The sequence below is a fragment of the Amycolatopsis sp. NPDC045836 genome (assembly GCF_056431745.1).
Genome location: NZ_JBWKKF010000007.1, coordinates 279066 through 334838, shown reverse-complemented (window position 1 = coordinate 334838; position 55773 = coordinate 279066). Strand labels below are relative to the sequence as shown.

General features: G+C 72.6%; 56 protein-coding genes (2 of these 56 running past the window's edge). 24 read left to right on the top strand and 32 right to left on the bottom strand.

The genetic code is table 11. The features are described 5' to 3' along the window. Together AC07EG_RS15940 and AC07EG_RS15935 are read right to left on the bottom strand one after the other, a co-directional pair. Positions 1-637: the 5' portion of a thiolase family protein gene (locus AC07EG_RS15940; RefSeq protein WP_478253931.1), read on the bottom strand. It extends 554 nt beyond the left edge of the window; 637 of the gene's 1191 nt are visible here — the first part of the coding sequence; its start codon is at positions 635-637; its stop codon lies off the left edge, out of view. A 145-nt stretch (positions 638-782) separates the two neighbouring features. Beyond that, positions 783-3035: a glycosyl hydrolase family 18 protein gene (locus AC07EG_RS15935; RefSeq protein ID WP_478253832.1), complete on the bottom strand. Its 2253-nt coding sequence runs from the start codon at positions 3033-3035 to the stop codon at positions 783-785. A gap of 134 nt (positions 3036-3169) precedes the next feature. On the opposite strand from AC07EG_RS15935, the gene AC07EG_RS15930 reads away from it, so the two are divergent. After that, positions 3170-3850 (top strand): TetR/AcrR family transcriptional regulator, encoded by a 681-nt coding sequence (locus tag AC07EG_RS15930; RefSeq protein WP_478253831.1) that lies wholly within the window; start codon positions 3170-3172, stop codon positions 3848-3850. Positions 3851-4022: 172 nt separating this feature from the next. On the opposite strand, the gene AC07EG_RS15925 is transcribed toward AC07EG_RS15930, so the two are convergent. Further along, positions 4023-5276 (bottom strand): HRDC domain-containing protein, encoded by a 1254-nt coding sequence (locus tag AC07EG_RS15925; RefSeq protein WP_478253830.1) that lies wholly within the window; start codon positions 5274-5276, stop codon positions 4023-4025. 62 nt (positions 5277-5338) lie between these two features. Continuing rightward, positions 5339-6055 (bottom strand): response regulator, encoded by a 717-nt coding sequence (locus tag AC07EG_RS15920; RefSeq protein WP_040406084.1) that lies wholly within the window; start codon positions 6053-6055, stop codon positions 5339-5341. A 626-nt stretch (positions 6056-6681) separates the two neighbouring features. Here AC07EG_RS15920 and AC07EG_RS15915 point away from each other — a divergent pair. The 5 genes from AC07EG_RS15915 to AC07EG_RS15895 are packed head-to-tail and all read left to right on the top strand — an operon-like array spanning position 6682 to position 10735. Next, on the top strand, positions 6682-7290 hold the full coding sequence (locus AC07EG_RS15915) for a DUF4178 domain-containing protein (RefSeq protein ID WP_478253829.1): 609 nt from the start codon (positions 6682-6684) through the stop codon (positions 7288-7290). A gap of 27 nt (positions 7291-7317) precedes the next feature. After that, the gene (locus tag AC07EG_RS15910) at positions 7318-7746 is read left to right on the top strand and encodes a DUF4247 domain-containing protein (RefSeq protein WP_478253828.1); all 429 of its coding nucleotides are present in this window, start codon (positions 7318-7320) and stop codon (positions 7744-7746) included. Further along, on the top strand, positions 7743-8702 hold the full coding sequence (locus tag AC07EG_RS15905; protein ID WP_478253827.1) for a hypothetical protein: 960 nt from the start codon (positions 7743-7745) through the stop codon (positions 8700-8702). Before AC07EG_RS15910 ends, AC07EG_RS15905 begins: the two co-directional genes overlap by 4 nt. Positions 8703-8747: 45 nt before the next feature. After that, positions 8748-9170, top strand: a complete 423-nt coding sequence (locus AC07EG_RS15900; protein ID WP_478253826.1) for a DUF350 domain-containing protein — start codon at positions 8748-8750, stop codon at positions 9168-9170. Beyond that, on the top strand, positions 9167-10735 hold the full coding sequence (locus tag AC07EG_RS15895; protein ID WP_478253825.1) for a polyamine aminopropyltransferase: 1569 nt from the start codon (positions 9167-9169) through the stop codon (positions 10733-10735). The genes AC07EG_RS15900 and AC07EG_RS15895 overlap by 4 nt, the downstream gene beginning before the upstream one ends. 2 nt (positions 10736-10737) lie before the next feature. Here AC07EG_RS15895 and AC07EG_RS15890 read toward each other — a convergent pair whose 3' ends face one another. Next, positions 10738-11304 (bottom strand): DUF3000 domain-containing protein, encoded by a 567-nt coding sequence (locus AC07EG_RS15890; protein WP_478253824.1) that lies wholly within the window; start codon positions 11302-11304, stop codon positions 10738-10740. 99 nt (positions 11305-11403) lie between these two features. Between AC07EG_RS15890 and hemE the strand changes: the two genes are divergently transcribed. From hemE to AC07EG_RS15865, 5 genes are all read left to right on the top strand, one after another. Beyond that, positions 11404-12483 carry a uroporphyrinogen decarboxylase gene (gene hemE / locus AC07EG_RS15885; protein WP_478253823.1) on the top strand — a complete coding sequence of 360 codons (1080 nt, stop codon included), beginning with the start codon at positions 11404-11406 and terminating at the stop codon, positions 12481-12483. Continuing rightward, positions 12480-13883, top strand: a complete 1404-nt coding sequence (hemG, locus tag AC07EG_RS15880; RefSeq protein WP_478253822.1) for a protoporphyrinogen oxidase — start codon at positions 12480-12482, stop codon at positions 13881-13883. Before hemE ends, hemG begins: the two co-directional genes overlap by 4 nt. Then, positions 13871-14563, top strand: coding sequence for a hydrogen peroxide-dependent heme synthase (gene hemQ / locus AC07EG_RS15875; RefSeq protein ID WP_478253821.1), 693 nt, complete (start codon positions 13871-13873; stop codon positions 14561-14563). The genes hemG and hemQ overlap by 13 nt, the downstream gene beginning before the upstream one ends. Before the next feature lie 61 nt (positions 14564-14624). Then, positions 14625-15002, top strand: coding sequence for a hypothetical protein (locus AC07EG_RS15870; RefSeq protein ID WP_478253820.1), 378 nt, complete (start codon positions 14625-14627; stop codon positions 15000-15002). A 9-nt stretch (positions 15003-15011) separates the two neighbouring features. Beyond that, complete coding sequence (locus tag AC07EG_RS15865) at positions 15012-16343, top strand: CoA transferase (RefSeq protein WP_478253930.1); 1332 nt, start codon at positions 15012-15014, stop codon at positions 16341-16343. Here AC07EG_RS15865 and AC07EG_RS15860 read toward each other — a convergent pair. The 8 genes from AC07EG_RS15860 to AC07EG_RS15825 all read right to left on the bottom strand — a co-directional run bounded on the left by AC07EG_RS15860 (position 16314) and on the right by AC07EG_RS15825 (position 22434). Further along, positions 16314-16661: an SCO6045 C-terminal-like domain-containing protein gene (locus AC07EG_RS15860; RefSeq protein WP_478253819.1), complete on the bottom strand. Its 348-nt coding sequence runs from the start codon at positions 16659-16661 to the stop codon at positions 16314-16316. The genes AC07EG_RS15865 and AC07EG_RS15860 overlap by 30 nt on opposite strands. After that, positions 16658-17458, bottom strand: coding sequence for an MbnB/TglH/ChrH family RiPP precursor modification enzyme (locus AC07EG_RS15855; RefSeq protein ID WP_478253929.1), 801 nt, complete (start codon positions 17456-17458; stop codon positions 16658-16660). Before AC07EG_RS15855 ends, AC07EG_RS15860 begins: the two co-directional genes overlap by 4 nt. 1 nt (position 17459) lies before the next feature. Continuing rightward, positions 17460-18356: a TIGR04222 domain-containing membrane protein gene (locus AC07EG_RS15850; protein WP_478253818.1), complete on the bottom strand. Its 897-nt coding sequence runs from the start codon at positions 18354-18356 to the stop codon at positions 17460-17462. Between the two features lie 76 nt (positions 18357-18432). Further along, positions 18433-19338, bottom strand: a complete 906-nt coding sequence (locus AC07EG_RS15845; protein WP_478253817.1) for a TIGR04222 domain-containing membrane protein — start codon at positions 19336-19338, stop codon at positions 18433-18435. A 1-nt stretch (position 19339) separates the two neighbouring features. Continuing rightward, positions 19340-20224 carry a TIGR04222 domain-containing membrane protein gene (locus tag AC07EG_RS15840; RefSeq protein WP_478253816.1) on the bottom strand — a complete coding sequence of 295 codons (885 nt, stop codon included), beginning with the start codon at positions 20222-20224 and terminating at the stop codon, positions 19340-19342. A gap of 71 nt (positions 20225-20295) precedes the next feature. Beyond that, positions 20296-20718 carry a peptide-methionine (R)-S-oxide reductase MsrB gene (msrB, locus tag AC07EG_RS15835; RefSeq protein ID WP_478253815.1) on the bottom strand — a complete coding sequence of 141 codons (423 nt, stop codon included), beginning with the start codon at positions 20716-20718 and terminating at the stop codon, positions 20296-20298. A 19-nt stretch (positions 20719-20737) separates the two neighbouring features. Then, positions 20738-21055, bottom strand: coding sequence for a hypothetical protein (locus AC07EG_RS15830; protein ID WP_478253814.1), 318 nt, complete (start codon positions 21053-21055; stop codon positions 20738-20740). Positions 21056-21072: 17 nt separating this feature from the next. Beyond that, a complete protein-coding gene (locus tag AC07EG_RS15825) occupies positions 21073-22434 on the bottom strand; it encodes a type I glutamate--ammonia ligase (RefSeq protein ID WP_478253813.1) in 1362 nt (453 codons plus the stop codon). A 93-nt stretch (positions 22435-22527) separates the two neighbouring features. Here AC07EG_RS15825 and AC07EG_RS15820 point away from each other — a divergent pair, with 93 nt between their 5' ends. Continuing rightward, the gene (locus AC07EG_RS15820; RefSeq protein ID WP_478253812.1) at positions 22528-23631 is read left to right on the top strand and encodes an amidohydrolase family protein; all 1104 of its coding nucleotides are present in this window, start codon (positions 22528-22530) and stop codon (positions 23629-23631) included. Positions 23632-23635: 4 nt separating this feature from the next. Here AC07EG_RS15820 and AC07EG_RS15815 read toward each other — a convergent pair whose 3' ends face one another. After that, positions 23636-25291 (bottom strand): serine/threonine-protein kinase, encoded by a 1656-nt coding sequence (locus tag AC07EG_RS15815; protein WP_478253928.1) that lies wholly within the window; start codon positions 25289-25291, stop codon positions 23636-23638. Between the two features lie 117 nt (positions 25292-25408). Continuing rightward, positions 25409-26071 (bottom strand): TVP38/TMEM64 family protein, encoded by a 663-nt coding sequence (locus AC07EG_RS15810; protein WP_478253811.1) that lies wholly within the window; start codon positions 26069-26071, stop codon positions 25409-25411. Positions 26072-26126: 55 nt separating this feature from the next. Between AC07EG_RS15810 and AC07EG_RS15805 the strand changes: the two genes are divergently transcribed. Genes AC07EG_RS15805 through AC07EG_RS15795 form a run of 3 tightly spaced genes read left to right on the top strand, consistent with a single transcriptional unit; the run spans position 26127 to position 28503 of the window. Continuing rightward, on the top strand, positions 26127-26684 hold the full coding sequence (locus AC07EG_RS15805) for a GNAT family N-acetyltransferase (RefSeq protein ID WP_478253810.1): 558 nt from the start codon (positions 26127-26129) through the stop codon (positions 26682-26684). A 5-nt stretch (positions 26685-26689) separates the two neighbouring features. Continuing rightward, complete coding sequence (gene ligD / locus AC07EG_RS15800; RefSeq protein WP_478253809.1) at positions 26690-27712, top strand: non-homologous end-joining DNA ligase; 1023 nt, start codon at positions 26690-26692, stop codon at positions 27710-27712. Continuing rightward, a complete protein-coding gene (locus tag AC07EG_RS15795; protein WP_478253808.1) occupies positions 27709-28503 on the top strand; it encodes an endonuclease/exonuclease/phosphatase family protein in 795 nt (264 codons plus the stop codon). The genes ligD and AC07EG_RS15795 overlap by 4 nt, the downstream gene beginning before the upstream one ends. Before the next feature lie 348 nt (positions 28504-28851). Here AC07EG_RS15795 and AC07EG_RS15790 read toward each other — a convergent pair whose 3' ends face one another. Together AC07EG_RS15790 and AC07EG_RS15785 are read right to left on the bottom strand one after the other, a co-directional pair. Continuing rightward, positions 28852-30390: an alpha/beta hydrolase gene (locus tag AC07EG_RS15790; RefSeq protein ID WP_478253807.1), complete on the bottom strand. Its 1539-nt coding sequence runs from the start codon at positions 30388-30390 to the stop codon at positions 28852-28854. 71 nt (positions 30391-30461) lie between these two features. Further along, positions 30462-31526: an ATP-dependent DNA ligase gene (locus AC07EG_RS15785; protein WP_478253806.1), complete on the bottom strand. Its 1065-nt coding sequence runs from the start codon at positions 31524-31526 to the stop codon at positions 30462-30464. 106 nt (positions 31527-31632) lie between these two features. Here AC07EG_RS15785 and AC07EG_RS15780 point away from each other — a divergent pair, with 106 nt between their 5' ends. From AC07EG_RS15780 to AC07EG_RS15770, 3 genes are all read left to right on the top strand, one after another. Beyond that, positions 31633-32289: a response regulator gene (locus AC07EG_RS15780; RefSeq protein ID WP_478253805.1), complete on the top strand. Its 657-nt coding sequence runs from the start codon at positions 31633-31635 to the stop codon at positions 32287-32289. A 305-nt stretch (positions 32290-32594) separates the two neighbouring features. Continuing rightward, a complete protein-coding gene (locus AC07EG_RS15775) occupies positions 32595-33545 on the top strand; it encodes a transcriptional regulator (RefSeq protein ID WP_478253804.1) in 951 nt (316 codons plus the stop codon). After that, on the top strand, positions 33542-37942 hold the full coding sequence (locus AC07EG_RS15770; RefSeq protein WP_478253803.1) for a HAMP domain-containing protein: 4401 nt from the start codon (positions 33542-33544) through the stop codon (positions 37940-37942). Before AC07EG_RS15775 ends, AC07EG_RS15770 begins: the two co-directional genes overlap by 4 nt. Before the next feature lie 558 nt (positions 37943-38500). Here AC07EG_RS15770 and amaP read toward each other — a convergent pair. From amaP to AC07EG_RS15725, 9 genes are all read right to left on the bottom strand, one after another. Next, on the bottom strand, positions 38501-39097 hold the full coding sequence (amaP, locus tag AC07EG_RS15765; protein ID WP_478253802.1) for an alkaline shock response membrane anchor protein AmaP: 597 nt from the start codon (positions 39095-39097) through the stop codon (positions 38501-38503). Beyond that, positions 39094-39630 (bottom strand): DUF6286 domain-containing protein, encoded by a 537-nt coding sequence (locus AC07EG_RS15760; protein ID WP_478253801.1) that lies wholly within the window; start codon positions 39628-39630, stop codon positions 39094-39096. Before AC07EG_RS15760 ends, amaP begins: the two co-directional genes overlap by 4 nt. Before the next feature lie 13 nt (positions 39631-39643). After that, the gene (locus AC07EG_RS15755) at positions 39644-40024 is read right to left on the bottom strand and encodes an Asp23/Gls24 family envelope stress response protein (protein ID WP_478253800.1); all 381 of its coding nucleotides are present in this window, start codon (positions 40022-40024) and stop codon (positions 39644-39646) included. After that, positions 40021-40197, bottom strand: a complete 177-nt coding sequence (locus tag AC07EG_RS15750; protein WP_209665782.1) for a hypothetical protein — start codon at positions 40195-40197, stop codon at positions 40021-40023. Before AC07EG_RS15750 ends, AC07EG_RS15755 begins: the two co-directional genes overlap by 4 nt. Beyond that, a complete protein-coding gene (locus AC07EG_RS15745) occupies positions 40194-40508 on the bottom strand; it encodes a hypothetical protein (protein WP_478253799.1) in 315 nt (104 codons plus the stop codon). The genes AC07EG_RS15750 and AC07EG_RS15745 overlap by 4 nt, the downstream gene beginning before the upstream one ends. Continuing rightward, the gene (locus AC07EG_RS15740) at positions 40508-40978 is read right to left on the bottom strand and encodes an Asp23/Gls24 family envelope stress response protein (protein WP_478253798.1); all 471 of its coding nucleotides are present in this window, start codon (positions 40976-40978) and stop codon (positions 40508-40510) included. Before AC07EG_RS15740 ends, AC07EG_RS15745 begins: the two co-directional genes overlap by 1 nt. A 93-nt stretch (positions 40979-41071) precedes the next feature. After that, entirely contained in the window at positions 41072-41506 is a 435-nt protein-coding gene (locus AC07EG_RS15735) for a hypothetical protein (RefSeq protein ID WP_478253797.1), read from the bottom strand. Continuing rightward, positions 41503-42066, bottom strand: coding sequence for an RNA polymerase sigma factor (locus AC07EG_RS15730; protein WP_478253927.1), 564 nt, complete (start codon positions 42064-42066; stop codon positions 41503-41505). The genes AC07EG_RS15735 and AC07EG_RS15730 overlap by 4 nt, the downstream gene beginning before the upstream one ends. After that, the gene (locus AC07EG_RS15725; protein WP_478253796.1) at positions 42063-42821 is read right to left on the bottom strand and encodes a pyrimidine reductase family protein; all 759 of its coding nucleotides are present in this window, start codon (positions 42819-42821) and stop codon (positions 42063-42065) included. The genes AC07EG_RS15730 and AC07EG_RS15725 overlap by 4 nt, the downstream gene beginning before the upstream one ends. Positions 42822-42846: 25 nt before the next feature. Between AC07EG_RS15725 and zapE the strand changes: the two genes are divergently transcribed. Then, positions 42847-43884, top strand: coding sequence for a cell division protein ZapE (zapE, locus tag AC07EG_RS15720; protein WP_478253795.1), 1038 nt, complete (start codon positions 42847-42849; stop codon positions 43882-43884). On the opposite strand, the gene AC07EG_RS15715 is transcribed toward zapE, so the two are convergent. Then, entirely contained in the window at positions 43778-44518 is a 741-nt protein-coding gene (locus AC07EG_RS15715) for a phosphatase PAP2 family protein (RefSeq protein WP_478253794.1), read from the bottom strand. The two genes, zapE and AC07EG_RS15715, sit on opposite strands and share 107 nt — an antisense overlap. Positions 44519-44524: 6 nt before the next feature. Here AC07EG_RS15715 and AC07EG_RS15710 point away from each other — a divergent pair, with 6 nt between their 5' ends. Beyond that, positions 44525-46147: an ABC-F family ATP-binding cassette domain-containing protein gene (locus tag AC07EG_RS15710; RefSeq protein WP_478253793.1), complete on the top strand. Its 1623-nt coding sequence runs from the start codon at positions 44525-44527 to the stop codon at positions 46145-46147. Between the two features lie 163 nt (positions 46148-46310). Here the strand turns inward: AC07EG_RS15710 and AC07EG_RS15705 are convergent, their stop codons facing one another. The 3 genes from AC07EG_RS15705 to rocD are packed head-to-tail and all read right to left on the bottom strand — an operon-like array spanning position 46311 to position 49710. Continuing rightward, the gene (locus AC07EG_RS15705; RefSeq protein WP_478253792.1) at positions 46311-47048 is read right to left on the bottom strand and encodes a GntR family transcriptional regulator; all 738 of its coding nucleotides are present in this window, start codon (positions 47046-47048) and stop codon (positions 46311-46313) included. A 50-nt stretch (positions 47049-47098) separates the two neighbouring features. Then, entirely contained in the window at positions 47099-48463 is a 1365-nt protein-coding gene (locus AC07EG_RS15700; RefSeq protein WP_478253791.1) for a DUF2252 domain-containing protein, read from the bottom strand. A gap of 38 nt (positions 48464-48501) precedes the next feature. Next, the gene (gene rocD / locus AC07EG_RS15695; RefSeq protein ID WP_478253790.1) at positions 48502-49710 is read right to left on the bottom strand and encodes an ornithine--oxo-acid transaminase; all 1209 of its coding nucleotides are present in this window, start codon (positions 49708-49710) and stop codon (positions 48502-48504) included. A 148-nt stretch (positions 49711-49858) separates the two neighbouring features. On the opposite strand from rocD, the gene AC07EG_RS15690 reads away from it, so the two are divergent. From AC07EG_RS15690 to AC07EG_RS15680, 3 genes are read left to right on the top strand one after another with little or no spacing between them, the layout of a single operon-like run. Beyond that, positions 49859-50689, top strand: coding sequence for a PPK2 family polyphosphate kinase (locus tag AC07EG_RS15690; protein ID WP_478253789.1), 831 nt, complete (start codon positions 49859-49861; stop codon positions 50687-50689). A 33-nt stretch (positions 50690-50722) separates the two neighbouring features. Continuing rightward, a complete protein-coding gene (locus AC07EG_RS15685) occupies positions 50723-52819 on the top strand; it encodes a S9 family peptidase (RefSeq protein WP_478253788.1) in 2097 nt (698 codons plus the stop codon). After that, complete coding sequence (locus AC07EG_RS15680; protein ID WP_478253787.1) at positions 52816-53766, top strand: LLM class F420-dependent oxidoreductase; 951 nt, start codon at positions 52816-52818, stop codon at positions 53764-53766. Before AC07EG_RS15685 ends, AC07EG_RS15680 begins: the two co-directional genes overlap by 4 nt. Here the strand turns inward: AC07EG_RS15680 and AC07EG_RS15675 are convergent. After that, a complete protein-coding gene (locus tag AC07EG_RS15675; RefSeq protein ID WP_478253786.1) occupies positions 53763-54101 on the bottom strand; it encodes a fluoride efflux transporter FluC in 339 nt (112 codons plus the stop codon). The genes AC07EG_RS15680 and AC07EG_RS15675 overlap by 4 nt on opposite strands. Further along, positions 54098-54478, bottom strand: a complete 381-nt coding sequence (locus AC07EG_RS15670; protein WP_478253785.1) for a fluoride efflux transporter FluC — start codon at positions 54476-54478, stop codon at positions 54098-54100. Before AC07EG_RS15670 ends, AC07EG_RS15675 begins: the two co-directional genes overlap by 4 nt. Positions 54479-54625: 147 nt before the next feature. Here AC07EG_RS15670 and AC07EG_RS15665 point away from each other — a divergent pair, with 147 nt between their 5' ends. Continuing rightward, positions 54626-55773: the 5' portion of a pyridoxal phosphate-dependent decarboxylase family protein gene (locus AC07EG_RS15665; RefSeq protein ID WP_478253784.1), read on the top strand. The gene runs 301 nt beyond the window's last position; 1148 of the gene's 1449 nt are visible here — the first part of the coding sequence; the start codon lies at positions 54626-54628; its stop codon lies beyond the right edge, outside the window.

Below are 55773 nucleotides of genomic sequence, written 5' to 3'. Positions count from 1 at the left end.
GCTCGTCCTCGGTGGCCAGGCCCCAGCCCAGCTCGGTGTGGCGAGTGGCGACCGGGACCAGTTCGGGGCCGATCTTGCCCGCCTTCACCGCGTCGGCGTAGCGCTCCTGGCTGCGCGCGGCGTAGGCGTCGGCGCGCTGCTTGGTGATCGCGGGGTAGCGGTCGTGCACGTTCTCCGCGGTCTGGCCCATCACCAGCGCGGTCGGGTCGACCAGCTTGTCGGCGATGATGCGCGGGTTCGGGTCCACGCCCTCGCCCATCGGGTGGCGGCCCATGTGCTCGACCCCGCCGGCGATGGCGATGTCGTAGGCGCCGAAGCCGATGCCGCTGGCGGTGGTGGTGACCGCGGTCATCGCCCCGGCGCACATGCGGTCGATGGCGAAACCGGGCACCGACTTCGGCAGCCCGGCCAGCAGGGCCGCGGTGCGGCCGATGGTCAGCCCCTGGTCACCGGTCTGCGTGGTGGCCGCGATGGCGACCTCGTCCACGCGCTCGGGCGGCAGTTCCGGGTGGCGCCGCAGCAGTTCCCGGATGACCTTGACCACCAGGTCGTCGGCGCGGGTACCCGCGTAGATGCCCTTGTCGCCTGCCTTGCCGAACGGTGTGCGCACCCCCTCGACGAATGCCACGTTGCGCACTGCTCGTGCTGACACGGGTGCTCCTCAACTCGATCGGGTAAGTGGTTACCCGCGACCATAGCGCTGGTTACCCGTCGGTAACCAGCGCTGTGGTCCAGTCGAGTGGCGGACACCACGTGCCGGCGGTCCGGTCAGTGCGCCCGGCTCACCTGAGCCCGTTGTCGGTGGCCGTCATCAGCACGCCGGTGTCCCCGGACATCTCCCAGATCATCGCGCCGAGCAGGCCCTTGCTCTTGATCCACGCGGTTTTCTTCCCGATCGCCCACGCGTCGTCGAAGGTCCACCACTGGCCGCCGTTGCCGGTGAAGCAGGAGGTCGCCACCGCGGCTTCGTCGTGGTGCACCGTGCAGTTCGGCACGCTGGCGATCAGGTTCGAGTAACCGCGCGTCCCGGCTTCCTCGGCGAACTGCCCCGGCGCCGCGCCGCCGGCCGCCTGCCACTCACCGGCCTTGCCGCCGTCGGTCACGCCCTGCCAGCCGCGGCCGTAGAAGGCCAGGCCGACGGTCAGCTTGCGCGGGTTGACCCCGGCGTCGAGGTAGGGCTTGATCGCGTTCTCCACGCTGAAGTGGAAGTTGTACGGGTCGTCCGGGTCGGTGTAGAGGTTGCCCTGGTGCCCGGTCCGGTTCGGCTCCCACGAGTTGTCGCTGCCGGCGCCGTGGAAGTCGTAGCCCTGCACGTTGAAGATGTCCAGCGACTTCGCCACCGGGCCCAGTTCCCAGCCGGCGTCGATCTTCGCCGGGTCGGCCGGGGTGAACGCGGTCAGCTGGTAGCGCTTGCCCTGCTGCGCGCCGAGTTCGTCGAGCTGCTTGCGGAACTCGTCGATCAGCAGGGTGTTGTTGACCTTGTCGGCCGGGCTGACGTGGTTGCCGGGGTGCCCCTCCGCGCCCGGCCACTCCCAGTCGAGGTCGATGCCGTCGAAGATGCCCGCCGCCGTGCCGGGGCCGCCGGCGCCGTTGTACACCGGCAGGTTGCCCTTGAGGTAGATGTCCAGGCAGGAGCTGACGAACTTCTTGCGGGAGGCGTCGGTGGCGGCCACGTCGGAGAAGTACTTCGAGTAGGTCCAGCCGCCCAGCGAGATGAGCACCTTCAGGTGCGGGTGCTTCGCCTTGAGCTTCTTGAGCTGGTTGTAGTTGCCGCGCAGCTTCTCCCAGCCGGTGTCGGCCACGCCGTCGACCGACTGCGCTGAAGACATCGGGCGGCCGTAGTCGGCTTCGGCGTCACCGGCGCCGTCACCCTGGTTCGGGTCCTGCGGGTTCGGCGTGGTGCCCTTCGTGACGCCCTGCAGGCAGGTCAGGTTCACCGGGTCGATGTTGCCGAAGGCGTAGTTGAGGTGGGTCAGCTTCGCCGCGGCGCCGTTGGTGTCGAGGTTGCGCACGAAGAACTGGCGGCCGTAGATGCCCCACTGCACGAAGTAGCCGATCTTCGCGTAACCGCCGACGATGTCGCCGGTCTTCGCGGTGACCGCGTTGCTCGGTGCCGAGGTGTTGTCGTAGCCGTCGCGGGCGCGGACCGTGAAACTGTACGAAGTGGACGGTGAGAGCCCGGCGATCTTCGCGCTGGTGGTGGTCACCGTGGTGGCGAGGGTGCCGCCGCGGTAGACGTCGTAGGCGGCGACGCCGGTGTTGTCGGTGCTCGCGGTCCAGGCCAGCGACACGCTGGCGGCGTCGGAGCCGGTCGCGTGCAGGTTGCCCGGCGTGGTCGGGGCCTGGGTGTCGTCGGCGGGGTTGTTGGTGCGCACGGCCAGTGGTGCGGAGGCGGGGGAGGCCAGCCCGGCGGTGTCCTTGGCGACCACGGTGAACGAGTACTCGGTGTTCGGGGTCAGGCTGGTGATCGTCGCCGTGGTGCCGGTGACCGCGGCGGCCTTCGCGGTGCCGTTGAACACGTCGTAACCGGCGACCGGGAGCGACCCGGGTGCCGAGGCCGACCAGCTGAGCGTCACCGTTTTGGTGGTCTTCACCGTGGCCTGGAGGTTCCCCGGTGCCGACGGTGGCGTGTCGGGTGAACCGTCGCAGTTGGCGCCGGCGATCCGGCACGCGGTCGGGTTGGCCGCCGTGCTGAGCCGGAAGGCCGGGTTGTACGGGTAGGTCGACTTCCCCGGTTGCAGGGTGCTGATGTAGTGCGCCGGGGTCAGCGTGACCTCGGTGCCGTTCTGGGTGACCGTGGCGTGCTCACCGCTGCTCGCGGTGACGCCGGCGGGCAGCCGGAAGCTGATCGTCCAGCCGGAGACCGCGGCCGAGCCGGTGTTGGTCACCTGGTACTGGCCGGTGGTGCCGGTGAGGGTGAACGCCGCGGTGAGCGGGCCCGCGGCCGCCGCGGGTCTGCCGAGCGCCGCCGAGACGCTGATGGCGAGCAGGAAGGACAGGACTGCGCTGAGCAACCGGCGTGGGGTGTGCCGCATGGGCTGATCCTTTGCGCGAGGACGGGAGGGTGGTCCAGACCATTTCACGCTAGCGGGCAGCCGGTGATAGGTATAGACCATTGTTCAACTGGGTCGATCCAGCCCACCCGGCTCGCACCTGGCACCATTCCAGGGTGCGGAATTCGGGCGGGGTGGGCAGGCCGCGGGCCACCGGTGCGGCGGCGAGCAGGCACGAAGCCCGCGAGGCCGTGCTCGACGCGGCGGCCGAGCTGTTCACCACCACCGGCTACACCGCCACCACCACCCGCGCGATCGCGGAACTGGCCGGGCTCCGGCAGGCGTCGATCTACTACCACTTCCCGGCCAAGGAGGACCTGCTCGCCGCCCTGCTCGCGGAGACGGTCGACCCGTCGGTGGCGGTGGCCAGGGAACTGCTGGGCGAACTGGCACCGGCCGAGATCCGGCTGTGGGCGCTGAGCTACTCCGACCTCCGCCTGCTGGGCGCGGCCAGGCACAACCTGGGCGTGCTGTGCCTGCTGCCCGAGGTCAAGGCGCTGAACCTGGCCGAGTTCCGGGCCGCGCGGGCCGAGCTGAAGGACTGCTACCGGGCCCTGATCGCCGAAGCCGGTGCGGCGCCCTCCGCGCTGGACATCTGCACCAGCCTGGCGTTCGGCCTGGTGGAGAGCATCGCCACGGCCCGCCGGGACAACCCGGACCTGGATGTGGAAGCCCACGCGCGCCACGGCGCCGATGCGGTGCTGCGGTTGGCCGGGCTGCCCGCCGCGAGTGGTTCGGTTCGCGCGGCGGGGCTGGAGTTGCTGCGGGCGGTCGCCTTGGCGTGTTCGCGGGTGTAGGTGCTGGTTTCGCGGGCGCGGCTGGCCGGAACGCCCGCGCGAGTGGCTGGTCCGGCGGGTGATCGCCTGGAAGTGCTCCCAGTGCCGCCCACGCGCGCAGCACCTCGGCCTCGTCGCGCTGCTCCGGCGGGCGTCAGTAGGTGCGGGTGATCGCCTTGCGGTGCCCTCGGGTTTAAGTGTTGTTTTCCGGGTGGGCGAGCAGTGCTTTGGCCAGTGCGGGTGTGGTCAGTTCGATCTGCCACGGGCGGGCGCCGCCCGCGTGCAGCACCTCGGCGACCCCGGCCTCGTCGCGCTGCTCCGGCGGGCGCCAGCAGGTGCGGCGGACCAGCTCGGGCAGCAGCAGGTTCTCCACCGGGAGCCGGTGGTGCTCGGCCAGTGCGGTCAGCGCGGTCCTGGCCGCCGACAGCCGCGCGGCGGCGTCCGGGTCCTTGTCGGCCCAGCGGTTCGGCGGGGGCGGGCCGTCGGTCGGCTGCGCGGGCAGCGGCAGCTCCGACTTGGGCAGCGACCGCGCGACCTGCAGCGGGCGCAGCCAGGTCGAGGCGTACTTGCGCTGGACCCGGCCGCTGAACACCGGCAGCGCCTGCAGTTCGGCGGTGGACTTCGGGTCGGCGAGCACGGCGCTGACGATCGCGCTGTCCGGCAGCACCCGGCTCGGTGCGCGGTCGCGCTTGCGTGCCATCTCGTCGCGGATCTGCCAGAACTCCCGCACCGCGGCCAGCCCGCGCGGGGAACGGATCTTGTGGATGCCGGAGACCCGGCGCCACGGCTCGGCCCTCGGCGGGGGCGGCGGAGCGGTGCGGACCGCTTCGAACTCCTGCCGGGCCCACTCCAGCTTGCCCTGGGCCTCCAGTTCGGCTTCGAGCTTCTCGCGCAGCGGGATGAGCAGCTCCACGTCCAGCGCGGCGTAGTTCAGCCAGTCCACCGGCAGCGGGCGCCGTGACCAGTCGGCCGCGCTGTGGCCCTTCTCCAGCCGGTACCCGAGCAGCAGTTCGACCAGCGTGCCGAGCGCGACTCGCTCGTACCCGGCCAGCCGCCCGGCCAGCTCGGTGTCGAACAACGCCGTCGGCCGCAGGTCCAGTTCGGCGAGGCACGGAAGGTCCTGGGATGCCGCGTGCAGCACCCATTCGGCGCCGTTGAGCACGTCGGCGAGCGGCCCCAGCTGCCCGCTGAGCGGGATGGGGTCGACGAGGAAGGAGCCCACGCCCTCCCGGCGCAGCTGCACCAGGTAGGCCTTGGGCCAGTAGCGGTAACCGGAGGCCCGCTCGGTGTCCACCGCGATGGCGCCCGCGCCATCGGCGAGCCGGGCGCAGGCGTGCGCCAGCGCCTCCGGGTCGGCGATGACCCCGGGGGTACCTTCGGCCGGTTCCGTCAGCGGAATCGGCGCCGGCGAATCGGGCGTCGCGCCGTCCTGATCAGCGGTATCCACTCCACGACCCTACGGTAAGGGCCGACCGCGCCTGGTCGGCCCTTACCGCGGCAGAGCCCTGACTAGCGGATGACGCCCGCGCGCATGGCCAGTGCGACCATCTGCGCCCGGTCACCGGTGCCGAGCTTGCGGCCGATCCGCGACAGGTGGGATTTCACCGTCAGCGCGGAGAGGCTCAGCTCCTCACCGATTTCCTTGTTGGACTGGCCGTCGGCCACGAGCTGCAGCACCTCCACCTCGCGAGCGGACAGCTCGCGCGGGGTGTTGTCGGTGCCCGCGACCCTCGTGCCGGTGGCCAGGACCGGAGCGACGCTCGGATCGGCGTAGACGCCGCCCTCGAGCACCCTGCGCACGCCGTCGGTGACGACCACCGGCGACGCGGACTTGAGCAGGTATGCCTGGGCGCCCGCCTGGAACGCCGAACGAACCGCGTACGGGTCGTCCGAGGACGCGAGCACGACCACACGAGGCCAGCCGTGGCTACGGAGTTCCGTAACCAGCTCGATGCCGCTGCCATCGGGCAGGCCGAGATCGAGGATGGCCAGGTCGCACGGCCCGGTGGCCGTCGCCCTCGCCCTCGCCTCGGCCACCGTGGCGGCCTCGTGAACCGTGCCCGCACCCATCTGTGCGAGTCTTGCTGCGATTGCCTCCCTCAACAACGGGTGGTCATCGACCACCAGTACGGAAAAAAGTTCTTCCCGCGGGTGCGGAACCATGCTCGCCGGCAATGCACCGGCTGGCGTGGAACGGACGGCCTGAGATAAGCCGACGGCAGCCACGTCACTACCTCCCTGGAGTCGGTCGTGCCCCCCGACCGGCACCGGGACTTTCGGCCAATCAGCCGCGCCAGCCTTAGACCGAAAGTGGTGTCGTCGAAGGCGCTCTAGCCGCCCGAGAGGGTCAGTGGGGGGATCGAACGGGTACGGATCTGGATCGAGTCGTTACTCCGTGACGTTGCGGTCACACGATCGGGGTAGTAATGCGTGACTGGCTAACAGATCCCCGGAGACCGGCGATGAACAGAGGTTGCTGCCACCCGGATGGGCGTGCATTCGCTACGTGCATCCGCAGGGGAACACTCTCGCGGGTACTCCGCGGCCGTCGCTAGGGCCGGTCGGGGGAGGCGGGCGGCCGGGTGCCGGGGCGGACCACCAGCCTGAGTTGTCCGCCGGGCAACCGGATGATCAGGCGTGAAACAGGCAAACCGGACTTATCGCGTTCCGGCTCCGTGACGGACTGCGGGTTTCCGGCCGGCGGGGGCCGGGCCTTCCCCCATCCGCTGAAGCCCGGTCCCGGCAAACCGCCCACCTCGGCCCAGGCGGGTCGTTAGAGTGTGGCCGTCCGCCCGGCGGACACCGCGAGCGACCCGATTCCGGTCGCCCGGCGTTATGGGGGTTTCACTCGAATGGTTGATATTGGTGTGCTGGTGCTGCTCGCTCTGGTGCTGGTGGCACTGGTGGTGATCGGTGTGCTGCTGTCCCGCCGCGGCCGGGTGAAATCCCCGGAACCGGTGCCGGGCGCCGATCCGTTCGGCTCCGCCGACGTGGACGCGGTGCGCGGCGACCCCCGCACCCTCGGTCCCGGCGCGATCGCCGAGATCCGCGGCCAATCCCACGCCGTGCGCGGCACGCTGCGGCTGACCGAGGACGGCTGGTCCTGGACCGAGCACCTGCTGGAGGACCCCGGCGGCCGGCGGTACTGGCTGTCCGTGGAGGAGGACCCGGACCTGGAGCTGGTGCTGTTCACCGCGTTGACCGACGTGGTGGTGGAGCCGGGCCCCGAGATCGCGCTGGACGGCCGGACCTACCACCACAAGGATTCGGGCACGGCGAGCTTCACCGCCGAGGGCACCACCGGTCTCGACGCCGAGGGCACCGTGCACTACCAGGACTACGCCGCGGGTGACGACGCGCGGCTCTCGCTGGAGTCCTACGGCGACGGCGGCAAGTGGGAGGTCAGCCGCGGCGAGGTGCTGTCGCGGTACGAGGTGCGGATCTACCCGCCGGGGCACTGACCGGGCGGGACTGGGGAAGAGGACGACGTGAAACACCTGCTGTGGTTCGTGCTGGGCGGGATACTGGCGGTGATCGCGCTGATCATCGCGGTGAACCTGCTGTTCTTCGGCGGGACGAGCGTGGCGAGCTTCGTGGACAACGAGTTCGACCGCGACACCTCGCAGGACTTCGACTCCGGGGTGCTCTCCTACACCTCGGCCAAGAAGCCGAGCGCGGTGTCCACCCTGATCGTCACCGACTGGCAGCCGCTGGCGCAGTCGGCCGACAACTCGGGCATCTACCTGCGGTACTCCTCGGACGCGGTGGTGATCACCCCGCGCGGCACCGGCTCGACCATCCAGGTGATGGACGCCGAGCGGGCCCACCGCCGCTACGGGCACACCAGCGGGTCGTGGGGCTGGACCTCCACCCACGGCGGTGACTTCCGCGGGCGCGGGCCGGGGGCGGGCAAATGAGCGAGGAGCAGCAGGCCAGGGGCTGCGCCTGGATCTTCTGCGGACTGCTGGTGGCGGGCGTGGTGTGGGCCGTGATCAGCGGGTCCAGCGGCACCTCGCCACCGGGACCGGGGGAGTTCCACAACGCGGACACCACCGCGTTCTCGAGCGACACCAGGTACGACGGCGGCGCGGTTCCCGGTTTCACCCCGGACGCGGCGCAGGAGCTGAGCGCCGGTCTCGCCGAGCTGGAGAAGGTGTACGGCGTCTGCTTCGGGTGGCGCCTGGAGGACGGCTCGACGAAGAACGTGCAGGTGGGCTCCAGCCGTGGGCCGGGCACGGTGGCGAGCAACTGCTCGCGGTGGCTGGAGACGCGGGTGTCGGTCGGGTACACCAGGGAGAGCAGCGAATTCGCGGACGGGGTTTCCGTGCGGGTCGAAGGCTCGCCGGAGTTCGGCAGCGCGAAACTGCCGCGGGAAGCGGACTTCGCCCGGCTCGGCGTGCACGGCCCGGCGCTGGTCGAGGACCCGGTCGCCGGCACCGGGCACGCCGCGCTCGGCCTGCCGCTGCTGATGATCGAAGCGGGCGCCATGCAGGCCGTGCCGACCCCGCCGCCCGCCGACCGCCCGGTGCCGCCGCTGGGCCGGGCCGGCAGTTCGGACTTCCCGGTGAGCACCACGCTGACCCTGTCCGGGCTGGGGGCCGGGGTGGTCCTGTGCGTGGGGCTGGGCTTCTGGATGCGGGCGCGGGCACGGCAGAAGGAGGCGGCTTCGCCGGGGCAGGCGACCGGGGAACCGCCTTCTTCGCCGAGTGCTGCCGGGCCTTCCCCGTCGGGGCCACCGCCTTCCGGGCAACCGCCGCGGGGACCGGCTGGGCCTCATCCGGGGCAGCCCGGGGCGCCGCACCAGCAGCCGCGGCCTGGACACCAGCAGCCGCCACCGCCGGGGCGGCAACAGCCGCCGTGGCCGGGGCAGTAGCTGCTGGGCGCTGGGAAAGACCAACTGAACCACTGAAAGGCGACCATGTCCGAACTCGTTTCCGGCCTGCTGGCCACGCTGGCCTACGGCGCGGTCGGCACCATCCTGATGGCGCTCGGCTTCGTGCTGGTCGATCTCGCCACGCCGGGCAAGCTCCGCGAGCTGATCTGGGTGCAGGGCAACCGCAACGCGTCGGTGCTGCTGGCCTCCGGGCTGCTCGGCGTCGGCGTCATCGTCACCACGGCGATCATCACCAGCGACAGCGACCTGGTCACCGGCCTGCTCTCCACCGTGGTCTTCGGCCTGGCCGGGCTCGCGTTGATGGCCGTCGCGTTCGTGCTGCTCGACCTGGCCACGCCCGGCAAGCTCGGTGAGCTCCTGGCCCGGCCCGAACCGCACCCGGCGGTGTGGGTCTCGGCCGCGGTGCACGTCGCGGTCAGCGCGATCATCGCCGCCGCCATCACGTGACGAGCACCGAGACCGGCACCGAGGCGCCCCGCACGCGGCTGGCCAGGGCCGCGGTCCTGCTCGCCGTGTTCGTCTGCGCGGCCTGCGGGCTGGTCTACGAACTGGCGCTGGTCGCGCTCGGCAGCTACCTGATCGGCGACACCGTCGGCCAGGCGTCGATCGTGCTGTCGGTGATGGTGTTCGCGATGGGCGTCGGCGCGCTGGCGGCCAAACCGCTCCAGCGCCGCGCCGAGGCCGCGTTCGCCGGCATCGAGATCGCGCTCGCCCTGCTCGGCGGGCTCAGCGTGCTCCTGCTCTACGCCGCCTACGCCTGGCTCAGCCTGTACGTGCCCGCGCTGGTGGTGATCGCGCTGCTGCTCGGCGTGCTGGTCGGCGCCGAGATCCCGTTGCTGATGGTGCTGCTGCAGCGCATCCGGCGGCAGGACGCGGGCAGCGCGGTGGCCGACCTGTTCGCCGCGGACTACGTCGGCGCGCTGCTCGGCGGCCTGGCCTTCCCGTTCGTGCTGCTGCCGGTGTTCGGCCAGATCCGCGGGGCGCTGCTGGTCGGCGCGCTGAACGCGATCGCCGGGCTCGGGCTGGTGCTCACCGTGTTCCGCAGGCGGCTGCGGCGGCGCACCCGGGCGGGGCTCTCGGCCGCGGCGGTCGTGGTCACCGCGGTGCTCGCCGCCACCTTCGCCTTCGCCGGGCAGTTCGAACTGTCCGCGCGGCAGGCCCTCTACGCCGACCCCGTGGTGCACGCCGAGCGCACGCCGTACCAGGAAATCGTGCTCACCGAATCGATCGGCCTCAGCGGCCCCGCCGACGTCCGCTTCTACCTCAACGGCGACCTGCAGTTCAGTTCGATCGACGAACACCGCTACCACGAGGCGCTGGTGCACCCGGTGCTCGCGGGCGCGCGCGAGCACGTGCTGGTCCTCGGCGGCGGCGACGGCCTCGGCCTGCGGGAGGTCCTGCGTTATCCGGACGTGCGGCAGGTGACGCTGGTCGAACTCGACCCCGGCGTGGTGCGGCTGGCCCGCACCCAGCCCGACCTGCGGGCGATGAACCAGGGCGCGTTCGACGACCCGCGCGCCCGGGTGGTCGACGCCGACGCGTTCACCTGGTTGCGGGACAACGCCGTCCGCTACGACGCGATCATCGTCGACATGCCCGACCCGGACTCGACGGCGACCGCGAAGCTGTACTCGGTGGAGTTCTACGCCCTGGTCCGGCGGGCACTGGCCGACGGCGGACGCCTGGTCGTGCAGGCCGGTTCGCCGTACTTCGCCCCGCGGTCCTACTGGTGCGTCGAGTCGTCCCTGCGCGAAGCCGGGTTGCGGACGGTGCCGTACCACGCCTCGGTGCCGAGCTTCGGCGACTGGGGTTTCCACCTGGCTGCCGCCGAAGGCGAACCCGAGCTACGGCTTTCCCCGGCCACTCCGGCCCTGCGCTCGCTGGACACCGAGTCACTGCGGGCGGCGGCGGTCTTCCCGGTGGACCGGCGGCGCATTCCGAACGTGCCTTCGTCGTCGTTGATGCAGCCGAGGGTCCTCGAATACGCCAAGGACGAATGGCGCAACTACTAGAACTACTGGGATCCGGTCCGCTGCTCGAACAGGGACACGCCCACCGGCGGCAGGCCGACCACGCTGGCCATCAGCTGGACGAAGCCCTCGCCGTGCGGCCGCAGCGCCGCGTCGACCGGGGTCCACGACGCCCGCAGCTCCAGGTCGTCGGTGCGGGACGGACCGGCGATGTCGCCGAAGCGCGCCGATGAGGTCTCGGTGACCGTGCCACCCAATGAGGTGTATTCGGCGCCGGTGTGCTCCAGCGCGTCGGTCAGCCACGACCAGCCGACCGCGGGCAGGAACGGGTCGGTGGCCAGTTCGCGGTCGAGTTCGGCGCGGACGTAGACGACCAGGCGCAGCACCCCGTTCCAGCCCTCCTGACCGTCGGGGTCGTGCAGCAGCACCAGCCTGCCCGAAGCCAGCACGTCGGCCGGGCCGGTGACCTCGCAGCTCAGCGCGTACGCCCACGGGGCGAGCCGCTGCGGGGCCCGCATCGGCGCCAGGACCACCTCCGGACGGGAGCGCGCGGAGGCCAATGCCGCGACCGCTTCGCGGAAGAGGTCGGGCGCATGCGTCATCGCGGTCACGCCCTGGACTGTAAGCCGGAAAGTGCCCGCTGAGCTGGCGGACGCGCCGTCAGCCGCCTGGAAATCGGCCCTGACCTCGCGCGTGGCACGATGTATCCGATGTCTTCTCCTAGCTCGGCGCCCGCGAGCGCCACCACGCGCCGCGCGCTGCCCGGCGCCCCGTTCCTGCTGGCCGCGCGGGGCGAACGCCCCGATCGCCTGCCGGTCTGGTTCATGCGGCAGGCCGGGCGTTCCCTGCCTGAATACCGCGAGCTGCGCGCGGGCACCGCGATGCTCGACGCCTGCTTCGACCCCGAGATGCTCGCGGAGATCACCCTGCAGCCGGTGCGACGGCACGGGGTGGACGCGGCGATCCTGTTCAGCGACATCGTGGTGCCGCTCAAGGCGGCCGGGGTGGACATCGACATCGTCGCGGGCACCGGCCCGGTGGTCGCCTCCCCGGTGCGGGACGCCGCCGCGGTGGCCGCGCTGCCCGAATTGGACGCCGAGCAGGTCGTGCCGGTCGCCGAAGGCGTGCGGCTGCTGGTCGAGCGGCTCGGTGACACGCCGCTGATCGGATTCGCCGGCGCGCCGTTCACGCTCGCCTCCTACCTGATCGAGGGCGGCCCGAGCCGCAACCACGAGCGCACCAAGGCGCTGATGCACTCCGAGCCGGAGCTGTGGCACGCGCTGGCGGGCAAGCTCGCCGACATCGCGCTCGGCTTCCTGCGCGTGCAGATCGCCGCCGGCGTCGACGCGATCCAGCTGTTCGACTCCTGGGCGGGTGCGCTCTCGCCGCGTGACTACCGCGAGTTCGTGCTGCCGCATTCGGCGAAGGTGTTCGCCGGGGTGGCCGACGCCGGTGTGCCGCGGATCCACTTCGGCGTCGGCACCGGTGAACTGCTCTCCGACCTGCGTGACGCCGGGCCCGACGTGGTCGGCGTCGACTGGCGGGTGCCGCTCGACGAGGCCGTGCGCCGGCTGACCGCCACCCGGCCGGGGTCGGCGCCGGTGGTGCAGGGCAACCTGGACCCGGCGCTGCTGTTCGGCTCGTGGCCGGTGCTCGAGGCCGAGGTGCGCCGGATCGCCGAAGAGGGCCGCGCGGCCGCCGGGCACATCTTCAACCTGGGCCACGGGGTGCTGCCCGACACCGATCCCGAGGTGATCACCCGGGTCGTCGAACTCGTGCACTCGCTTTGAGCACCCGGATCGCGGTGGTCGGCGGCGGTGTCTCCGGCCTGGCCGCGGCCCACCGGCTGCGGTGCCTGCTCGGCCCGGCGGCCGAGCTGACCGTGTTCGAGTCGGCCGGGGCGATCGGCGGCAAGCTGCGCACCGGCAGCCTGGCGGGACGGCCGTTCGACCTGGGTGCCGAAGCCTTCCTGGCCCGGCGCCCGGAGGCGCTCGGCCTGGCGCGTGAACTGGGTTTGGACGTGGTGCACCCGACCGGTGCGCGGGCGACCGTGCGTGCGGACGGGCAGGCGCGGCAGTTGCCGCCCGGCACGGTGATGGGCGTGCCGGCCAGTGCGGAAGCGGTGTCCGGGGTGCTCTCGGCCGAGGGGCTCGCCGCGGTGGCCGCGGAGCCGTCGCTGCCCCCGGTCGAGTTGCCGCCGGAAGACGTGCCGCTCGGCGGGCTGCTGCGGGCGCGGTTCGGGGACGAACTGGTGGACCGCCTGGTCGACCCGCTGCTCGGCGGGGTCTACGCCGGGGGAGCGGACGGCCTCGGCCTGCGCGCGACGATGCCCGGACTGGCCGGTGCGCTCGACCGCGGGGCCGCGTCGCTGACCGAAGCGGCGGCATCGCTGGTGCCCGCGGCACCCAGCGGCGCTCCGGTGTTCGGCACGCTCCCCGGTGGGCTCGGCGCGCTGGCCGACCGGCTGGCGGTCGCGTCCGGTGCCGAGGTGCGCACCGGGACCACGGTCCGCGAGTTGCGGCGGTCGGCCGGCGGCTGGCGCCTGGTGGTCGGCGCGGTGCCCGAGGAGTCCACCGTGGATTTCGACGCGGTGCTGCTGGCGGTGCCCGCCCCGGCTGCCCGGCGGTTGCTGGACGGGGTGGTTCCGGCGGCGTCGGCGGCGTTCGCGCGGGTGGAACTGGCGTCGATGGCGGTGATCGGGCTGGCCCTGCCGCCCGGTACCGAGCTGCCCGACGCCTCCGGTGTGCTGGTCGGCGCGTCGGAGCGGCGGGCCGACGGCAGGCCGTTCGCGGTCAAGGCGTTCACCTTCTCGGCGCGGAAGTGGGCGCACCACACCGGTGGCCCGGTGCTGCTGCGGGGCTCGGTCGGCCGCTTCGGTGAGCCGGGGGCGCTGCACCGCGATGACGACGAACTCGTGCGGCTGGTGCTCGACGACCTCGCCGAACTGACCGGGGTGCGGGCCGAGCCGGTGGACTCCGTGGTCACCCGCTGGGGTGGCGGGCTGCCGCAGTACGGCGCCGGGCACGCCGGACTGGTCGGGGCGGTCGAACGGGCCGTGGCCGGGGTGCCCGGCCTGGAAGTGGCGGGCGCCACGCTGCACGGAGTCGGCGTTCCCGCCTGCGTCGCCACCGCGGACGCCGCCGCCACCAGGCTCGCGGAGTTTGCGAAGATGGACGCATGGCGCGGCTGAACTACCACGAGCTGAACGACACCATTCGCTACACCGCCTGGTCGGTGTTCCGGGCCGAACCGGGCCGGCTGCCCGAGGACCGCGGCGCCGCCGCGCGCGAGACCACCGAGTTCCTCGACGGCCTGGAAAGCAAGGGCGTGGTGGTGCGCGGCGTGTACGACGTCGCCGGCCTGCGTGCCGACGCCGACTTCATGATCTGGTGGCACGCCGAGGAGATCGAGCAGGTCCAGGCCGCGTACACCGGGTTCCGGCGGACCCCGCTCGGCCGCGCTTCGGTGCCGGTGTGGAGCCAGGTCGCGCTGCACCGGCCCGCGGAGTTCAACCGCAGCCACATCCCGGCGTTCCTGGCGGGGGAGGACCCGCGGAAGTACGTCTGCGTCTACCCGTTCGTGCGGTCGTACGAGTGGTACCTGCTGCCGGACGAGGACCGCCGCAAGATGCTCGCCGACCACGGGAAGGAAGCGCGGGACTACCCGGACGTGCGCGCGAACACCGTCGCCTCCTTCGCCCTGGGTGACTACGAGTGGATCCTGGCCTTCGAAGCGGACGAGCTGCACCGGATCGTGGACCTGATGCGCCACCTGCGCGGCACGGAAGCGCGGCTGCACGTGCGGGAGGAGATCCCCTTCTACACCGGGACGCGGGTGCCACCGGCGGAGTTGGTGCTGAACCTGCCGTAGGACAGAGGTGGCATATGCCACTTCGCGGTGGCTCGGTAAGCTGCTCCGTATGATGCCTGAAATGGAACGCAGACAGCGGCAGCTCCGGCACGACGTGGATGACGTCTACGATCTATTGACCGAGACCGGTCAGCGGGTGAAACGACTCGAAGGCAGGGTAGACCTGCTCGACAGCAAGGTGGACCTGCTCGACGGCAAAGTGGACCTACTCGACGGCAAGGTAGACCTACTCGACGGCAAGGTAGGTCTGCTCGACGGCAGGCTCACCGATCTCGATGGCCAAGTCGCGGAGATGCGCCGGACGCTGGCTTCACAGAGTCGGACTCTGTCCGAGCATTCGACCAAGCTGGACGAGCACTCCACCAAGCTGGACGAGCACTCCACCAAGTTGGACGCGATCCTCGAGCTGTTGCGTGGTCAGCGGCCCGACACCAACTGAGGGACTGTGATCGAGGAAGAGATTGCCGCGTTGTGGCGGCGGGTGACCGGGGAGCAGTTGCCGTCGCCGGTGGGGGTCAGCGGTGCGGAGTCCGTGCTGCCCGGTCCCTACCGGGTGGCGGCGGCCGCGGCGGCGAGCATCGGCGTGACCACGGTGGCGGCGGCCGAACTGCTTCGCCTCAGGGGGATCACACCGGAGCCGGTGGCCGTGGAGCTGCGGCACGCGGCGGCGGCCTTCCGCAGTGAGCGCCACCTGCGGGTCGACGGCCGGGAACCGGGGGCGCTCGAGGCCCCGTTGACCGGTGACTACCTCGCCGCCGACGGGTGGGTCCGGCTCCACTGCAACCACCCGCGCCACGTCGCCGCCGTCTGCTGGGGGCTCGGCACCGCCGCCACCCCCGCGGCCGTCACCGAGGCCGTCGCCAAGCGGCGGGCCCGTGAGGTGCAGGAAGCGGTGACCGCCGCCGGTGGGGCGGCCGCGTTGCTGCGCACCCGCCAGGACTGGCTCGACCACCCCCAGGGCGCCGCCGTCGCCGGGCAGCCGCTGGTCGAGCTGCGGCAGACCGGCGACGCACCACCGAAGCGCCTGTTCGACTCGGACCGGCCGCTCGGCGGGGTGCGGGTGCTCGAACTGACCCACGTGATCGCCGGGCCGGTGGCCGGGCGGGTGCTCGCCGCGCACGGGGCCGACGTGCTGCACCTCGGTGCCGCCCACCTGCCGCGCCTCGAACCGCTGTGGCTGGACACCGGGCTCGGCAAGCGCACCGCGTTCACCGACCTCACCCAGGACGCCGGGCGCGCCCGCCTGCGCAAGCTGCTGGCCAGGGCGGACGTGTTCGTCCAGTCGTTCCGGCCGGGTGCGCTGGCCCGCTGGGGCTTCTCCCCGGAGGAACTGGCCGACGAGTTCCCCGGCCTGATCGTGCTCGACCTGTCCGCCTACGGCCCGCACGGCCCGTGGCGCCACCGCCGCGGGTTCGACAGCCTGGTGCAGGTGGCCTCCGGCATCGCCGCGCACGCCGGGCTGGACCAGCCCCGCCCGCTGCCCGCGCAGGCGCTCGACCACGCCACCGGCTGGCTGGCCGCGGCCACCGTGATGACCGCCCTGCGGCGTGCGGTGCGCGACGGCGGTGGCTGGCGCGGTCAGGTGGCGCTCGCCCACACCGCGGAATGGCTGGACTCCCTGGGCCGCCGCGAGCCCACCGGAACCGGTTACGCGGTCGACGACCTGCTGGCGAAGCTGCCCAGCCCGTACGGCGAACTCACCTTCGTGCCGGTGCCCGGTGCGGATCCGCGGTGGACGGAAGGCACCCGGCTACCGGGCACGGACCGCCCGTCCTGGTAACCGCTGCCACCACCGCGGCTGCTTCAGCTCACCCCTGGCGGTGAGCCAGTGCGCGAAGTCCTCCGCGTCCTGCCGCATCCGCACGCCCTCCTCGCGGGGGTGCGTGGCCGCGTACTCGTCGAACAGCGGTGCGTACCGCTCGCCCAGTTCCTGCGGCAGTTCGGGCCGCAGGTAGGCGATCACCCGGCGGCGTTTCGCCCGCAGCGCCCGCACTTCGACCTCGACCCGGCCCTGGTCGAACCCCGCCGGCGGGGGGCCGCCGGCGAGCAGCGCCCGCAGCAGTTCCGCCTGCCGGGCGGCCAGTTCCGCCCGGCTCACGCCTCGACCACCGCGCGGATCGCCGCCAGTTCGGCGGCCAGTTCGGCGTCGGTGGGGTAGGCGTCGTCCCGTTCCAGCAGCACCCCCGGCGGGTCCACCCTGGACCGCAGTTCACCGAGCAGGTCGAGCACCTGCGGTGGCACCGCGTGCGCGTGCGTGTCGTGGTAGACGCCGTGGTGCTCCTCGCCGCCCGCGACGTGCAGGTAGGCCAGCCGGTCCAGCGGGATCTCGTCCAGGAAGGACACCGGATCGCTGCCGAGGTTCCGCGCGTTCGCGTACAGGTTGGCCACGTCCACGATGAGCAGGCAGCCGGTGCGCTCGGTCAGCTCGGTGAGGAACCGCGCCTCGCTCAGCTCCGGGTCCGGCCACTCCAGCAACGCGGCGATGTTCTCCAGCGCGAACGGCACACCGAGGATCGACTGCGCCAGTTTCACGTTGTCCACCAGCACGTCCAGCGCCTCGCGGGTGCGCGGCAGCGGGATCAGGTGCCCGGCGTCCAGCCCGCCCGCGCGGACGAAGCACACGTGGTCGCTGGCGACCGGCGCGCCGAGCGCCGCGGTCAGCTCGGCCAGGTGCTCGACCCGTGTGGTGTCCAGTTCCTCGGCACCGCCGAGGGAGAGCGACACCGCGTGCGGCAGCACCGGCAGGCCGCGGTCGCGCAGGGCGGTCAGCGCCGGTGGCAGCGCGGCGGGCTGGAGGTTCTCCGCGACCACCTCCACCCAGTCGACCCCGGGCAGGCGCGGTACGGACAGGTCCAGTTCGGGCCGCCAGCCGATGCCGACGCCGAGCCGGGGCAGTTCAGCCACCACAACCCCCGCAGCCACCGCAGCCGCCACCACCACCGCAGGAGGAACCACCGGCGCTGTCACCACCGGACGCGCCGGGACTCGGTGCCGCCAGCGCCGACCGCATCTGCTCGTCCGGGTACATCGCCAGGCCGCCGAGCGCGACCGCGCCCGCGGCCCCCGCCAGCACCGGCGCCCCCGCCGACCAGCGCGGCGGGGCACCACCGGACCGGCCGGTCGGCTGCTGGGCCTGCCAGTTCCTGGCGCTGGCCAGCTGCACCGAACCCTGGGCGGTCGGCCGGGCGGGAGGCCCCGCCTTGGCGAGCGCGCCCGCGGTGAAGGTCGCCACCGCGGCCACCACCACCAGTGCGATCAGCACGCCGATCGGGCGGTCCAGCATGATCCCGTTGACCAGCCGCACCACGCCGAGCACCAGCACGGCCAGGTAGAGCAGGTGCACCACGCGGCGCAGCACCGCGGAGCCCGTCCTGGACCGGACCAGGCCGGCCTGCACCAGGTGCCGTTCCATGCCGCGGAGCACCTCCGCGGTCCGCATTTCCTTGCGCAGGTCCGGCATCCGGACGCCGCCCCGGCGCACGACCACGCCGTGCACCGCCCGTTCCACCGGATCGGCGGGTTCGGCACCGGCGCCGTGCACCCGGCCGCTGCTGTCGGCGCGCAGCGTGCCGCGTTCGAGCAGCGAGGCCACGGCCGTTTCGGTCACGCGGTCGGCGCCGCCCGCCAGGTACGCCACTTCGTAGACGTTGCCCGGCGTGTACGCCGTGGCCGGACGCGCACCGGCGGCGCCGAGCGCGATCCGGCCCACCAGCGCGACCACCAGCGGCGCAGCCAGCGAACACAGGTACAGCCCGATGAACACCGGGCCCGACATGCCCCACGGTTCCACCACCAGTCGGCCCTCCAATCCGCGACTGCCCGGAGACTAAGCCACCGCACCCTGGTGCAGGGCCGTAATTCCACCGGCTTCAGCTGCCGCCCCCGCCGCCCCCGCAACCCCCACCGCACCCGGAACCGCAGCCGCCGCCGTCCCCGGCCCCGCTGTCCCCGTGGCCCAGCCCGGCGAGCAGCGTTCCGGCGATCACGCCCGCGCTGCTGGTGCCGGCGTGACGGCGGCGCGTGCGGTTGAACCTGAGTTCCAGCGCGGGTGCGACCTCGGCATCGGGGTAGGCGGACAGGCCGCCGTTCAGCGCGACCTCGCGGGTGGCGCCGGTCAGCGTCTGCCGCGACGCGCGCAGCACCTGCTTGCCCAGTTCGGTCTTGCGCAGCCGGGGCCGCCGCCGCGCGGGAGCCAGTGCGGCGGCGGTGGCGCCGGCGGCGACGAAGATCAGGAAGCTGAGGAAGCCGATCGGCGTGCTCGTGGTGACCACGGCGAACCACCGCACCAGCCCGAACAGGGTGACCAGCCCGTAGAGCACGGTCACGCCCAGCCAGATCACGTGCGTGGGCAGCTCCGGTTCGATCAACCGGCGCAGTTCCAGCTCACGGCGGATCTCGGTCAGTTCCGGCGACTTGAGCGCGGCCACCGCCGCTTCGTTCGCGGTGGTGCCGAGGTACCCGGTCTCGAAGATGACCCGTTCCAGGTCGTCCTCCGGTTCACCGCCGATCGAGGACAGGCGCCCGCTGCTCTCCGCCCGCAGCTCCCCGCGGTCGACCAGGGCGGCGATGGCCGTCTCGACCGCGCGCAGCGGCCCGCGCGCCAGGTACGCCACGTGGTAGTCGCTGGGCAACGGCGAATCGTCCGGCGCCGAGCGGTACCGCCGCAGCTGCCGGAACCCCAGCGTCACCAACCCGCCCAGCAGCCCCGGCAGGACCAGCAGCACCAGGTACAGCACCAGGAAACCGGACCCGGACAGGCCCCAGGTCTCGTCCACCTCAGCTCCCTCCGCCCCCACCGCAACCGCCGCCCCCGCAGCCGCTGCTCCCACCGCAGCCGCTGCCGGACGAGAGCGAGCAGCCGCTGCCCACCGACGAACAACCACCCACCACCGCGCCACCGGCGTGGCCCCGGCGCGAACTCCGCCGCGGCCGGGGCGGCGGGAACAAGCCGGACAGCAGTGCCGTGCGCACGTCGTCCTCCGGATAACCCCGCAGCCCGTGCTGGGCCACCGATCCGGTCGTTCCGGGGAACGCCGCCGCGGCACGCGCCGCCACGCCCCGCGCCGTGGCCACGTCCTCGCGGGCGACCGCGAACAGCGAAGCGGCGATGACCCCGGACACGGCCAGCAACAGCAGCGGGAACAGGTAGCCGTCCGCCGCCCCCGCGGTGAAGCGGGCCAGGCCGAGCACCAGTGCGGCCGAAAACAGCCCGAGCGCGGTGAAACACCAGGCACGCCGCTGCTTCTCGTCGACCACCAGGCCCCTGACGACCAGGTCGTGCCGGAGGGCGTGCATCGTGCCGGTGGTGCGCACGCTGTCCACCAGCGCCCCCGCCGAGCGCCCGGCCACGCCGGTGGCTCCCGCGATCAGGTGCCGCTCCAGCTCGTTCTCACCGGCTCCACCGGTGTGGTGCAGGGTGCCCGAGGAGTCGACCCGCAGCAGCCCGCGGTCCAGCAGGCCGGCCAGCGCCACCTCGGTGGCACGGCGGGCGCCGCCGCGCAGGAAACCGGCCTGGCAGACGTCCAGCGGACCGGGTGCCGCCCCCCGGCCGGCCGAGCGAGCCCGGAGCTGTCCCGCCATCAGCACCACCGAGGGCACGGCCAGGCACCCGGCGTAGACGCCGAGAAAAGCGGGGCCGGACAGGCCCCACGGGTCAGCCATCGCACCCCTTCCCCACCCGAAGCGTGAACACCACGGTATCGAGCGGGTGAGGGGCTTGTCCCCGGAACGGGTTACGGCCTGGGCACCAGTTTCAGCGAGATCGAGTTGATGCAGTACCGCTGGTCGGTCGGCGTGTCGTAGCCCTCGCCCTCGAACACGTGCCCGAGGTGGCTGTGGCAGGAACCGCACAGCACCTCGATGCGGACCATGCCCATGGTGCGGTCCTCGCGCAGCAGCACCGCGTCGGAGTCGGCGGGGTCGTAGAACGACGGCCAGCCGCAGTGGCTCTCGAACTTGGTGTCGCTGCGGAACAGCTCGGCGCCGCAGGCACGGCACTCGTAGACGCCGGTGGTCTTGGTGTCGGTGTACTCGCCGGTGAACGGGCGTTCGGTGCCAGCCTCGCGGAGCACCGCGTACTCCTCGGGATCGAGCTGCTCCCGCCACTCCTGCTCGGACTTCACCACGCGGGGGGTGGCACCGACGACGGGTTTCATACCTTTCACGCCGTCCACGTTACTCGGCGAGCCAGGCCAGCGTCCGCAGCACGATGTCCCAGGAGGCGACGATCACGCCGATCAGGATCAGGCAGACCACGGCGACCGCGGTCCACCAGCGCAAACCGCCGGCGCGGTGGCTGGAGTCGGCGAAGTCGGCCACCCCGTCCAGCGAGGCCTCCACGGTGAACGCCGGCCCGCAGCGCTCGATCCGGTCGAGGTGGCGGGCGAACTCCTGGGCTTCCGGGTCCGCCGGGTCCAGCCCGACGAGGTCGTCGTGGAACCGGGGGTTCGGCTCGTCGTCCGAACTGCCCGTGCTGCTCCCGCCAGCGCCCATGCCCTCACGGTATCGCGTCAGTAGCGCCACCGGGTGCGAGCCACGATTTCTTCAGCCGACCGCCCGTCGAACAACGCGATTTCCCCGCGGCGCACGGTGAGCACGGTGTCCACCAGTTCCTCCCCGAGCGCCTTGCGCAACGCGGGGTCGGCTCCGAAGGCGGTGGCGGCCTCACCGAGGCTGGTGGGCAGCCGCTGCACGGTGCCCTCCGGCAGCGAGGCCGGGTCGACCTGGATCGGCTCGGGCAGCGCCGCCTGCTCGGCGATGCCCGCGGTACCGGCCGCCAGCAGCGCGGCCACCACCAGGTACGGGTTGGCGGCGCCGTCGAAGCACTTGACCTCCAGGTTCGCCGCGCGCCGGCCGTGCCCGGTCTCGCCGGTGACCAGCCGCAGCGCGGCCTCGCGGTTCTCCCAGCCCCAGCACCGGAACGGCCCCGACCAGTGCGCGGGCACCAGCCGCAGGTAGCTGGCCACCGAGGGGGCGCCGATGGCGAGCAGGCCGGGGAGCCGGTCGAGGATGCCGCCGCCGAAGGCTTCGGCCTGCTCGGTCAGCCCGTGCCAGCCGTCGCCGCCGGACATCAGGTTGGTGCCGTTCCGCCACAGGCTCAGGTGCACGTGCCCGCCGTTGCCGACGCCACCGGCCACCACCTTCGGCGCGAAGGTGGAGCGCAGGCCGTGCCGGTGACCGACCGCGCGGACGGTCTCCCGCACCAGCACCAGCAGGTCCGCCGCGCCGACCGGGTCGGTGGCCGCCACCGACACCTCGAACTGGCCGGCGGCGTACTCGGGGTGCAGCTGCTCCACGGCGATGCCCTGCGCGCCGAGCGCTTCGAGCACCTCGCGCAGGTAGCCGGGCAGGTCGGTGATCCGGCTCATGCCGTAGGCCGGGCCCGAACTGGCCGGGACGAACTCGTCGCCGTCACCGCGGGAGACGCACCATTCGACCTCGAAGGCGACCTGCGCGGTCAACCCGGCGTCGGCCAGCCGGGTCACCGCGCGCTGGGCGAGCAGCCGCGGATCAGCGGGGTGCGGGGCGCCGTCCTGCTGGTAGCGGTCGGCCGGGGCCCAGGCCCAGCCGGGCTGGGCGGCCAGCGCGGTGAGCCGGTCCAGGTCGGGGTGCAGCCGCAGGTCACCGACCGGGCCACCGGCGAACCGGCCGGTCACCGCGGAGTCGTCGACCAGGTAGGCGTCGAACACCGGGGAGGCGCCGATGCCCCAGGCCGCGGCGTGCCCGAGGCGGGCCGTCGGCACGGCCTTGACCCGCGTGATGCCGCTGGTGTCCACCCAGGTCACCGCGACGGCGGTGATCCCGCGTTCGACGAGGTCCGCGATGAGCCCGCGGGCCGCTTCGGCCCGCGCCTCGCGGTCGCGCTGGTCCATCCCTCAAGCCCCTTCCCCGTGGTCTGGACAGAGCACCAGTCTCGCGTGAACGATCGAACTTCGTCGTCGGCTGTCCCGGTCGAGGGAGGACGGATGGACAGCGAGCTGCCACTGGTCGACCACCACTGCCACGGCGTGGTGCGCCGCGAGCTGGACCGGCCCGCCTTCGAGTCGCTGCTCACCGAGGCGCCCGCCCCGGGCGCGCTCGGCGGCTCGCTGTTCGACTCGCGCATCGGGCTGGCCGTGCGGCGCTGGTGCGCGCCCGTGCTGGACCTGCCGGCGCACGCTCCGGCGGAGGACTACCTCGCCCGGCGGGCGGAACTCGGGGTCGCCGAGGTCGATCGGCGGTTCCTCACCGCGGCCGGGCTGAGCGCGCTGCTGGTCGACACCGGGTTCGAGCCGGAACCGCTGCTCGGCCCGGCGGAACTGGGCGAGCTGGCCGGGGCGCCCGCGCACGAGATCGTCCGGCTGGAACAGGTCGCCGAGCAGGTGCTCGCCAGCGGGGTGGCCGCCGGGGACTTCGCCGAGGCGTTCCGCACCCGGCTGGCCGCCAGGACCGCCGGTGCCGTCGGCGTGAAGTCCATCGCGGCCTACCGCGTCGGCCTGGACCTGGCCCCGGAACGCCCGGCGGCGGCCGAGGTCACCGCGGCCGCCGGGCGGTTCCTGCGTGGTGGTGGCGGGCGGCTCGCCGACGAGGTGCTGCACCGGTTCGGCATCTGGTGCGGGGCCGACCTCGGCCTGCCCGTGCAGTTCCACGTCGGCCTCGGTGACCAGGACGTGCGGTTGCGCGAGTGCGACCCGCTGCTGCTCATGCCGTTGCTGCGGGCGCTGGCACCGACCGGTGTGCCGGTGCTGCTGCTGCACAACTACCCGTTCCACCGGGAGGCGGGTTACCTGGCGCAGGTGTTCGGCACGGTGTTCGCCGACCTCGGCCTCGCCGGGCACAACGCCGGTGATCGCGCGGGCGCGCTGCTCGCCGAACTCACCGAGCTGGCGCCGTTCGGCAAGGTGCTCTACTCCTCCGACGCCTTCGGCCTGCCCGAGCTGCACTTCCTCGCCGCGACCCTGTTCCGGCGGGCGCTGGACGAGGTGCTCGGCGGGGGAGTCGAGGCCGGGTCGTGGACCGGCGCGGACGCCCGCCGGTTCCGCGATTCGGTGGCCGGGGAGAACGCGCGGCGGGTCTACTTCCCGGACTGAGGGCTCAGTTGAGCTTGGTGTTGGTGTCGAGGTAGAGCTGGCCGTTCACCGAGACCACCCGCACCACCTTCTCCACCGAGCCGCCGTCGTGGCTCACCGTGATCTTGATGTCGACGGAGCCGTCGTCGTTGTTCGCCTTCTTGTAGGCGACCGCGCCCTTGGAGCTGACCGACTTGAACTGTTCCCAGTACTGCTTGAAGGCGGCCTGGTCGCCGTATTCGGCCTGGCCCGCCGGGGTGAGCATGGCCCACGAGGAGGCGGCACCGCCGGGCAGGTTGTAGAAGTCGACCACCTTCTGCCCGGCCGGACCCCATTCGACCTTGCCGGAGCTGGTGGTGTTCTGCTGCGACGGCTTGGCCGAGCTGGGCGGGGCCGAGGATTCGGTGGGTGCCTGCGGCTGGCTGGTCGCCGGCGGGAGGGCCTGCGCGTTGTCGCCGCCGCCGTCGTCACCGTTGGACGAGGACAGCACGATGAACACGACCGCCGCGACCACCAGCACGGCGGCACCACCGGCGCTGAGCATCAGCGCCTTGCGCCTGGCCTCGGACTGCTGGGCCGGGGTGCGGCCGGAGCTCAGCGCGGGCGGGGGCGCGGCGGCGGCTCCCGGAGCGGTTTTGGTCTGCTGCGGCTGCTGGGGCTGCGGCGGCGGGGCCACCGGCTCCGATCTCTGCGGCGGGAACGTCGAGGTCGGGTTGACCGGCTTGGGCGCGGCGGCCATCGCGGGCGCCTTGTCGGTGCGGGCCCACGGGGTGCGTGAGATCGGGTTGCCCCCGGCGGGGGTGACCGGCTGGCGGCCGCCACTGGCCACGCCGAGCGCGGGGGAGACCGCGACCGTCGTCGCGCCGTGGGCGTCGCCCTCGCCCCTGGCCAGCGCCGCGAGCCGCTCACGGGCCTCGGGCATGGTCGGCCGCTCGCCCGGCTCGGTCTGCAGCATGCTCATCAGCAGCGCGGTGGCCGCCCCGGACTTGCGCGGCGGCTCGACCTTGCCGTTGGCCGCCTTGTAGAGCAGCGCGAGCTGGTTGGTGGAGTTGCCGTAGGGCGCGACGCCCTCCAGCGCGTGGTACAGCGTGGCGCCCAGCGCGAACACGTCCGACCCGGGGGACGGGTCGGCGCCGCGCGCCAGCTCGGGGGCCAGGTAGGCGGGCGTGCCGCCGATCAGCCCGGTCTGGGTCAGGGTGAGGTCGCCGGCGGCCCGCGAGATGCCGAAGTCGGTGATCTTGGTGGTGCCGCCGTCGTCGATCAGGATGTTGCCCGGTTTGACGTCGCGGTGCACGATGCCGGCCCGGTGCGCGGCCACCAGCGCCGCGGCCACCTGCTCGCCGATCCGCGCCACCTGCGGCAGCGGCAGCGTCGGGTTCTCCGCCAGCACCGCGGCCAGGCTGCGGGAGGGCAGGTACTCCATGATCAGGCACGGGTCGCCGTCGTGCTGGGCGATGTCGAACACCACGATGGCGTTCGGGTGCTGGAAGCGGGCTGCGTTCTTCGCCTCGCGCATGGCGCGCTGCCGGGAGTTGATCCGCTCGGCCTCGGACAACCCGGGCTGGGCGAGGATCTGCTTGACCGCGACGGACCGCTCCAGGCGCTCGTCGATGGCCCGCCACACCACTCCCATGGCGCCGCTGCCAATGTGCTCGACCAGGCGGTAGTGCCCTGCGATCAGCTGACCGGTGTCGATGGCAACTACTCCTCGGAAGACGGTCCCGCATGGTGGCTGGCTCGGCGCGAGCAACCGCTCAGCGCACCCGAACGAGTGTAGCGGGCGCGGTCGGCGGAGCTGTCACGACACCGCGGCGTCGGATGCGATCGATTCCGGTTTTGTGCGCCGGATCACGCGGTACAGCCCGGCCGCGCCGATGAGCGCGAACCCCGCGAAGCCAGCCAACACAGCCGGGTGTGTGGTGCCGGTGAGGGCGTCTCCCACCAGCACCACCAGCACCGTGCCGGGCAGGCTGCCGAGCGCGGTGCCCGCCAGGTACGGGCCGAACCGCACCGAGAGCACCCCGCACGCCCAGCTCATCGGGGCGAACGGGACGAACGGGATCATCCGCAGCGAAGCCACCGCGAGCACCCCGCCGTCGGCGAGCCGGGCGTCCAGCGCCCGGATGCGCCCGCGCTCGAGGTGACCGGCGACCCAGTCGCGGCCGAGCAGCCGGGCCAGCCCGAAGCCGAGCGCCGCGGAGACCACCGTGGCCAGCAGCGCCACGCCGATGCCGAGCGCGTTGCCGAGCAGCAGGCCGGAAACCACGTTGAAGCTGGTGCGCGGGATCGGCGCCACGGTCAGCACCGAGTACGCGGCGAGCAGCAGCACCGGCGCGACCCACCCGGCGCCGGTGGCCCAGGCCCGCAGCTGCGCGGGCGCGGGGACGTCGATCACCAGTGCGGCCGTGACCAGTGCCGCGAACAGCACCAGTGCGGCGATCAGTTTGGCCCGGCCGGTCATGCGTCCACGGTAATCGGGGTGACGGCGGGCACCGGCATGTGGTCCAGTACGCCGCGTGCTCGATCCCGGACCGCTGCGCGAGCAGCCCGACCTGCCCGGTGCGCTGGTCACCCTGCGGCAGCTCGACGAATCCTTCCTCGACGGCGCGTGCGGGGTGCTCGGCGACCCGGAGACCAGGCGGCTGACCGGCACGCACCACCGGTTCACCCGCGACGAGGTCCGCGCCCACCTCGCCACCCGCCGCGGCCGGCCCGATCGGGCGGACTACGCGGTGGTCCGCAACGACGACGGCGCTTACCTCGGTGAAGTGGTGCTGATGGACCTCGACGAGGACAACCGGTCGATGGACTTCCGGATCGCCCTCGGCAGCCACGCCTTCGGCCGGGGGTACGGCACGGAAGCGATCCGGCTGGTGGTCGCCTTCGGCCTGGACGTGGTCGGCCTGCACCGCATCGGCCTGGAGGTCTTCGAGTTCAACCCGCGGGCGCGGCGGGCCTACGAGAAGTGCGGGTTCGTCCGCGAAGGACTCCGCCGCGACGCCCTGTGGTGGAACGGCGAATGGCACGACGCGATCCAGATGTCCCTCCTGGAAGGCGATCCGCGGTTAGGTTAGGCGTCGTGGCGAAACACGGTGACCCAGTCGAGTACCAGGTGGGCGAGCGCACGGTCCGGGTGTCCAGCCCGGACAAGGTGTACTTCCCCGAGCGCGGCATCACCAAGCGGCAGGTGGTGGAGTACTACCTGGCCGTCGGGGAGCCGCTGCTGCGGGCGATCGGCGAGCGGCCGACCACGCTCAAGCGCTATCCGGACGGGGTGACCGGCGAGCTGTTCTACGCCAAGCGCGTGCCCAAGGGCGCGCCGGACTGGGTGCAGCGCGTGGAGATCACCTTCCCGTCCGGGCGGACCGCCGAGGAGGTCTGCCCGACCGAGCCCGCGGTGTTCGCCTGGGCGGCGAACCTGGGCACCTTCGACTTCCACCCGTGGCCGGTGCGCCGCCCGGACGTGGACCACCCGGACGAGCTGCGCATCGACGTCGACCCGCCGGAGGGGGCGCGGTTCGCCGACGCGGTGGAGGTGGCGGGCACCGTCCGCGAGGTGCTCGCCGACGCCGGGCTGACCGGGTACCCGAAGACCTCCGGCGGCCGCGGTGTGCACGTGCTGGTGCGGATTCGGCCGGACTGGGACTTCATCGCCGTGCGGCACGCGGTGATCGCGCTCGGTCGTGAGGTGGAGCGCCGCAACCCCGAGCTGGCCACCATCGCGTGGTGGAAGGAGGAGCGCGGCGACCGGGTCTTCATCGACTACAACCAGGCCGCGCGGGACCGGACGGTGGCCTCGTCGTGGTCGGTGCGCGGGACCCCGCGGGCGACCGTGTCCACGCCGCTGACCTGGGAGCAGCTGGCCGACGCCGATCCGGACGAGTTCGACGTGCTGACCGTGCCGGACTGGCTGGCCGAGCACGGGGACGCGCACGCCGGGATGGACGGCGAGGCGTTCGGCCTGGAGACGCTGCTGGAGTGGTACGACCGCGACGAGCGGGACACCGGGCAGGCGGAGATGCCGTACCCGCCGGACTACCCGAAGATGCCCGGTGAGCCCAAGCGCGTGCAGCCGAGCAAGGACCGGGACCGGCCGAAGTGAACCGCCGGGCGGTGGCGCTGCTGACCGCGTTCCTGCTGGTGGTGGCCGCGGTCCCGGCGGCGGCCGCGGGCGGGGCCGCGTTGCGGGTGCTGACCTTCAACATCCACTCCGGCATCGGCCTGGACGGCAGGCTGGACCTGGCGCGCACGGCCCGGGTGATCACCGATTCGCGGGCCGACGTGGTCGGCCTGCAGGAGGTCGACGTGCACTGGGCGGCTCGCAGCCAGTACGCCGACCAGGCCGCCGAGCTGGGGCGGCGCACCGGGATGCAGGTGTTCTTCGCGCCCATCTACGACAAGGAGCCCGAACCGGGCCGGGTGGAGCGGCGGCGCTACGGCGTCGCGGTGCTGAGCCGCTTCCCGATCCGGCACGCGGTCAACCACGCCATCACCCGCCTGTCCACAGTGGACGAAACCCCGCTCGCGCCGATGCCCGGTTTCGCCGAGGCGGAGCTGGACGTGCGGGGCAGGCCGCTGCGGTTCTACGTCACGCACCTCGACCACCGGCCGGACCCGGCGGTGCGGGCGCGGCAGGTCGAGGAGATGGTGCGGGTGGTCCAGCCGGGTGTGCTGGCAGGCGACCTGAACGCGGGGGCGGCGGCGGCGGAACTGGCGCCGCTGTTCGAGCGGTTGCCGCCGACCGGGGTGGCGGGGTTCACCTTCCCGGCCGATGTGCCGGATCGGCGGCTGGATTACGTGCTGAGCACGCTGACTCCGGTGGTGACGAGGGTGCCGGAGGAGAGGGTGGCTTCGGATCATCGGCCGGTGCTTGCCTTGGTGCAGTTGTGGTGAGTTTCCCGGGTGCCGCCCCGGTTTTTCAGTGAGCCGTGTTCTTGGCGGTGGACCGAGGCGGGGTTGGGGGTCCGGGCGGTGCTCCTGGTGGGTGCCCGGGTTCCTGCTGGCTGTGCTCGGGGGTGCTGTTTGGTGCTGAGACTGCTGGTGGGCGCCCGGCTTCCGGTTGGTTGCCCGGGGCGCCACTTCTGTGCTGGATGCGCGGCTTGTTGCGGTCGGCGCGACCTGGTGGGGTGGCCGGGCGGGTGCCTGGGTGGTGGCGGCGGGGTGCCCGGAGTGCTGTCGGGGTGCCGGGGGGGCACCAACCTTGCTCTGGTGCGGCGCTTCTGGCGATCAGCCGAAACCGGGTCAAGCCGGGCAGAGGGTGCCGTCGTTCGGGACCTTGGCGTCCAGCAGGAAGTCCCGGACCTTCTCGCCGACGCAGGTGGAGGTGCCGACCGCGCCGTGGCCGGCGCCCTGCCAGCCGATCCGCACGCCGCTCGGCAGCTGCTCGGCGGCCCGTGCGGTGCCCTGCTCCGAGGTGACCGGGTCACCGGCGGTGCTGACCAGCAGCACCGGTGGCACGCCGGGCTTGCTCAGCGGCGGCAGCGCCTGCGTCGGCACCGGCCACGGGCTGCACCAAGCCAGTTGCTGGGTGACAAAACCGCCGAACACCGGGTGCCTGCCCCGCAGGTCGCGGCTGATCGCGTCGATCTGGTCGGCCGACAGCCGGACCGTGGTGTCGTTGCAGCGGGTGGCGATGCCCCCGTCGAGGCGCGTCGGGTTGAGGCGGTCGTCGGCGAGCAGGGGATCGGTGAACGCGGCGAGCTCGGCACCGTCGCCGGAACGGGCGGCGGCGATCGCGTCGGCCAGTTCCGGCCACCGCGTGCGCTGCGCCAGCCCGCTCACGATGGCGTGCACCGCCAACCCGGGATTGAGCGAAACACCGCCGTCGGCGCGCAACTGCTCCAGCAAGCCGGTCACCGCGGTGCGTGCGTCCCCGCCCAGCGCGCAGCCGCGCTGGGCGCAGTCGGCGCCGAACGCGGTGAGCGCGGCCTCGGCCCCGGCGGCCCGCGCGTCGTGCACCGAGGCCACGTCCGGTGACGGGTCGGGGGCGCCGTCCAGCACGAACCGGCCCACGTTGTCGGTGAACCGGACCGCGTACGCGCCCAGCACCTGCGAACCCTCGCCCCTGGCCAGCGCGTTCAGCTTGGTCAGGCCCAGCTGCGAGCGGATCTCGTCGAGATCACCCGCGGTCCGCCAGCTGTCGAAGGCGCCCTGGTCGTCCTCCAGCGTGATGCCGCACTGCTGGCCCGCCTGCCGGGCGGCGTCCAGCAGCGGCTCGACCGACTCCTCCGCCGGGTCGAAGCCGACCAGTTCGGTGCGCACCTCGGCCGGGATGCAGCGCACCGGGTCGGACAGCCCGGTGCCCCGCCGGTCCACCCCGATCAGCGAGAACCGCTGCAGCAACTCGGGCGGCAGCGACGCGGCCAGCCGCAGCGCGTGCAGCGAACCGGGCTCGCCGTCGATGTCGTTGAGCACCACCAGCGGAACCGGCCCGGTGCCCGCCTTGAGCAGGTTGATCCGGGCGATGCCGCGGCCGGGCAGCTCGGGGGCGTCCAGCGCGGTGGACACCCGCCCGCAGCTGAACGGCACGTTCGCCGGAACCGGCTGCCCGCCGAGGCGCTGCCTGGTGTCGGACGCGCAGTCCTTCCACTCGACCGAGCTCTCGCCCGGCTCCTCCAGCGGCGGCAGCGGCGGGGTGGCGGGCGGCCCGGTGACCGGGGCGACCGGCGGCAGCGGCCCGTCGTTCTCCACCACGGGCGGCCGGTTCGACGGCCCGGCGGTGCACGCGCCCGCCAAGGTGCACACCGCGACCGCGAGTGCGAGTACAACCCGGCGCGTCAACTGCGACTCCTCACGCGAAACGATCGTCACCGACGAGCTTCGCACGCCACGGGTGAGGGTTCCGTGAGCACCTACTCCACGCGCTTGACCTCACCGCGGAACACCGCGTCCAGGTCGTACCTGGCCGGTTCCTCCAGCTGCCCGTAGTCGCAGGAGGACGGTTCCCGGTCCGGCCGCCAGCGCACGAACTGGGCGGTGTGCCGGAACCGCGCCGGGTGCCCGCCCTCGGTGTGCTCGTAGCCGACCTCGACCACCCGCTCCAGCCGCAGCGGCACCCACGGCTGCTCCCCGGCGCGCCAGCGGTTCACCCCGCCGGGCAGCCGCTGCCCCTCGGTCACCGCGTCGCCGAGCCACGGGTGCGCGCCGTCGGTGATCAGCGGCGCCAGCTCCTCGGCCAGCTCGTGCCGCCGCGCCACCGGGAAGGAGCCGACCACGCCGACGTGGTGCAGCACACCCCGGTCGTCGTGCAGGCCGAGCAGGAACGAGCCGACCAGCTCACCCGGCTCGCCGTCGACGTGCCAGCGCAGCCCCGCCAGCACGCAGTCGGCGGTGCGCGAGTGCTTGTACTTGAGCATCAGCCGCTTGCCGGGTTCGTACACCGCGTCCAGCGGCTTGCCGATCACCCCGTCCAGCCCGGCGCCCTCGAACAGCTCGAACCAGTGCCTGGCCAGCGCCGGATCGGTGGTCGCAGGCGTGATGAACACCTCCGGCAGCGCCTCCAGCCTGGCCCGCCGCCGCTCGGTCGGCTCGTCGAGGAACGACTCGCCGTCCAGTGCGAGCAGGTCGAAGGCGACGAACTGGGCCGGGGTCTCGCGCGAGAGCAGTTCGACCCGGCTCGCGGCCGGGTGGATGCGCTCGGTCAGCGCGTCGAAGTCGAGCCTGCCGCCCCGCCCGATGACCAGTTCGCCGTCGAGCACGACCCGCGCGGGCAGGATGCGGGCGAGCGCTTCGAGCACCTCGGGGAAGTACCGGTTGAGCGGCTTGCCGGTGCGCGACTGCAGGGTCAGTTCGTCGCCGTCGCGGAAGACCAGGCAGCGGAACCCGTCCCACTTCGGTTCGAACAGCAGCCCGCCGGTGTCCGGGATGGACTTGCCCGGCTTGGCGAGCATGGGCTTGACCGGCATCGTCAGCGACATGGCCCCATTCTGCTCGACCGGGGGTGAGCCGGGCGGGCGCGGTCTGGCTTTTTCCCACCGGGCGTGGCATATCTACCGCGAGGGGTCGGCGAGGAGAGGTGGGCGGATGCGGCCTGATCCGGGGAACACGCGGCCACTCCGGGTGGTGCTGGTGGAGGACCACAGCATGGTGGCGGAGGCACTGGAGATCGCCTTCGGCGACGTGCCGGACATCGATCTGGTCGCCTCGGCGCATTCGGTCGAGTCCGGGCTGGCGGTCACCGGGGTGCACCGGCCGGACGTGGTGGTGCTCGACCGGCGCCTGCCCGACGGCGACGGCATCGACGCGCTGCCGAAGTTCCGCGAGCAGTCCCCGCACAGCCAGGTGCTGGTGCTCACCGGGGAGGCCACCACGAACATGGCCGCCAGGGTGGTCGCCGCCGGCGGGGCCGGGCTGCTGGTCAAGACCGGCCTGTTCACCGACCTGGTGGCCGCGCTGCGGCGGGTGGCCGCGGGCAGTTCCGCCTTCGAGCCCGGCCTGCTGGCCGGGGTGCTGGACCGGCTGGCCTCCCGGGAGCACGGGGCCGAGCCGATGCTCACCGCGCGTGAGCGCCAGGTGCTGGCGCTGATCGCCGAGGGCGCGGCCACCGACCGCATCGCCGCGGAACTGAACCTGGCCAGGAACACCGTTCGCAACCACATTCAGCGCATTCTCGGGAAACTGAACGTGCATTCGAAGCTGGAAGCCGTCGCGTTCGCGCGCCGCAACGGATTGATCGATTAGCCCGCCCGTCGCCCACCACCACCCTCAATGGAGCTGCGCGCTGTTTAGCCCGCCCGTCGCCCACCACCGCCCTCAATGGAGCTGCGCGCTGTTTCAGCTGCCGTCGCCCACCACCGCCCTCAATGGAGCTGCGCGCTGTTTAGCCCGCCCGTCACCCGCAACGGAGCTGAGCACCGATTGGTGCCGATGGCCCATTCTTAAAAAAATCACTGACTAGAACCGGTCCGGCCGATGGTTGGCCGGTGCGACACTGGGGCATCCATCACCCGGCCCACCCACGAGGTGAGTGACAGGGAGACGAAGCCATGCCCGACACAGGAATGGAACCCCCAGTGGTCAGCCGGATCGGCATGGCCGAGGTCCGGCTCGTGGAGGAGGAGACCAGCACCTTCCGCGCGCTCGACTACCGCTACGGCGGCGGTTGGTGCCACGACGCCGCGCTCGCCCAGCTTTCGTGGGGTTACCGGCTCCTCGAAGCGGGGAGCACCCAGCGCGTCAAGTCGAAGTTGTGCTCGGCGCTGGCCGACCTGACCAGTCTGGCCGGCTGGACCGCATTCGACGCCGGTTTCCCCGATGCCGCGCACGCGCGTTTCGACCGCGCGCTGGAACTGGCCAGGGAAGCCGGGGACAACGGTCTCGTGGCGAACATCCTGTACCGCAAGGGCAGGGTGTATCTGCACTACGACCTGCCCGGGCGGGCGCTGACCGCGTTCACCCTCGGCGAGCGCGCCGCGGTCGCCGCCGGTTCGGCGGTGATGCTGAGCGTGCTGTGCGCCAACCAGGCCTGGGCGCACGCGAAGCTCGGCAAGCGCGACGAGGCGATCCGGTCGCTCGGGCGGGCCGACGAGGCGTACGCGCACGCCGGCGACGAGGAGGTGCCGGTGTGGGCGCGCTTCTTCGACCAGAACGACCTCGCCGCGATGATCGGCACCGTGTTCACCGAACTGGCGCTCGGCGTGGACCCCGCCTACGCGCTGCCCGCCTGCGACGAACTCACCGGCGTGGTCGAGCGGTACGGCCGCGACATGAACCGGAGCCGGGCCTTCTGCCTCGTGCTGCTGGCCATCGACCACCTCCTGATGGGTGATTTCGACGTGGCCGCCGCGGTGGGCGGACGGGCGCTGGCGGCCGCCGAAGGCATGAATTCGGCCCGGTTCGCCGACCGGTTGCGCCCGCTGGAGGCCGAGGCCGTCCGCCGGGCCGAACACGCCGAGGCTCGCGAACTGGCGGAGAGAATAGCTACCTTTGCCGCATGAATCGTGTGGCGGGACCGGACACCCTCGGTGAAGAGAGCCTGCAGCAGCTGCTGGAAGGGCTGAAAGCGGTCCGCGACGGCGACTTCAGCACCCGCCTGCCCCGCAGCGGCGACCTGCTGATGGACGAGATGTCCGCGGTGTTCAACGGCATGGTCGACCAGCTGGCCCTGTTCACCTCGGAGGTGACCAGGGTGGCCCGGGAGGTGGGCACCGACGGCAAGCTCGGCGGGCAGGCCGCGGTGCCGGGCGTGTCCGGCACCTGGAAGGCGCTCACCGACTCGGTGAACGCGATGGCCGGGAACCTGACCGGTCAGGTGCGTGACATCGCCGAGGTCGCCACGGCGGTGGCGAAAGGCGATCTTTCGCAGAAGATCACCGTGGACGTCAAAGGCGAGATGCTCGAACTGAAGAACACCATCAACACGATGGTGGACCAGTTGTCCTCGTTCGCCGACGAGGTGACCAGGGTGGCCCGCGAGGTCGGCAGCGAGGGCAGGCTGGGCGGGCAGGCCGAGGTGCCCGGGGTCGGCGGCACCTGGCGTGACCTGACCACCTCGGTGAACTTCATGGCCGGGAACCTGACCGGTCAGGTGCGTGACATCGCCGAGGTCGCCACGGCGGTGGCCAAAGGCGATCTTTCGCAGAAGATCACCGTTGATGCCCGTGGCGAAATACTCGAACTGAAGAACACCATCAACACGATGGTGGACCAGTTGTCCTCGTTCGCCGACGAGGTGACCAGGGTCGCCCGCGAAGTGGGCACCGAGGGCATCCTCGGCGGCCAGGCACAGGTGCCCGGGGTCGCCGGGACCTGGCGTGACCTGACCACCTCGGTCAACTTCATGGCGGGCAACCTCACCTCGCAGGTGCGGGCCATCGCGCAGGTGGCCACCGCGGTGGCGAAGGGCGACCTGACGCAGAAGATCTCGGTGGGCGCGCGCGGGGAGATCCGCGAGCTGAAGAACACGATCAACACGATGGTGGACCAGTTGTCCTCGTTCGCCGACGAGGTGACCAGGGTGGCTCGTGAGGTGGGTACGGAGGGGCGGCTGGGCGGGCAGGCCGATGTGAAGGGTGTTTCCGGTACCTGGAAGGGCCTGACCGAGTCGGTGAACGTGATGGCCGACAACCTCACCGACCAGGTGCGCTCCATCGCCGAGGTGACCACCGCGGTGGCCAAGGGCGATCTGACGCAGAAGATCCGCGTCGACGCCCGCGGGGAGATCCTCGAACTCAAGGACACCATCAACACCATGGTCGGCCAGTTGTCCTCGTTCGCCGACGAGGTGACCAGGGTGGCTCGTGAGGTGGGTACGGAGGGGCGGCTGGGCGGGCAGGCCGATGTGAAGGGTGTTTCCGGCACCTGGAAGGCGCTGACCGAGTCGGTGAACGTGATGGCCGACAACCTGACCAGCCAGGTCCGCTCGATCGCGCAGGTGACCACCGCGGTGGCGCAGGGCGACCTGTCGAAGAAGGTCACCGTGGAGGCCAAGGGCGAGGTGGCCGCGCTGGCGCAGACGATCAACACCATGGTCGACACGCTGTCCGCGTTCGCCGACGAGGTCACCAGAGTGGCCAGGGAGGTCGGCACCGAGGGCATTCTCGGCGGGCAGGCCAGGGTGCCGAACGTGGCGGGCACCTGGAAGAACCTGACCGACAACGTCAACTCGATGGCGGACAACCTGACCAGCCAGGTCCGCTCGATCGCCCAGGTGACCACCGCGGTGGCCCAGGGCGACCTGTCCAAGAAGATCGACGCGGACGCCCGCGGGGAGATCCTGGAGCTCAAGACCACCATCAACACCATGGTCGACCAGCTCTCCGCCTTCGCCGCGGAGGTCACCCGGGTGGCCCGCGAGGTCGGCAAGGAGGGCAGGCTCGGCGGCCAGGCCGAGGTGGAGGGGGTGTCCGGCACCTGGAAGCGGCTCACCGAGAACGTCGACGAGCTGGCGGGCAACCTGACCCGGCAGGTGCGGGCCATCGCCGAGGTGACCAGCGCGGTGGCCACCGGCGACCTGACCCGGTCGATCTCGGTGGAGGCCCAGGGTGAGGTGGCCGAGCTCAAGGACAACATCAACGCGATGGTGCAGTCGCTGCGCGAAACCACCCGCGCCAACGAGGAGCAGGACTGGCTCAACACCAACCTGGCCCGCATCTCCGGGCTCATCCAGGGCCACCGCGACCTGCGCGTGGTCGCCGAGCTGATCATGAACGAGCTGACCCCGCTGGTCGGCGCGCAGCACGGCACCTTCTTCTTCGCCGACCCCGGCCAGAGCCCGCCGCGGCTGCGGCTGATCGCCACCTACGGGCACAACCAGGCCGAGCAGCTGGCCACCGAGTTCGAGTTCGGCCAGTCGCTGGTCGGGCAGGTGGCCAAGACCAGGACGCCGATCGTGGTCGACCGCACGCCCGCCGACTACGTGCGGGTGTCCTCCAGCCTCGGCTCGGCCGCCCCGGTCAACCTGATCGTGCTGCCGATCGTGTTCGAGGACCAGGTGCTCGGCGTGATCGAACTGGCCTCCTTCACCGAGTTCACCGCGGTGCACCGCGATTTCCTCGAGCAGCTCACCGAGACCATCGGCGTCAACGTCAACACCATCATCGCCAACGCCAGGACCGACGCGCTGCTGGAGGAGTCGCAGCGGCTGGCCGGGGAACTGCAGGCGCGGTCGGAGGAACTCCAGGCGCAGCAGTCGAAGCTCCAGCGGTCGAACGCCGAACTGGAGGAGAAGGCCGAGCTGCTGGCCAGGCAGAACCGCGACATCGAGGTGAAGAACTTCGAGATCGAGCAGGCGCGGCAGGAGATCGAGGAACGCGCGCAGCAGCTGGCGCTGGCGTCGAAGTACAAGTCGGAGTTCCTGGCGAACATGTCGCACGAACTGCGCACGCCGCTGACCAGCCTGCTCATCCTGGCCGGGGTGCTGGCGCAGAACTCGTCGCAGAACCTGACCGCGAAGCAGGTCGAGTTCGCCAAGGTGATCCAGTCGGCGGGCACCGACCTGCTGCAGCTGATCAACGACATCCTCGACCTGTCCAAGGTCGAGGCGGGCAAGATGGACATCCACCAGGAGCCGTTCCCGCTCAGCCAGCTGCTGGACTACGTGCGCACCACGTTCCGGCCGCTGACCGCGGACAAGGGACTGGACTTCGAGGTGACCGTCGAGCCGGACGTGCCGGAGCGGCTGTTCACCGACGAGCAGCGGTTGCGCCAGGTGCTGCGGAACCTGCTGTCCAACGCGGTGAAGTTCACCGAACGGGGTTCGGTGCGGCTGGAGGTCAAGCTGGCCGGTGCGGCCGAGGTGGCGTTCTCCGTGGTGGACACCGGGATCGGCATCGAGGAGGAGAACCTCGAGTCGATCTTCGGCGCGTTCCAGCAGGCCGACGGCACCACCAGCCGCAAGTACGGCGGCACCGGGCTGGGCCTGTCGATCAGCCGCGAGGTGGCCTTCCTGCTCGGTGGTGAGCTCCACGCGGAGAGCAGGCTGGGGCAGGGCAGCACGTTCACCCTGCTCCTGTCGGTGTCCCGGCTGTCCACAATGGATGGTGCGGTGGTGGACCGGCTGCTGGAGCCGATTTCCATCGGCGAGCGGGCGGTGCTGGTGGTGGAGGCGGGGGAGAACGGCCTGCTCACGCTGCTCGCCAGGGGTGTCGCCAGGGAAGTCGGTGACGTGGCCGTGGACACCGAGGCCGCACCGGACGAAGCGCTGGCGCGGCTGTCCTCGCGGGCGTACGCGTGCGTGGTGCTGGACCTGAGCCTGCCGGGGGCGACCGCGCTGACCTTCCTCAAGCGGCTGGGGGAAGGCGGCGGCGCGGTACCGCCGGTGCTGGCGCACGCCACGCGCAAGCTCAGCGCGGCGCAGGACCGGTTGCTCCAGGCCCAGTTGCGGCACACCCCGGTGGAGATACTGTCCTCTTTGGACCAGCTGCGCGCGGAGATCACCGCCCGCGTCGACGACGAGCAGCCGGAGCCCGCGGCCGCACCGGCGGCCGGTCCGGCGGAAGCCGGCCTGTCCGGCCGGAACGTCCTCCTCATCGACGACGACGCGCGCAACGTGTTCGCCATCGCGGGCATGCTGGAGGTGCAGGGGGTCAACGTGGTGCACGCCCCGAACGGCAGGCGGGGCATCGACGTGCTGCTGGAGAACCCGGAGATCGACCTGATCCTGATGGACGTGATGATGCCGGAGATGGACGGTTACGCCACCACCGCGGCCATCCGCGAGATGCCGGACTACGCCGGCCTGCCGATCATCATGGTCACCGCGAAGGCGATGGAGGGGGACCGGGAGAAGAGCCTCTCCGCCGGCGCCAGCGACTACGTCACGAAGCCCGTGGACGCCGAGGAACTGCTCAACTGCATGAACCGCCTGCTCACCGCCCGCCCCACCCCCAGCTGACCGCTGGTGCCTTGAGCACCGCGTTCGGGTTGGGTACTCGCGGGCCTGAGTGGGCGACTCGGGCAGCCGAGTTGCGCACTTGCGCGGGTTCGAGTGCGCGGCTCGGGTGCCCGGGCGTGGAGTTGCGGTTGCTTGCGCCGCGTTGGCGCAGCCGAGTTGCGTGTTTCCGGTAGCCGGGCGCCTGTCCCGCGGTCTGGCGCAACTTGGGTGCCCGGGCGTGGAGTTCGGCTGCTTGGGTGCTGTGTTGGCGTAGCCGGGCTGCGTGTTTCCGGTAGCCGAGTGGCGCGCTCGCCTGAGCGTCCGGGTGGGTGAGTGGCTGGTTGGCGGGTGTGAGTTCGCGTAGCTGAGTCGGGCGTTCGGGTCGTCTGCTCGGGCGCCTGAGTGCGCAATTCAGATGCCGGGCGTGGAGTTCGGCTGCTTGGGTGTTGTGTTGGCGTAGCCGGGCTGCGTGTTTCCGGTAGCCGAGTGGTGCGAGCGTCCCGGGTGGGCGAGTGGCTGGTTGGCGGGCGTCAGTTCGGGCAGCCCGCGAACCCGAGCGTGCGGCTGCCTGAACGCGCGTCAGCGGACGCGTTGCTTCGGGGCGCCGTCGAGGTCGATGCGGACGGCGGTGGGCAGAGTCTCCACACCAAGGGATTCGCGCGCCCGGGTGAGCACGCGGGCGTCGAGTTCCTGCCACACGGTCTTCAGGTCGGCACCCTCGCGCAGCGAGATCTCCATGCGCAGGGCCGGCGCCGCCGGGTCGCCGACGGCACGCACCTTGGCTCGGCTGACGCCGTCGACGGCTTCCGCGTCCGCGCGCACGGCACCGGCGATCGCCGAAGCGGTGACCGTGAGCTCCTGGCCCGGCGTCCGGTCGAGGTCCAGGTCCGGCCTGCCTTCCGGGCGCAGGGAACGGAAGAACCACCACAGCCCGAAGGCCAGCAGCAGCACCCCCAGCACGATCGCGGCGACCTTGGCGAGCACCGGCTCGCGGCCCAGCCACTGCACCGCGATCGGGTCGAGCACCGGCCGCTGCGCGCGGAAGGTGCCCAGCCAGCCCTGCCCGACCACCAGCGCCACCACCCCACCGGCCAGCGCGAGCAGGCCGACCAGCGAGGTCAGCGTGCGCTCGGCGCGGTAGGACCTGGCCAGGGCCTTGCTGGCGACGGATTTCATCGGCGGTCCTTCGGTGAGTCGACGACAACGGACACCTTTGGCCGGCGTGCCAGCGGGACGTCGGCGACCAGCGAGCGCACGGTTTCCAGCAGTTGCGGCCGCAGCTCGCCCTCGGTGGCCAGCCGCGACGTGGCGCGCACCCGCACCTTCTTCGCGCTGGCCGTCACCGACGCGCCGGTGACGTTCTCCTCGGCCCGCACCCGCCTGCCCACCAGCCGCGCCAGCGACCGCGGGGTGGTGGTGACGCTGACCTCCTCGGCGGGATCGGTCAGCCGGACCGCGCGCCGCCTGGCCGCGGCGGCGAGCAGCAGCAGGACCAGCCCGCCGACCGCGACCAGCGCGGCGGTCAGCCGGACCGGGCCGCTGGTCCAATCCAAAGTGGACAGCTGATCCCGCCAGTCCCGCCACGGCACGATCAGCGGCGCCTCGGCCGGCCGCCACCAGTGCCAGCCGACCTCGGCGGCCAGCAGCGCCCCCGCCACCGCGACGGCCAGCCCGAGCAGGGTGGAAAGCAAACGGACGAACACACGCACCGCGGAACCCCTCCTATCGCACCCGTGGCCGGGTTTCCGGCAGCAACGCGGACACCGTCACCGCCAGCGAGCGCACGCGGTAGGCGGTGATGTGCTCGACCTCCTCGGTCACCCGCTCCCGCACCTCGCCGACCACGGTGCGGACCGGGGCCGGGTAGTGCAGGGCGAGGTCGAGCGCGAGGTCCACGTCGTTGTCCCGGCCCGAGACCTTGGCGCCGGCGCCGTGCGTGCCCAGACCCAGCCCGGCCACCTTCCGCTCCACCCGCGCCGTGCCCGGCACCTGGTCGGCGGCGCGCTGGGCGACCTTGCGCACCACCGAGTGGTCGATGGTCAGCTTGCCGCGCTCACCCGGCTCGGCCGGCGCGCCCGACGGGCGCAGGTCGACCGCGGTCACCGGTCCCTGCCCTTGCCGAACATGTCGCCGAGATCGAGCTCGCCGTCGAGGACCCGCCCGACGACCAGGCCGATCACCCCGACCGCCAGCGTGACGAGGAAGGCGGTGAAGCTCTGGCTCGCGGCGAGGCCGAGCACCAGCCCCGCGATGATTCCGGTCTGCGTAGCGTTCATTCTTCCTTCGCTCCTTGGGTGAGGCTGACGTCGGTGATCTCGATGTCGACGGGAACGTTCCCGGCGATCCGGCGCACCCGCTCGCGCAGTTCGGCGCTCACGCCGGTCAGCGGCTCGCCGAGCCGGAGCACCACGGCGATCTCGATCCCGTGGTCCGCGGTGCGCACGCCGACCACCCGGCGCCCCGGCAGGTGCGTCACGTGCCCGCCGGTGGCACCGCCCGCCAGCCGGACCACCGACGGGTGCGCGAGCACCGCGCCCGCGATCTCGTCGGCCAGCGCGCCCGGCGGGCGGGCTCCAGCGGTGGTCATCACTCGACCCGCGAGGTGCTCTCGTCGGTGTCGTCGTCCTCGGGCAGGTGGATGTCGTTGACCGCGATGTTCACCTCGATCACCTCGAGCCCGGTGATCTGCTCGACGGTGCTGATCACGTTGCGCCGCACCGCGCGCGCCACGTCGACGATCCGCGCGCCGTACTCCACCACCACGTCGAGGTCGACCGCGGTCTGCTTCTCGCCGACCTCCACCGAAACCCCGGCGGTGGTCACCGTGCCCGAGCCGGGGATGCGTTCCTTGATCGCCCCGAAGGCGCGGGAGACCCCGCCGCCGAGGGCGTACACCCCGGACACCTCGCGGGCGGCGATCCCGGCCACCTTCTGCACCACGGCCGAGGCGATCGTGGTCTTGCCCTGCGCCCCGTCCTCGTTCAGCACCGGCGTCGAGCCCGTCCGCAGGGCGGGGGTGGTGCCGGTGCTCGGGTTCGTCGCGCTCGTCTGCGCCATGTGAATGCCGCTCCTTTCCCAACGTCGTTCGCTATTCGTACGATGGGCCGGGCGTGCGCGCCATTCCGCGGTATCGCTCGAACGGGTGAGTCCCTAGCCGGGGTGGACGTCCACCACGTGCACGTTCACCGTCGGGGCGGGTTCGCCCAGTTCCGCGGTCAGCGCCCTGGCGAGCCGGACGCGCAGCGCGTCGGCGGCCTCGTCGGCGGCGACGCCGTACCGCACCGTGGCGAGCACTTCGAGGCCGCCGGCTTCGAGCGCGACCGCGGCGATGTGCAGGCCGCCGATGTGGTGCCCGAGTTCGGCGGCGAGCCGCCGGGTGAGCAGCACCAGCGCCTGCTCGGACACGCGGAGCCTGCCGCCGTCCTGGTGGTACTCCACGGCCGTGGAGCTGCCGCGCAGGGCGCGCACCGAGCGCAGCACCCGGTCGACCAGCCCCGGTGGCGTCGGCACGGCCGTGCGGGCCGCCGCGCGCACCAGGTGCCAGTCGGGATCCTGCCTCGGGTCCTCGGCCGGTGCCGTGCTCATCGCAGCTCCTTGAGTTTCGCGAGCAGAGCCACCCTGGCGCGGTGCAACCGCGAGCGCAAGGCCGGAACGCTCACCTCGAGCACCTCGGCGACCTCCTCGTAGCTCAGCCCCTCCAGTTCGCGGAGGACCAGCGGCACCCGCTGGGACACGTCGAGGCCGGCGATCGCCCGGAGCGTGGCGTCCACCTGCTCGGCGCGCACGACCTGGCCCTCGGGGTCGGCGTGGAGGTCGGCGAACTGCATCCCGGCGTCGACCCCTTCACCGGCGTCCAGCGAGACCGTCGGCTTCCGGCGCCGCACGTGGGCCAGTGCCGCGTTGGTCACCACGCGGTAGAGCCAGGTGGACACCGCCGACTCGGCGCGGAAGCCGGACAGCCCGCGCCAGGCCGAGATCCACGCGTCCTGCACCACGTCCTCGGCCTCGGCGCGGTTCCCGGTGATCCGCACGGCCACCCGGTACATCCGCGGGGTGTGCCGCCGGACCAGCTGGTCGAACGCGTGCGGGTCACCCGCCGCGGCTCTGCGCAGCAGCTCCTGGTCCGGGTCCGGCGGCACGGTCAGCGCCGCCGGTAGCGGAACATGGTGAACCCGTCCTCGTGCAGCACGGACGCCAGCGCCAGCTCGCGGGGCGCTTCGCTGAGCGCGCCCGTGGCGATGCGGCCGGCCCCGGCCCCGGCCAGCAGCGGCGCGACGGTCAGGCACAGCAGGTCGACCAGGTTCTCCGCGATCAGCCCGCCGAACAGCCGCGGCCCGCCCTCGCAGTTGACCCGGCGCAGCCCGCGGCGGTCGAGTTCGGCCAGTGCGGTGGGCAGGTCCACGGTCTGCCGCCCGGCGACGACCACCTCGGCCCCGGCGTCGGCGAGCGCCCGGCGGCGGTCGTGCGGGGCGCCTTCGGTGGTCAGGATGATCGGCGGGACGGCGGCGTCGGTGAACAACGAAGAGCCGGGTTCGATCGAGCAGCGCGCGGTGACCACCGCGATCGGCGGAATCGCGGACCGGCCCAGCCGCCGCCGCGCCTCGGCCCGCTCCGCGCTCAGCCGCACCCCGCGGTAGCCCTCCGCGACGACCGTGCCCGCGCCGACCAGCACCACGTCGCACAGCGCGCGGCCGAGCAGGAAGATGCGCTTGTCCGCCGGGTGGGACAACCCCTCGGACCGGTCCGCCACGGTGACCGCGCCGTCGGCGGAGGAGACGAAGTTCACCTGCACGAAGGGTGCGGCCAACTCCGGCGGATATCCGTAGAGCCGTTCGAGGTCCGCGCCGGTCAAGTCCCCGTCGGCGCCGTTGCGGGGCCAGAGCTGCTGCACGCCCTTCATCCCAGCACGGGTTAGGCTCGCCCGCATGCCCCAACGCCTGATCGATCGAGACCCCCAGCTGGGCGCGGAGGAGCTGATCGGCTCGCTGGTCCCGCCGCCGCGGTTCGACGGCGTGCGCTTCGACACCTACGTGCCCAACCCCGGCGAGCCCAGCCAGGCCGCCGCCGTGCGCGACTGCTCGGCGTTCGCCGCCCGGGTGAGCGCCGCGGCCAAGCCCAGGTCGAAGTGGCGCACGCTGTTCGGCGGTGGTGGCGCGGCGGCCGAGGAGAAGCCGGGGCTCTACCTCGACGGCGGTTTCGGCGTCGGCAAGACGCACCTGCTCGCGTCCATCTGGCACGATTCGCCGTCGCCCAAGGCTTATGCCACCTTCGTCGAGCTGACGCACCTGGTGGGGGCGCTGGGTTTCGCCGAGGCGGTGCGGCGGCTGTCCGAGCACCGGCTGCTCACCATCGACGAGTTCGAACTGGACGATCCCGGCGACACCATGCTGGTGACCCGGCTGCTGCGCGAGCTGACCGACGCCGGTGTCTTCATCGCCGCCACCTCGAACACGCTGCCGGACAAGCTGGGGGAGGGCCGGTTCGCTGCGGAGGACTTCCTGCGGGAGATCCAGTCGCTGTCCGCGCGGTTCGGCGTGGTCCGGGTGGACGGCCCCGACTACCGCCACCGCGGCCTGCCCGAGGCACCACCGCCCGCGGCGGACGCCGAACTGGGCGCCTCGGCCGCCGCCGTCCCGGAATCCACTTTGGACGACTTCGGCGAGTTGTGCGGCTACCTGGCGAAACTGCACCCGTCGCGGTACGGGCGGCTGGTGCGCGGTGTGCCGATGGTGCACCTGCGCGGGGTGTTCGCGGCGCCGGACCAGACCGTCGCCCTGCGGCTGGTCGCCTTCGCCGACCGGCTCTACGACAGCGCGATCCCGGTGATGGCCTCCGGGGAACCGCTGTCGGCGCTGTTCACCGAGGAGATGCTCCAGGGCGGGTACCGGAAGAAGTACCTGCGGGCGGTGAGCAGGCTGACGGCGCTGGCGAGGGACGCGAGCAAGCCCGCGCCGCGGTCGTGAGCACGGCCGCGAGCAGCGGCACCAGCGCCACGGCCAGCCCGGCGCCACCGGCCACGTCGGTGGCGTAGTGGTAGTGCAGGCCGATCATGCCGATCCCGGCGCCGGCGGTCAGCAGCACGCCGATCGCGGCCACCAGCAACGCCGTGCGGGCCGCCCGGACCAGCAGCACCGCCACGGTGAGCGTGGTGACCAGGCTCACCGTGTGCCCGCTGGGATAGGCGAGGTGGTCGTCGTAGTAGCGGCCGAACCACGGTTTGAGCACCCAGCTCGACAGCAGCACGGCGACGGCGGGGGCCAGCACGGTCAGCGCGAGCCCGGTCCAGTGCCGCCGGACCGCGCAGCCGATCGCGAGCAGCGCGAGCGCGGGCAGCAGCACGTGCGGCTCGGTCGGCAGCACCAGTACGCGCAGCACGAACTCGTTGCCGCCCAAGGTGTTCTCCACGACCCTGGCGATCCCCGCGTCCGGTGCGGCGAAGCCGTGCTCACCGGCGAAGAGCAGGCCCAGCACCAGGAACACGGTGAACCCGGCCAGCGCGGTGCCCAGCGTGGCCGTGGTCCTGGTCCTGGTGGTCCGGTCGATACCGGCGAGCCTACGGGTAATTCGGTCGCCCGCGCCCACGCGGTCGGTCACCATGCGCGGGTGGGCTATCTCGAGGCGAGTGCGTTGTCCTACCGGCTCAGCGACGGCAGGCAGCTGTTCGAGGACGTGTCGTTCCGCGTCGGCGCGGACCAGGTGGTGGCGCTGGTCGGGGACAACGGGGCCGGCAAGACCACGCTGCTGCGCCTGCTCGGCGGCGAGCTGACCCCGCTCTCCGGCGGGGTGCAGGTGCAGGGCGGGTTCGCGCTGATGCCGCAGTTCATCGGCTCGGTGCGCGACGAGCGCACGGTCCGCGACCTGCTGCTCGCCGTGGCGCCGGTGCCGTTGCGCGCGGCCGCCGCCGAACTGGACGCGGTCGAACTGCTGCTGATGGACACCGACGACGAAGCCACCCAGATGCGCTACGCCGAAGCGCTGGCGAACTGGGGTGAAGCGGGCGGGTACGCGGCGGAGGTCCTGTGGGACACGGTGACCGTGGCCGCGCTCGGCGTGCCGTACGACCGGGCGCGCTTCCGCGAGGTGCGCACGCTCTCCGGTGGCGAGCAGAAGCGGCTGGTGCTGGAGGCGCTGCTGCGCGGGCCGGAGCAGGTGCTGCTGCTCGACGAGCCGGACAACTACCTCGACGTGCCCGGCAAGCGCTGGCTGGAGGAGCGGCTGGCCGAGACCGGCAAGGCGGTGCTGCTGGTCAGCCACGACCGGGAACTGCTGGCCGCGGCGGCCACGCACGTCGTCACCCTGGAGGGTGGCACGACCTGGGTGCACGGCGGCGGGTTCGGCCGCTGGCACGAGGCGCGCCGGGCCCGCTGGGAGCGGATGGCCGAACTGCGGCGGCGGTGGGACGACAAGCACGAGCAGCTGGTCGAACTGGTGCGCTCGCTGCAGCGCGCGGCCTCGATGAGCGACGAGATGGCCTCGCGGTACCGGGCCGCGCAGACCCGGCTCCGGAAGTTCGACGAGGGCGGGGCGCCGCCGTTGCCGCCGAAGGAGCAGAAGCTCAAGCCGCGGCTGAGCGGCGGCCGGACCGGGCTGCGGGCGATCACCTGCACCGGGCTGGAGCTGACCGGGTTGATGCGGCCGTTCGACCTGGGGGTCTTCTTCGGCGACCGGGTGTGCGTGCTGGGCTCGAACGGTTCGGGCAAGAGCCACTTCCTGCGGCTGCTCGGCGGTGACGGGTCGGTGGCGCACAGCGGGGTGTGCCGGCTGGGGGCCAGGGTGGTGCCCGGCCTGTTCGCGCAGACGCACCAGCACCCGGAGTGGCTCGGGCACACCCTGGCCGAGCTGCTGTGGCGCGGTGACGACACGCGGCCGGGCGTCGACCGCGGCACGGCGATGGCCGCGCTGAGCCGCTACGGCCTCGCCGCCGCCGGTGACCAGCGGTTCGAGACGCTCTCGGGTGGGCAGCAGGCGCGGTTCCAGGTGCTGCTGCTCGAACTGGGCGGTGCCACCCTGCTGCTGCTCGACGAGCCGACCGACAACCTGGACCTGATTTCGGCGGAGGCACTGCAGGAGGCGCTGGCGGGGTTCACCGGCACCGTGGTCGCGGTCACGCACGACCGGTGGTTCGCGCGCTCGTTCGACCGGTTCGTGCTCTTCGCGGCTTCGGGGGAGGTCAGCGAGGTGGGGGAGCCGGTGTGGACGGAGGGACGGGTGGACCGGGTGCGCTGAGCGGCGGGACCGCCCGAAGCCTCCGGCGCACTGCCGCGGTTGCTGGTGAGCTGCGCGGTGCAGCCCGCCTCTCGAGGCGCTCGGCGGCCGGGCAGCCGGGGCCGGTTGTGGCCTAGGCCACCCGTCGGTTAGAGTGGCATAGTCCACTCGGCAGGCAAGCGGGTCAGGAGAGCGGGTACGGATGCAGGAGCTTCCACACCTCGGCGGGGAAGACCGACTCGTCGAACCGGAAGGCGTTGCCGTCGGCGTCGAAGACGACCAGGTGTTGTTCGAGCACCGCCGACGGGCTGGGCAGTTGCAGCCGTTTCCGCTCGACGGGGGTGGCGAGCCGGGCCCGGACCTGGTCCCGGCCGAACGAGGGCCGTGGTCCGGCGTGGGTGGTGACGTAGGTGTCCACCTCGGCCGGGGCCAAGGCGGGGTCCAGCAGGCCCGGGGCCCGCGTGGCGAGATCGCCGCCGAACCACGAGGTGCGCAGTTCCGCCGGGGTGCCGCCCGGATCGCTGACCAGCACCTGCCGCCGGACGCCGTGGCTGCCCTCCTGGGCACCGAACGCGTCGGTCACGTGCGGGGGTGCTGCGACCTGCTCGGCGACGAGCACCTCCAGCCCGGCGTCGAGCGGGAAGCTGACGTCGATGGTGCGCGACGGGGCGAAGCGCCTGCCGTGTGCGCCGGGCAGGTCCCCGCGCACGTAGGTGCCGGAACCGTGCCTGCTCTCCACGTACCCCTGGTGCCGCAGCAGGCGCAGCGCGTCGGCGGCGGTGGGGCGTGCCACGCCCCACTCCTCGCTCAGTTGCCGTTCCGAGGGCACGCTCGCGCCCGCCGGTAGCTCACCGGAGATGATCCGGGCGCGGATGCTGTTCGCGATCCGGTGGTACTTCGGCGACTTCTCGCTCTCCGTCATGCACGTCCTGGTTCGGGTGGCCTAGGTCACCTGGACCTTAGCAGCCCGGCTCAGCCGCCGGTTTCGATCTCGGCTTCGACGCGCCCGGCTTCCACCGCGGCCACCAGTTCGGCGTGATCGGCTTCGGTCTGGTCGGCGTAGCGCACCGCGTACCGGCCCACCACCTCGTCCATCTCCTCGTCGTCGGCGAAGTACCCGGCGAGCAGCCGCGGGTCGATGGAGCGCACGTGCGCGCGGGCGAGCAGGGCACCGGCCAGCCGCCCGTAGTCGTCGAGGTGGTTGCCCTTGAGCGCGGTCGGATCGATGTCGCCCTTCATGTTGCGGAACTGGCGCACGATGTACGGGTGGCCCTCGATGGTGGTCCAGCCGAGCAGGATGTCGGTCTCGGCCTGGACCAGCCGGGCGCCGTGCACGATGCGCTGCCCCTCGTGCTCGGCGGGCGGGCAGTCCAGGAACGGCTCCAGCGAGGACGGCCGGGCCTGTTTGACCTGCAGCACCAGCGCCTCGCCGGTGTTGCCCTGCAGCAGCGCCACGTAGCTGCGCAGGCCGACGCTGCCGGTGCCGACCACCCGGAAGGCCACGTCGGCCACCCCGTACCGGGTGATCAGGTTCCGCCGCGACTCCCGCAGGGTGTCCACATAGGACACCAAACCGGTGGTGACGGCTTCGGCGGTCGCCTCGTCCACCCGGGTCAGCACCGGCGGCTCCTCGACGAACCGGTTCTCCCGCGTCCACTTCGCCACCACCCTGGCGCTGGTGTTCTTGCGCGCCTTGGCCGCGGCGTCGGCGAAGTCGTCGATCAGCTCGTCGGCCTTGACCCGGCTCAGCGCCGCGGCGTTGGGCAGCGCGTTCCACGAGCGCATGAACGGCAGCTCGGCCAGGTTCCGCACGGTCCGCCGGTAGGACTTCACCACGTCCTCGGCGGCTTCGCGGCACTTCGACGCCGAGACGCCGCCTTCACGACCGGCCAGCACCAGGCTGGTGGCCAGCCGCTTGACGTCCCACTCCCACGGGCCCGGCACGGTCTCGTCGAAATCGTTGATGTCCATCACGATCTCGCCGTCCGGGGTGCCGTACAGGCCGAAGTTCGCCGCGTGCGCGTCCCCGCAGATCTGGGCGATCAGCCCGCTCTTCGGCGCGTCGGCGAGGTCGGCGGCCATCAGCCCGGCGGCCCCGCGGAAGAACGAGAACGGGGAGGAGACCATCCGGCCCATGCGCAGCGGCACCAGCGACGGCAGCCGCCCGGCGTTGCTGGTCTCGATGAACTCCAGCACACCGGGCCGCCGCCGTCCGGCTGCCTCGTGGTCGTGCGCGGACGGCGGGGTCGCCGCGCGCAGCGCCTCACCCCGGGCCCGCACCTCGTCCGGGTCCTGGACCTCCCGCAGTGCCGCCGCGTCGCGCCGTCCGCTGACCATGGCCCGCTCCCTTCACCGATGGGGCGAGCTAACCAGATTCAGCGTGCGCCGATGACCTCGGCCAGCGCTTCCACGCCGCGGTCCAATTCGTCCTGTTCGACCACCAGCGGCGGTGCCAGGCGGAGGGTGTGGCCGTGGGTTTCCTTGCACAGCACCCCGAGCCCGGCCAGCGCCTGCGAAGCCTCCCGGCCGGTCGGGCCACCGGGGGCGATGTCCACCCCGGCCCACAGCCCGCGCCCGCGCACCGCGGACAGGCCGTTGCCGACCAGCTTCGCCAGCCGCTCGTGCAGGTGCGCACCCAGTTCCCGCGAGCGCTGCTGGAACTCGCCGGTGGCCAGCAGCCGGACCACCGCCCGGCCGACCGCGCAGGCGAGCGGGTTGCCGCCGAAGGTGGAGCCGTGCTCACCCGGCTGCAGCACGCCGAGCACGTCCCGCGAGCCGACCACCGCGGACACCGGCAGGATGCCGCCGCCGAGGGCCTTGCCGAGGGTGTAGACGTCGGCGCGCACGCCGTCGTGCTCCGAGGCGAGCAGCGTGCCGGTGCGCGCCAGGCCGGACTGGATCTCGTCGAAGACCAGCAGCGAGCCGGACTCGTCGCACAGCCGGCGCGCCTGCGCCAGGTAACCCTCCGGCGGCACGATCACGCCCGCCTCGCCCTGGATCGGTTCGAGCAGCACGGCCGCCGTCCGCGGGCCGATGGCCGCGGCGAGCGCTTCGGCGTCGCCGTAGGGCACGGTGACGAAGCCGGGGGTGAACGGGCCGAAGTCGGCACGCGCGGTCTCGTCGGTGGAGAAGGAGACGATGGTGGTGGTGCGGCCGTGGAAGTTCGAGCCGGCCACGACGATCTCCGCCTGCCCGTCCGGCACGCCCTTGACCCGGTAGGCCCACTTGCGGGCGAGCTTGACCGCGGACTCCACCGCTTCGGCGCCGGAGTTCATCGTCAGCACCATCTCGGTGCCGGTCAGCTCGGCCAGCTCCTGGCAGAACCGGCCCAGCTGGTCGTGGTGGAACGCCCGCGAGGTGAGCGTGACCCGGCCCAGCTGCTCGGTGGCCGCGGCGACCAGCGCCGGGTGCCGGTGCCCGAAGTTGAGCGCGGAGTACCCGGCGAGGAAGTCCAGGTACCGCTTGCCCTCGACGTCGGTGACCCAGGCGCCGTCGGCTTCGGCGATGACCACGGGCAGGGGGTGGTAGTTGTGCGTGCCCCACTGCTCGTCGAGGGCCACGTACGCGGCGGCGGAGGTCGTCATGCGATCAGGTTAGGGGCTGTCCGGGGAACCTTCATCCGGAAATCATTGCTTCTGACCGGCGTTCGTTGCGCAGTTGGCGGCTTCAGGCGACGATTCGTTGCGACCGGCCCGTCGTGCGGTGTGGCGGTCGCTGTTCTACTGTCGCGGGATGACGGTGCGTGACGCGTTCCGCGTGGACGAGGCGGCCGGGGTGGTGCTGCCGGACCCGCGTGACCGGCCGGTCGGCCCGGTGAAGAAGGCCAAGTCGCGGGCGCAGCTGCCCGAGCTGGGGGCCGAGCTGGACGAGCTGCAGGAACGGCTGTTCGCCGAGCAGCGCCGCAGCCTGCTGCTGGTGCTCCAGGGCATGGACACCGCGGGCAAGGGCGGCACGGTCCGGCACGTGCTCGGCATGGTGAACCCGCAGGGCGTGCGGTACCAGGCGTTCAAGAAGCCGACCGGGGAGGAGCTGCGGCACCACTTCCTGTGGCGGGTGCGGAAGGTGCTGCCCGAACCGGGGCAGATCGGCGTGTTCGACCGCTCCCACTACGAGGACGTGCTGGTGCCGCGGGTGCTCGGGCAGCTCGCCGGCCGGGACCTGAAGCAGCGCTACCGCGAGATCAACGACTTCGAGCAGGAGCTGATCGCCGCGGGCACCACCATCGTCAAGGTGTTCCTGCACATCTCGCCGGAGGAGCAGCTGAGCAGGCTGACCGCCCGGCTGCGCGATCCGGCCAAGCGCTGGAAGTACACCCCCGCCGACCTCGAGGCCCGCGGGCGGTGGCACGACTACCAGCGGGCCTACCGCGGGGTGCTGCGGCAGACCTCGACCGCCGCCGCGCCGTGGTACGCGGTGCCCGCCGACCGCAAGTGGTACCGGAACTGGGCGGTCGCCGGGCTGCTGCTGGAAACCCTGCGTGAGATGGCGCCCGCCTACCCGCAGCCCGGCTACGACGTGACGGCCGAACTGGCGGCGCTGGCCGCGGCGAAAGCGCTGCCGTAGCCAACCGGTGGCGCGTCTGACAGAGTGCTGCCCGTGAGTGACGACGTCTCCTTCCTCCGGAAACAGGCCCGCACCCAGCGGTTCACCCTGGGCGCGCCCAAGGAGTTCCGGATCTCCCCGGACGGGCGCCGCGTGCTGTTCCTGCGGGCCGAATCCGGGGTCGACCGGCGCAACAGCCTGTGGAACCTCGACCTGGGCACCGGCACCGAGACCAAGGTGGTCGACGCCGCTCAGCTGCTGCCCGGCGAAGAGGACCTGCCGCCCGAGGAGCGGGCCCGGCGCGAGCGCAGCCGCGAGACCTCCGGCGGGGTGGTCGGCTACGCGGTGGACGCCGGGTTCCGGCTGGCCACCTTCAGCCTGTCCGGCAAGCTCCACACCGTCGACCTGGCCTCGGGGCAGGTCCGCACGCTGGTGGAGACCGCGGTGATCGATCCGCGGCCGAACCCGGCGGGCACCCACGTGGCCTACGTGCGCGACCGGCGGCTCCGGGTGGTCGAGCCGGCCACCGGCGCGGACCGGCTGCTGGTCGACGAGCCGGGGGAGCACCTCGCCTGGGGGCTCGCCGAGTTCATCGCGGCGGAGGAGATGGGCCGCGCCCGCGGGTACTGGTGGTCCCCCGAAGGCGACCGGCTGCTGGTGGAGCGCAGCGACGGGACGGCGGTGCCGCGGTGGAACATCGCCGACCCCGCGCACCCGGACGCCGAGGTGCACACCGTGGCCTACCCGGCCGCCGGAACGGCCAATGTGGACGTGTCGCTGTCGATCATCGGGCTGGACGGCAGCCGGGTGGACGTCGAGCGCGGTGACTGGGAGTACCTGGCGTCGGTGCACTGGTCGGCGGGCGGCCCGCCGCTGATCGCGGTGCAGCCGCGCGACCAGCGGCGGCTGGAGATCCGCTCGGTGGACGTGCGCGACGGCTCGACCTTCCTGCTGCACGCGGAAACCGACGAGCACTGGGTGGAGCTGGTGCCGGGGGTGCCGGCGTGGACGGCGGACGGCAGGCTGGTCCGGGTCGGCGTCGCCGACGACACCTACCGGCTGATCGTGGACAACCGCGCGGTCACCGGGCCGGGGCTGCAGGTGCGCTCGGTGCTGCACGTCGGGGACGAGGTGCTGTTCAGCGCGTCGGCCGAGGACCCGACGCAGATCCACGTCTACCGCACCGCCGGTGACGAGGTCCAGCGGTTGTCCCTTTCGGACGGTGTGCACATCGGCTCCGGTTCGGCGGCGGTCACCGTGCTGTCGTCGTGGAGCCTGGAGCACAGCGGACCCGAGGTGACCGTGCTGGCCGACGCCCAGCCGGTGGCGAAGATCGTCTCGTCCACGGTGGACCCGGGGCTGGAGCCGAACCTGACCTGGCTGACGCTGGGCGAGCGCGGCCTGCGCGCGGCGCTGCTGCTGCCCACCGGGTACCGCCCGGAGCAGGGCAAGCTGCCGGTGCTGCTCGACCCCTACGGCGGCCCGCACGCGCAGCGCGTGCTGCAGAGCCGCAACGCCTTCCTGAACCCGCAGTGGCTGGCCGACCAGGGCTTCGCCGTGCTGGTCGCGGACGGCCGCGGCACGCCGGGCCGCGGCCCCGCCTGGGAGAAGGAGATCTCCCGCGCGCTGGCCGAGGTCACCCTGGCCGACCAGGTGGACGCGCTGCACGCGGCGGCCGCCGAGCACCCGGCGCTGGACCTGGACCGGGTGGGCATCCGCGGCTGGTCCTACGGCGGGTACCTCTCGGCGCTGGCGGTGCTGCGGCGGCCGGACGTGTTCCACGCGGCGGTCGCCGGTGCGCCGGTCACCGACTGGTCCCTGTACGACACCCACTACACCGAGCGCTACCTGGGCACCCCGCAGCAGGACGCCGAGTGCTACGAACGGAACTCGCTCATCGCCGGTGCCGGGGACCTGCGCCGGGCGCTGCTGCTGGTGCACGGGCTGGCCGACGACAACGTGTTCGTGGCGCACACGCTGCGGCTGTCCTCGGCGCTGCTGGCCGCCGGGCGGCCGCACACCTTCCTGCCGCTGGCCGGGGCCACGCACATGACCCCGCAGACCGAGTCCGTCGCCGAGAACCTGGTGCGGTTGCAGGTCGGCTGGCTGCACCGCGAACTCGAAGCGCACCGGAAGGAACAGGACGCGTGAACCGCTGGGGCATCACGATCCCGCTGACCGGGGTCCCGCTGGCCGCGCACCGCGAGCTGGTGCAGGAGCTGCCGGACCTGGGCTACACCGATGCCTGGTCCGCCGAAACCGCCGGGACGGACGCGTTCTCGCCGTTGCTGCTGGCCTCGCAGTGGGCGCCGTCGCTGCGGCTGGGCACCGCGATCGTGCCGGTGTACACCCGCGGGCCGGGGCTGCTCGCGATGAGCGCGGCGACACTGGCCGAATGCGCGCCGGGCCGGTTCGTGCTCGGCATCGGCACCTCGTCACCGGTGATCGTCGAGGGCTGGAACGCCGCGGAGTTCAGCGAACCGTTCGCCAGGACCAGGGACACGCTGCGCTTCCTGCGGTCCGCGCTGGCGGGGGAGAAGGTCACCGAGCAGTACCCGACGTTCTCGGTGAGCAAGTTCCGGCTGGAGCGCATCCCCGACCCGGCGCCGCCGATCATGCTGGCGGCGCTGCGGCCCGGCATGCTCAAGCTCGCCGCGAAGGAGGCGGACGGCGCCATCACGAACTGGCTGGCGCCGGGTGACGTGCCGAAGGTGCGCGAGGTGCTCGGCACCGGACCGGAACTGGCCGCGCGGATCTTCGTCTGCCCCACCGAGGACGCCGACGCCGCGCGCGGGCTCGGCCGGTTGCTGATCAGCAGTTACCTGACCGTGCCGGTGTACGCGAAGTTCCACGACTGGCTGGGCCGCGAGGAGGTCCTCGCCCCGATGCACCGGGCGTGGGCGGCGGGTGACCGCAAGGCGGCGAACGAGGCCATTCCGGACGAGGTGGTCGACGACCTGATCGTGCACGGCAGCCCGGAAGCCTGCCGCGAGCGCGTGCAGTCCTATGTGGACAACGGGCTGACCACCTCGGTGATCGCCCTGCTGCCCACCGGCGGGGACCCGTTCGAGCAGGTGCGCGCGCTGCGGCCGGCTTAGCTCCCGACGGACAGGGTGAGCAGGGCGGCGCCGAACCCGGCGGTCAGGGTGGCCGCCACGTATCCCGCCGCCTGCCCGGTGCGGCCCCTGCTCACCAGGTCCACGGTCTCGTGACCGAAGGTGGAGTAGGTGGTCAGCGCTCCGCAGAAACCGATGCCGAGCACCGCCTGCACCGCGCCGGTGGTTCCGGTGAGCAGGCCCAGCACCGCCGAACCGGCGACGTTGACCCAGAAGGTCGGCCACGGGAAGCCCGGGCGCGGGCCCAGCAAGCGGTGCACGAGGTAACGCAGGACGGCACCGGCGGCGCCACCCACCGCGACGAGCAGCGCGGTCACGCCTCGCCCGATCGGGTGGCCCGGCTGGTGAGCCGCACGCCGAGCGCCACGGCCAGCAGGCAGGCGGCGAGCGTGCCGAAGGTGTAGGCGAACGCCTGCCACAGGTCGCCGTGCTGTGCGGCCTGCAGGGCGTCGAGGACCGACGTCGAATACGTGGTGTAGCCGCCGAGCACGCCGACCCCGAGGAACGCCCGCAGCAGCGCGCCGGCGGAGGCGGTGTAGAGCACGCCGATGAGCAGGCAGCCGGTCACGTTGACGAGCACTGTGGACACCGCGAAACCGCCGGGCGGGTGCGGGAACAGCACGGACAGGCCGAAGCGGGCGAGGCTGCCGAGCGCCCCGCCGAGCGCGACCGCACCGAGGACGCGTGCCGGCAAGATCGTCACCTCCGCGGGCGAATGTACCCGGCGGAGGCCCGAGGTCGACCGGATGGCGGCACCGCCGTGCGCCCGGGCACCCACATGATGAAGCGGCAAGCGGTGGTCCGTACCCTGGTTCAGGATAGGCATACCTAAGGAGGACGGGTGGCGAACTCGCGCGGGGAACCGGGTCCGGCACTGGCCGGCGGAACGGCCGGGCACGAACGGCTGGCCGAGCTGATTCCCTTCGCGCTGCGGGGTTTCGCGCGGGGTGCGGCCGAGCGCCGCGGACCGGCGCCGGGTGGTGGCCCGGCCGCGGTGGCCGCGGAACTGGCGTCCGTGCTGCCCGCCGGCTCGCTGCCCGCCGAGGGCGTGGGTGCCGAACGAGCTTTGTCCGAATTGAGCGCCCTGCTCGCCGCGGGTTCGGTCGATCCGGCGGATCCGTGGTGCGCCGCGCACCTGCACTGCCCGCCGCTGGCCGTTTCGGTGGCCGCGGACGTGGTGGCGTCCGCGCTGAACCCGTCGATGGACTCGTGGGACCAGGCGCCGGTGGCCAGTGAGCTGGAACGGGAGTTCACCGCCGCGCTGGCCGGGGTGTGCTTCCCCGGCGAGACCGCGCCCGACGCCGTGGTGACCAGCGGTGGCACCGAAGCCAACCTGCTCGGCCTGCTGCTCGCCCGCGAGCACGCCCCCGGCCGCCGGGTCGTCCCGGTCTGCGGCGCGAACGCGCACCACAGCGTGGCCAGGGCGGCCTGGGTGCTCGGCCTGCCCGCGCCGGTGGTCGTCGCCTGCGACGGTGACCGGCTCCGCCCCGACGCGCTCGCCGAGGCGCTGGACGAGCTGACCGAACCGGCCGTGGTGGTGGCGACCGCGGGCACCACGAACACCGGCGAGATCGACCCGCTGGCCGAGATCGCCGTGCTGTGCCGGGCCGCGGGCGCCCACCTGCACGTCGACGCCGCGTACGGCGGCATGGCGTTGTTCAGCCCGGCCCACGCGGGCCTGCTGGCCGGGCTCGCCGAAGCGGACACCGTCGCGCTGGACATGCACAAGTTCGGCTGGCAGCCGGTCGCGGCCGGGCTGCTGGCCTGCCGCGAGGCCGGGCGGCTGGCCGCGCTGGACGTGCGGGCCGAGTACCTCAACGCCGACGACGACACCGAAGCCGGGCTGCCGGACCTGCTCGGCCGGTCCATCCGCACCTCGCGGCGGCCGGACGCCTTCCGCATGGCCGTCACCTTCCGCGCGCTGGGCCACCGGGAACTCGGGCGGCTGGTGGCGCACTGCTGCGACACCGCCACCGAGGTGGCCGAGGA

What these genes read in the sequence shown, in the direction of transcription:
- AC07EG_RS15935 (WP_478253832.1), bottom strand. Translation starts at nt 3,035, where the DNA reads ATGCGGCACACCCCACGCCGGTTGCTCAGCGCAGTCCTGTCCTTCCTG.
- AC07EG_RS15915 (WP_478253829.1), top strand. Translation starts at nt 6,682, where the DNA reads ATGGTTGATATTGGTGTGCTGGTGCTGCTCGCTCTGGTGCTGGTGGCA.
- AC07EG_RS15905 (WP_478253827.1), top strand. Translation starts at nt 7,743, where the DNA reads ATGAGCGAGGAGCAGCAGGCCAGGGGCTGCGCCTGGATCTTCTGCGGA.
- AC07EG_RS15900 (WP_478253826.1), top strand. Translation starts at nt 8,748, where the DNA reads ATGTCCGAACTCGTTTCCGGCCTGCTGGCCACGCTGGCCTACGGCGCG.
- hemE (WP_478253823.1), top strand. Translation starts at nt 11,404, where the DNA reads ATGTCTTCTCCTAGCTCGGCGCCCGCGAGCGCCACCACGCGCCGCGCG.
- hemQ (WP_478253821.1), top strand. Translation starts at nt 13,871, where the DNA reads ATGGCGCGGCTGAACTACCACGAGCTGAACGACACCATTCGCTACACC.
- AC07EG_RS15870 (WP_478253820.1), top strand. Translation starts at nt 14,625, where the DNA reads ATGGAACGCAGACAGCGGCAGCTCCGGCACGACGTGGATGACGTCTAC.
- AC07EG_RS15840 (WP_478253816.1), bottom strand. Translation starts at nt 20,224, where the DNA reads ATGGCTGACCCGTGGGGCCTGTCCGGCCCCGCTTTTCTCGGCGTCTAC.
- msrB (WP_478253815.1), bottom strand. Translation starts at nt 20,718, where the DNA reads ATGAAACCCGTCGTCGGTGCCACCCCCCGCGTGGTGAAGTCCGAGCAG.
- AC07EG_RS15830 (WP_478253814.1), bottom strand. Translation starts at nt 21,055, where the DNA reads ATGGGCGCTGGCGGGAGCAGCACGGGCAGTTCGGACGACGAGCCGAAC.
- AC07EG_RS15825 (WP_478253813.1), bottom strand. Translation starts at nt 22,434, where the DNA reads ATGGACCAGCGCGACCGCGAGGCGCGGGCCGAAGCGGCCCGCGGGCTC.
- AC07EG_RS15820 (WP_478253812.1), top strand. Translation starts at nt 22,528, where the DNA reads ATGGACAGCGAGCTGCCACTGGTCGACCACCACTGCCACGGCGTGGTG.
- AC07EG_RS15810 (WP_478253811.1), bottom strand. Translation starts at nt 26,071, where the DNA reads ATGACCGGCCGGGCCAAACTGATCGCCGCACTGGTGCTGTTCGCGGCA.
- AC07EG_RS15785 (WP_478253806.1), bottom strand. Translation starts at nt 31,526, where the DNA reads ATGTCGCTGACGATGCCGGTCAAGCCCATGCTCGCCAAGCCGGGCAAG.
- AC07EG_RS15780 (WP_478253805.1), top strand. Translation starts at nt 31,633, where the DNA reads ATGCGGCCTGATCCGGGGAACACGCGGCCACTCCGGGTGGTGCTGGTG.
- AC07EG_RS15775 (WP_478253804.1), top strand. Translation starts at nt 32,595, where the DNA reads ATGCCCGACACAGGAATGGAACCCCCAGTGGTCAGCCGGATCGGCATG.
- AC07EG_RS15770 (WP_478253803.1), top strand. Translation starts at nt 33,542, where the DNA reads ATGAATCGTGTGGCGGGACCGGACACCCTCGGTGAAGAGAGCCTGCAG.
- amaP (WP_478253802.1), bottom strand. Translation starts at nt 39,097, where the DNA reads ATGAAATCCGTCGCCAGCAAGGCCCTGGCCAGGTCCTACCGCGCCGAG.
- AC07EG_RS15750 (WP_209665782.1), bottom strand. Translation starts at nt 40,197, where the DNA reads ATGAACGCTACGCAGACCGGAATCATCGCGGGGCTGGTGCTCGGCCTC.
- AC07EG_RS15745 (WP_478253799.1), bottom strand. Translation starts at nt 40,508, where the DNA reads ATGACCACCGCTGGAGCCCGCCCGCCGGGCGCGCTGGCCGACGAGATC.
- AC07EG_RS15740 (WP_478253798.1), bottom strand. Translation starts at nt 40,978, where the DNA reads ATGGCGCAGACGAGCGCGACGAACCCGAGCACCGGCACCACCCCCGCC.
- AC07EG_RS15735 (WP_478253797.1), bottom strand. Translation starts at nt 41,506, where the DNA reads ATGAGCACGGCACCGGCCGAGGACCCGAGGCAGGATCCCGACTGGCAC.
- AC07EG_RS15725 (WP_478253796.1), bottom strand. Translation starts at nt 42,821, where the DNA reads ATGAAGGGCGTGCAGCAGCTCTGGCCCCGCAACGGCGCCGACGGGGAC.
- zapE (WP_478253795.1), top strand. Translation starts at nt 42,847, where the DNA reads ATGCCCCAACGCCTGATCGATCGAGACCCCCAGCTGGGCGCGGAGGAG.
- AC07EG_RS15715 (WP_478253794.1), bottom strand. Translation starts at nt 44,518, where the DNA reads ATGGTGACCGACCGCGTGGGCGCGGGCGACCGAATTACCCGTAGGCTC.
- AC07EG_RS15705 (WP_478253792.1), bottom strand. Translation starts at nt 47,048, where the DNA reads ATGACGGAGAGCGAGAAGTCGCCGAAGTACCACCGGATCGCGAACAGC.
- AC07EG_RS15700 (WP_478253791.1), bottom strand. Translation starts at nt 48,463, where the DNA reads ATGGTCAGCGGACGGCGCGACGCGGCGGCACTGCGGGAGGTCCAGGAC.
- rocD (WP_478253790.1), bottom strand. Translation starts at nt 49,710, where the DNA reads ATGACGACCTCCGCCGCCGCGTACGTGGCCCTCGACGAGCAGTGGGGC.
- AC07EG_RS15690 (WP_478253789.1), top strand. Translation starts at nt 49,859, where the DNA reads ATGACGGTGCGTGACGCGTTCCGCGTGGACGAGGCGGCCGGGGTGGTG.